The organism is Pseudomonas sp. MC6, from assembly GCF_054790575.1.
This window is the reverse complement of the sequence record NZ_CP186504.1, coordinates 229,706-286,118: the sequence shown is the minus strand read 5'-3', so window position 1 is coordinate 286,118 and position 56,413 is coordinate 229,706. Positions and strand designations below refer to the sequence as shown.

The following is a 56,413-nucleotide window of genomic DNA, read 5'->3' as shown; positions in this document are numbered from 1 at the left end:
CGAGCAATTCGGCAACCCACGCAGGATCGCCAACCCGCTCTCCGGTCAGGCGCAACGTACCGCCACAAGGCAATCCGAAGCGCGCCGCCTCCTCTCGCGTGACGCCATAAGTGATCAACTGCACCGGCGGCCCATCGCTGGCGATGCGGCCGTCGTGCAAACGGGCAATCAAGTCATCCTCGACGCACCCGCCCGACACCGAACCGATCACCACGCCATCCTCGCGCAACGCCAACATCGCGCCGGGAGCGCGAGGCGCCGTGCCCCAGGTCTGCACCACGCTGAACAGCACCACCCGCTGTCCCGCGCGGCGCCACTCAAGGACGCTGCGCAGGACGTTGAGGTCGACGCTGTCCATTACGCCTCTGCCTTCTGCCAGCCCTGCAACTGATAGCGCACCGGCAGGTTGCGAATACGCTTGCCGGTGGCGGCGAAAATCGCGTTGCACAGCGCCGGGGCAATCGGCGGTACGCCCGGTTCGCCGACACCGCCCAACGGGACGTCGCCCGGTGGCGTTACCAGATGCACGGCAACTTCCTTCGGCGCCAGCGACATGCGCGCCACTTCGTACATATGGAAGTTGTCCTGCTGGACCTTGCCGTCCTTGAAGCTGATTTCGCCCAGTACTGCGTTGCCCAAGCCCATCACGCAAGCGCCTTCGAACTGCGAGCGAATACGTTCTGGGTTGATCTGCGGCCCGCAATCCACGGCAATATCAGCCTTATGCACGATCAGCGTGCCATCGTCCTTGACCTCGACTTCGATCACCGCCGCCACATAGGTGACGAAGCTGTAATGCACCGCCAGACCGAGACCACGCCCCTTCGGCAGTTTGCGCCCCCAACCGGCAGCTTTCGCGGCGGTTTCCAGCACGGCGCGCATGCGTCCGGTATCGATCGGATAACGCTCGGGAGACTCACCGTAGTTCCACTCTTCGCTCAAGGTACGCGGGTCGATCTGCCGATCCGCACCGAGCAGTTTGATCTGGTACTTGAGCGGATCTTCGCCGGCCTTGTGCGCCAACTCATCGACGAAGCTCTGAATTGCGAAACCATGGGGAATGTTCGACACCGAGCGATACCAGCCGACTCGCGTGTGCACGGTGGCTTCGGGGTTTTCCAGGCGCACGTTAGGAATGGCGTAGGCCATGTTGGTGAAACCCATGCCCAGTTCGAACGCGGCTTCATGGTTCATCCCCGGCGCGAACAGCGCGGTGATGCTCGGTGCCACGGTGCGATGCAGCCAACCGGACGGCATGCCGTCCTTGCCCACGCCCGCCTTTAGATACTCGGCGGACACGGTGTGGAAATAGGAGTTGTGGATGTCATCTTCACGCGTCCACTGCACCCGCACTGCTTTACCGGGAAACTCCTTGGCGAGGATCGCCGCCTCAACAACGAAGTCCGGCTTGGATTTGCGCCCGAAACCGCCGCCGAGCAGTGTGACATTAAAGGTGACGTTGTCGAACGGCAGACCAAGGCGCTCGCCGATTCGTTCGCGGGTAACTTGCGGCGCCTGACTTGGCGCCCATGCCTCGCAAACCCCGTCCTGGTAACGGGCGATGGCGACCATCGGTTCCATCGGCGCCTGCGCCAGATGCGGCAGATAGTAAGAAGCTTCAAGGGTGCTGGCCGCGCCACTCAACGCCTTGTCGATATCGCCAGTGTTGCGCACCACTTTGCCGGGTTTCAGCGAGGCGGCTTCGAGTTCCTTGCGATAGGCAATCGAGTCGTAACTGGCATTCGGGCCATCGTCCCACTCGATTTTCAAAGCTTCGCGGCCCTTGATCGCTGCCCAGGTATTGCTGGCCACGACAGCCACGCCGCCTAACGGCTGAAATTCCGAAGGCAGCGGACGCCCTTCAATCTGCATCACTTTGAGCACGCCGGGGACTTTCAGCGCCGCGCTGTCGTCCAGCGATTTGACCTTGCCGCCGTAAACTGCCGGGCGCGCGATGGTCGCGTACAACATGCCGTCGAAATGCACGTCAGCACCGTACACCGCACGACCATTGACGATGTCGTCACCGTCGATGGCCTTGGTGCCTTCTTTGCCAATGTAGCGAAATTCCGATGGCTGCTTGAGGCGCAGGCTGTCACGCGCCGGTACTGCCAATGCGCTGGCCGCGGCGGCGAGTTCGCCATAGCCCAGCTCACGGCCGGACGGTTTGTGAATGATTTTATGCAACTGCGCGTGACATTCGCCGACCGGCACTTTCCACTGCGCAGCGGCAGCTTGCTCGAGCATGGTCCGCGCCGCCGCGCCACAACGCCGCATCGGTTCGTACCAGTGACGCATGCTGCGCGAACCGTCGGTGTCCTGGTTGCCGAAGCGCACCTCATCACCCGGCGCCTGCTGCACTTTGACGTGCGCCCAATCGGCTTCCAGCTCATCAGCGACGACCATAGTCAGACTGGTACGCACGCCCTGGCCCATTTCCGAACGGTTGCACACCACGGTGACCGTGCCGTCAGCGGCGATGCTGACGTAGACCTTCGGATCATCGATCCAGCCATTGGGCATGCCATCGGCGCCGAACTGTTTCGGCTTGTCCTCGGCCAACGCATCCTGCCAGCCCCAGCTGGCGGCCAGCACCAGTGCACCGGTAGCGCCGACGCCTTTGAGGAAACCACGACGGCTGAGATTGCTCAGGGCGAAATCATTCGGAAGGCGACTCATGCCTTGGCCTCCTTCAAGTGAGTGGAAGCCTGACGAATAGCGGTTTTGATCCGGTTATAGGTGCCGCAACGGCAAATGTTGCCGACCATGGCTTCTTCGATCTGCTCGTCGCTCGGATTCGGGTTGGTCTTGAGCAACGCCGTGGCCGACATGATCTGCCCACCCTGACAGAAACCGCATTGAGCCACAGCACTGTCGAGCCAGGCTTGCTGGACCACCTGCCCGACCGGGTCAGCATGAAGATTATCGATGGTAGTAACGTTCTGCCCGACCACCGAGCCAATCGGCGTGATGCAACTGCGCGCCGGCAAGCCATCGATGTGAATGGTGCAGGCGCCACACAGGCCCATGCCGCAGCCGAATTTGGTGCCGTTGTAACCAGCAACATCGCGAATAGCCCAGAGCAGCGGCATGTCTTCCGTGACATCAAGTGAATGGTCTTGGCCATTGAGTTTCAGGGTAATCATGGGCACGCCCGCATATTTTTAGTGGTTATCGGGTCGAGCAATCTGCCGCCGTTGAATCGGCGGTGGTTCACGCAGATCGACTCAGGCTAATCAGGCTCTCTTGTGCCGACGCGAACGTCTGCACCGGGCCTTTTGTGAAGCAAATGACGGTTATCGTTAGCTCGCTAAGTTAACCCAACATTAACGAAAAAGCCCTGCTGAGACAGGGCTTTTCAGTTACGAGCTTTTAGCTACAAGCTGCAAGTAAAAGCAGTAGCTGGCTCACCATCAAGATTGTAGCTTGCCGCTAAAAACTTGAAGCTCGCAGCTGCACTAATAGCGATTGGGCTCCATTTCCAGCTCGACATTGAAACGTTCGGCAATGTCTTTCTGGATGCGTTGCGCCAGATCGAGCAGTTGCAGCCCGGTTGCCGCGCCGTAGTTGACCAGCACCAACGCCTGCAATTTATGCACGCCGGCATCTGCCTCACGGAAACCTTTCCAGCCAGCGCGCTCGATCAACCAGCCCGCGGCCAGTTTCATCTGCCCGTCCGGTTGCGAGTAGGCGACCACATCCGGATGCTGCGCTTTGATCTGCGCGACGATGGCCGCCGACACCAGCGGATTCTTGAAGAAACTGCCGGCATTGCCGAGCACTGCCGGGTCCGGCAGTTTTTCACTGCGGATGCTGCAAATCGCGCGGCTGACATCGGTCGGCGTCGGCTGCTCGATACCTTGCTCGGTCAGGCGCTGGCGCACCGGGCCGTATTCCAGATGCAGATGTGCAACGCGATTGAGCGCGAAGCGCACCCGCAAAATCAGCCAACGTCCCGGCTGCTGCTTAAACAGACTGTCGCGGTAGGCAAAGTTGCATTCTTCTAGAGTGAAGTCGCGCAACTCGCCGGTCTGACGATCCAGCGCGGTGAGGCCGGCGAACACATCCTTGATCTCGACACCGTAAGCGCCAATGTTCTGCATCGGCGCAGCGCCGACAGTGCCGGGAATCAGACTGAGGTTTTCCAGTCCGGAAAAGCCCAGCGCCAGTGTGTGTTGGACAAACGGATGCCACGGCTCGCCCGCTTCAGCCTCAATCACCACGCGGTTGCCGTCATCACTGATGACGCGGATCCCGCGCGTTGCCATGCGCAGCACCAGCGCCGGAATATCAGCGGTCAGCAGCAAGTTACTGCCACCGCCAATCACCAGCAACGGCACGTCGTGCGCCGTGGCATACGCCAGCGCTTCACGGACATCGGCATCGCTGCGGGCTTCGGCGAACAGTTGCGCACGAACATCCACGCCAAAACTGTTGAACGACTTCAGGGAAACCTGCGGTTGCACCTGCAAACTCATAACCGGCCCTTCACTTCGATCAACAACTGGTCACACGCGGCTTCGATCAGATCCAGCACCTGCTCGAAACCCTGATCGCCGTCGTAATACGGATCCGGCACTTCATCGACCACACCGGCATAACGACGCAGGAACAGATCCAGCTCAGCCTTGCCGGTCGACGGCTGCAACGCCTTGAGATTGCGCAGGTTGCTGTTATCCATCGCCAGAATCAGATCGTAACTGGCGAAATCGGCACGACTGACCTGCTGCGCCCGTTGCGCCGACAGGTCATAGCCGCGCACTTTGGCCGCAGCCTGGCTGCGTTTGTCCGGCGGATTGCCGACGTGCCAGTCACCGGTGCCAGCCGAGGCCACTTCGACCTGATCCGCCAGCCCCGCTTCACGCAGTTTGTGCCGTAACACGCCTTCAGCCGTGGGCGAACGGCAAATGTTGCCCAGGCACACAAACAGAACGCGCATCAGGCCCCCAGCAGGCGACGAACGCGCTCGAGGTCTTCAACCGTGTCGACGCCGGTTGGCGGCGCGATCAGCGCATCGGCGACATGAATCCGCACGCCGTGCCACAGGGCACGCAGTTGCTCGAGGGATTCAGTGTTTTCCAGCCAGCACGGGCCCCAGCTCACGAAGTCATGAAGGAAACCGGCGCGGTAGGCGTAAATGCCGATGTGACGACGGTACGGCACGCCTTCAGGCAATTGCTCGCGGCTCTTGGTAAACGCATCGCGCGCCCACGGCAGGGTCGCACGGCTGAAGGTCAGCGCCAGACCGTTGAGGTCGCTGACGACCTTGACCACGTTCGGATTGAACAAGGTTTCCACGTCCTCAATCGGCTCGGCCAGCGTGGCCATGCGCGCTTCAGTGTGGGCGGCCAGATTGGCGGCAACCTGATCGATCACGCTCGGCGGGATCAGCGGCTCGTCACCCTGCACATTGACCACTATCGCGTCGGGTTCAAGGCCCAGTTTCGCCGCGACTTCGGCCAGACGATCGGTGCCGGAATTGTGATCTTCACGGGTCAGCACGACTTCGGCGCCAAAGGCCTTGCAGGCCTCGACGATGCGCGCATCGTCAGTCGCAACCACCACGCGGGAGGCGCTGCTTTTGCTCGCCTGTTCCCAGACGTGCTGGATCATCGGCTTGCCGGCGATGTCCAGCAGCGGCTTGCCCGGCAAGCGGGTCGAGGCGAAACGCGACGGGATGACAACGGTGAAGGCGGTGGTCATTTATCCAGACGCTCGTCAGTGGTCAGGGTACGGGCTTCGCTTTCGAGCATCACCGGGATGCCGTCGCGGATCGGGTAGAGCCAGGCCGGCGCCCTTGCTGATCAACTCGGTCTTGTCGGCGCTGAGCTTGAGCGGGCCTTTGCAGATCGGGCACGCGAGGATGTCGAGCAATTTGGTGTCCATGAACATTCCCTGATAAATGAGTTAAGGCAAAAGCCGATCGGGCAACAGGCGCATCAGCTGAGTGTCGAACCAGGCCATGAAGGCCGGCGACGGCACAGCATCGACCGCCAGATACCACCAATCGGCAGCAGCGAAGGCACGGCACTTCACCGCGTCCTTTTCGGTCATCACCAACGGCAATGACGGTGTGAAATTCAACGCCTGCACGCTGTATTCGGCGTGGTCGGCAAACGCATGGGGGATTGCTCGCCAGTCTAGCGCTTCGAGGGTATTGAAGAAACGTTGCGGATTGCCGATCCCGGCGACGGCGTGCACGGCCTGGCCAGCGGGAAAGTGGTCAAGGGGTTTACGCTCCCCGCTGCGCAGGTTGACCAGTGCAGTCGGTTGCAGACGGAAAGCGAAACCGTCGTCACGGTCTTCAGTCGCACCATTGAACAGCACACCATCAACACTTTGCAGACGTTCGATCGGTTCGCGCAACGGCCCGGCAGGCAGGCAACGCTTGTTGCCGAGGCCACGAGCGGCGTCGATCAGCACCAGCTCCAGATCACGCGCCAGGCGGTAATGCTGCATGCCGTCGTCGGAGAGGATCAGATCCAGCGGCTCATTGGCGAGCAAGGCTTTGACGGCGGCGCTGCGATCGGGGTCGATCATCAGCGGCACACCTGTGCGCTGGACGATCAACAACGGTTCATCACCGGCAATGTCCGCGGTTTGCTCGGCCTCAACGCGCCATGGCAGTTGCGGCGGTTTGGCACCGTAGCCACGGCTGACCACGCCGACGCGCAAACCGCTACGCCGGCAATGTTCGATCAACCACAGAATCATCGGCGTCTTGCCGGTGCCACCCACGGTGATGTTGCCGACCACGATCAACGGCACGGGCGATTGATAGATCTCACCCTCACCGCTGAGAAAGCGCTGACGCTTGTTGATCACCACACGGCGATACAACATTTCCAGCGGCCGCAGCAGCGCCAGGGCCGGGTGCCCCTGATACCACGCGGCGAGAAAGCGATCGGACAGGCTCATCAGGATTTGGGCGCCGCCTCGACCGTGGTCATGCGCAGATGGCTGAAACCGAGCTTGCCGGCCGCGTCCATGGCGGTGATCACGGATTGATGCTGAGTCTTGCCGTCAGCACTGATCGACAACGGCATGTTGGTGTCGCCGTTGGACTCTTTCTGCATGGCTTCCATCAGGGTCGCCAGATCATTTTTCGGCAGAATCTTGTTGTTCACCGAAAAAACGCCTTCGGCGCTGATAGCCACGTCGATCTGCTTGAGCTGCTGATCTTCGGCCGGTGACCCGCTGACCGCTTCCGGCAGGTCGACGCGCAACTGGGTTTCACGGGTAAACGTGGTGGTCACGACGAAAAACAGCAGCAGAATGAACACCACGTCGATCAGCGACGCGAGGTTGATATCGATGGTTTCCCGAGGCTTGCGACGGAATTTCACGCGCGGCCCTCGGCCAGGTCGACGTCACGATCGCCCTGCACCACTTCAACCAGTTTGATCGCTTCCTGTTCCATGCCCACCACCAGCTCATCGATACGGCGTTGCAGGAACCGGTGGAAGAACACCGCCGGAATACCGACCATCAGGCCTGCCGCAGTGGTGATCAATGCTTTGGAAATACCACCGGCCAATACCGAGGCGTTGGTGGTCATGCCTGAGCCAGTGAAGGCACTGAAAATGTCGATCATGCCTAACACGGTGCCCAGCAGACCGAGCAACGGCGACATGGCGGCAATCGTGCCCAGCGCATTAACGTAGCGCTCGAGTTCGTGAATGACCCGGGCGGCGGCCTCTTCAATGCACTCTTTCATGATCTCGCGACCATGCTTGGAGTTGGCCAGACCGGCAGCGAGGATTTCCCCCAGCGGCGAATTGGCGCGCAATTCCTTGAGTTTTTCTTTATTGAGCTGCTTGTCCTTGATCCAGACCCAGACCTGGCCCAGCAGATGCTCGGGGGTGACGCGACTGGCGCGCAGGGTCCACAGGCGTTCGGCGACGATCGCCATGGCCGCGATGGAGCTCAGAATGATCGGCAACATCATCCAGCCGCCGGATTTGACCAATTCCCACACAGTGACAGTCCCCTCGAAAAAGTGCGCCACTTTACCATACCGATTCACGATTAAGACCCGCCGCCCCGACGACCGTGATGTGCCATCCATGCTGGCACCGATCAACGGGCGAGCGCAGGCGTATCACGCCAGAAACGCCGCTGATGACGCATCGTCCACGGCGGTTTGAAGCGGCCCAGTTGCAGATGAATGGCGCCCTGTTCGGCGCTGTCGTAAATGCGCAGGCCTTGTTTGCGATAACGCGCCAGTACGGTCGGATGTGGATGGCCGAAAGAGTTGCCCTGTCCGCGAGAAATCAACACGGCTTCAGGTTGCAGCACCTTGAGCAGCGCCATTGACGATGAACTGCGGCTGCCATGGTGAGGCGATTGCAGCCATTGCGTCGGGACCGCCAGTGGACTGTCGAGTAATACGCGTTCGGCGTGGGTGTCGATATCGCCGGTCAGCAACAGGCGCTCGCCATTGGCCTCGATCTGCAACACGCAGGAACGCTGATTGCTGTCGCCGGCGTCCGCCCACTGCCAGAGTTGAAAACGCACGCCGTCCCACTGCCATTGCCGGCCGCTTTCGCAGGCCTCGGCGCTCAACTGCGCGGGCAGCCCCGCCGGGTCGCCGCTGATCACTTGATCGACGGTCAAACCACGAGTGATCGCCAAAGCGCCGCCAGCGTGATCGGCGTCCGCATGGCTAAGCAGCATCAGATCAAGGTTTCTCACGCTGAGTTTGCGCAATGCAGGCAGCACCACCCGCTCACCGAGATCGAAATCGCCAAAGCGTGGCCCCGCGTCATACAGCAGCGCGTGATGACGCGTGCGGATCAGGATGGCCAGGCCTTGGCCGACATCGAGTTGCCAGATCTCGGCCAGCCCTTCATCCAGACGCTCGCGGGGTGGCACGACCAGCAGCAATAGCAATGGCCAGCCCAGTGCACGCATCGGCACGCCGCGCGGCAACAGCAACAACACGGCGCCGAGGCCGCCAATGGCCCAGACCCAAGTGGGTACCGAGGGTGCGATCCACGCCGGCCAATGCCCGGCAATCATTGCCAGCGCGCGAAACAGTACGTCGATCAAACCGCCGGCCAGCCACAGCAGGCCGGCGCCAACATAAGGGACAGGCAACAACACCGTGCCCAGTAGCGCTGGCGGTAACACCACCAGACTGACCCAGGGCACTGCGAGCAGATTGGCCAGCGGCCCGCTGAGACTGACCGGCAGGTTCAGTGCCAGCAAAACCGGGCACAAACCAATCGCAATCAACCATTGCGCCCGCGTCCAGGTCTGCCACCAGCGCCACGGACCCAAACGACCGCCAAAGGTGAAAATCAACACCGCCACCGCCGCAAACGACAGCCACAAACCCGGACGCAAACTGGCGAGCGGATCCAGCAACAGCACACCATTGAACGCCAGCAGCAACGGCCACCATGCCCCCAGATGGCGAAAGCGCAGGCGCCACAACAGCACCAGCCCGACCATCACGCAGGCCCGCTGCACCGGCACATCGAACCCGGCAAGCAGCCCATAACCAAACGCTGCCGCGAACGCCAGCCCACAGGCCCATGGCAGCCACGGCCAACGCAATGGCCACAGGCCAAATCGCGCCAACCCTGCGACCAGCCAATACATCACCGCCGCCAGCAAGCCGATGTGCTGACCGGAAATCACCAACAAGTGCACGGTGCCGGTGTCCTGCAAAATCTGCCAATCCTCACGACTGAGCCCGGACCCATCGCCCAACACCAACGCGGCCAGAGCACCGGTCCGACCGTGCGCATCCACTGCAAGCAGGCGCTGACGAATGCTGTCGCGCCAGGCCCAACGCGCTTCGCTCAGGCGTTGACCGTCCTTGATCGTGCCCGTCGCACCGACGCGTTGCGCCAGCAGCCAAGCCTCGTAATCGAACGCATCCGGATTGAGCAAACCAGCGGGGCGCTTGAGTTTGACTGCCAATCGCCAGCGCTCGCCACTGTTGACCGGCGGCCCGGCGTACCAGGCGAGGCGCATCAGCGATGGCAGCTTTTCATGACGCGAGCGCGCATCCGCCAACTCGAAACGCACCACACCCTCGGCGCTCTGCGGCAAGCCGATGACCCGTCCTTCGAGCCAGCGGGTTTCGCCATCCAGTTCAGTCGGCAAACGATCATTCAACGCCCACTGCGCGCTGACACAGGACCACGTAAAACCCAACAGCAAAAACGCCAACGGATAGCTGCGAAACGGCAGCAGCATCAAAGCAGCCACCGGCAGCAACAGCATCAACCAGACCGGCGGTAATGCCGGCATAAAAACCGGGGCCAGCAGACCAACTGCCAGCGCCATCATCCCTGTGCGCATAAGCCCGTCCTTGAGAGTCCCGCACTTAGGCATAGCGGGTGTCGGGCACAGGCGTCGTCAACAATTGTCACAAAGTCTGAATGGGCGCTTCGTAGAATCCAGACATACTTGCCGCCTTAACCGACCGAGAAGCCTTATGCCCCGGCGCTTATTCAAACGTTACATGCCCGACCCGACGAGCATCAGGGAACACAAATCCTTACGCTTTCTCGGCAAGTTGCTGCATGACCCGAATCTCTGGCACCTCAATCGCCACTCGGTCGCCCGGGCGATGGCGGTCGGCCTGTTTGCTGCGTTCCTGCCGATTCCGGCGCAGATGCTGGTGGCCGCCGCCCTCGCCGTCATGGTGCGGGGGAACATGCCGATTGCGGTCAGCCTGGTGTGGCTGACCAATCCGATCACCATGCCGGCGGTGTTCTTCTGTACGTATCAGGCTGGGGCGTTTTTGATGGACGTGCCTGCCCGGCATCTTCCAGATGAGCTGACCTGGGAATGGATCAGCGGCGAGTTGTCGACGTTGTGGCAGCCGTTCTTGCTCGGTTCGGTAGTGGTAGGGCTGGTGCTTGGCGCCCTCGCCTATTGCCTGGTGATGATGTATTGGCGTTGGTGGGTCGCGCGGCAATGGGCGCGGCGCAAGAAAAGCCGCATGCGCTGAATGCAAAACGGCCTCCGCAGTGGGAGGCCGTTTTGATTTGTGGCGTCTGGATTGGCCCTATCGCGAGCAGGCTCACTCCTACATTGGAATGCGTTCCCCTGTAGGAGTGAGCCTGCTCGCGATGGCCACGACTCGGTCTGGAGTCAGGTACGCATCCCGCGCCCACTCACCAGCAACCGTGCACAACCGAGATACAGCACCACCGTCGCCACCAGCATAAAGGTGATCGCAATGCCGATCTTGATATCTGACACACCGAGAATGCCGTAACGGAAGGCGTTGACCATGTGCAACACCGGGTTGGCCAGCGACACGGTTTGCCAGAATGGCGGCAGCAGCGTGATCGAATAGAACACCCCACCCAGATAGGTCAGCGGCGTCAGCACAAAGGTCGGGATGATTGAAATATCATCGAAGTTGCGCGCAAACACCGCGTTGATGAAGCCCAGCAGCGAGAAGATCGTCGCCGTCAGCACCACCACGAGAATAGTCACACCGAGGTGATGCACCTGCAGATGGGTGAAGAACAGCGACAGAATCGTCACGATCACGCCGACCATCAGGCCACGCAACACACCGCCAATGGTGAAGCCGATCAGAATCGTGTGCGGCGACACCGGCGAGACCATCAGCTCTTCGATGGAGCGCTGGAACTTGCTGCCGAAGAAACTCGAGACGACATTGCCGTAGGAGTTGGTAATCACCGACATCATGATCAGCCCCGGCACGATGTACTCCATGTAGGTGAAGCCACCCATGTCGCCGATCTGCCGGCCGATCAGGTTACCGAAGATCACAAAGTACAGAACCATAGTGATCGCTGGCGGCAGCAGGGTCTGCGGCCAGATCCGCGTGAAACGTTTGACCTCGCGGTAAACAATGGTCTGCAGCGCGACGAGGTTGGGACGGAATTCGGAACTCATACCGCCACCTTCGACAGATTTTTCTCCACCAGGGACACGAACAGCTCCTCGAGGCGATTGGTTTTGTTACGCAGGCTCAATACTTCGATGTTCTGCTGCGCCAACTGAGTGAACAACGCCGTGATGCCCATGGATTTGTCGACCTGGACTTCCAGGGTATGGCTGTCGATCAACCGGGCCGGATATCCGAGCAGTTGCGGCGCGACGCTCAAGTCGTTTTTCAGGTCCAGCAAGAAGGTTTCCACGTGCAGCTGGCCGAGCAATTGTTTCATGCTGGTGTTTTCGACGATGGTGCCGTGGTCGATGATGCCGATGTTGCGGCACAGCTGCTCAGCCTCTTCCAGATAGTGCGTGGTGAGGATAATGGTGATGCCTTTCTGGTTCAGTTCGGTGAGGAACGTCCACATCGACCGGCGCAGCTCGATATCGACGCCTGCGGTCGGTTCATCGAGGATCAGCAGACGTGGTTCATGGACCAGCGCACGGGCGATCATCAAACGGCGCTTCATGCCGCCGGACAACGACCGCGACGGCACGTCGCGCTTGTCCCACAGGCCCAATTGAGTGAGGTACTGCTCGGCGCGTTCCTTGGCGATTTTCGCCGGAATGCCGTAGTAACCGGCCTGGGTCACGACGATGTCGAAAGTCTTTTCGAACTGATTGAAGTTGAATTCCTGGGGCACCACGCCGATCGAGCGCTTGAGCTGCGCAGGATTCTTGTCCAGGTCATGACCGAAGATATTCACCGTACCGCTGGTCTTGTTGACCAGGGTCGAGAGAATGCCGATGGTCGTGGATTTGCCGGCACCGTTGGGGCCGAGCAAGGCGAAAAAGTCACCTTCGGCGACGTCCAGATCGATACCACTCAAGGCCTGGAACCCGTTGCCGTAGGTTTTGGTTAGCTGCCGGATGGACAGAGCGGAACTCATATCTGATTTACGCACCATTGAAGGAAAAAAGGAGACGGCGGCGAAAGATCGAACCGCAGCGCAAGTGCGCAATGGTGCTTGCCACCGCCGTACAAGTACAGTCAAGTGTGTCGATAGTAGGTATTAAGTCAACGCGGTCATGACTGCTTTCTGGTAGGCCGGACGCTGCTTCAGGCGCTCGTACCAAGCCTGCACATGCGCTTGCGGGGCGCGTTCGATGGGCATCTCGAACCAGGCATAAATGAAACTGCCGAGCGGGATATCGCCCATGCCGATGTCTTGGCCGGAAAGATACGGTTGGCTGGCCAACGCCTCTTCGGCCATGCTCAGCAACTCGCTGCATTCCTTGATCGCGGCGTTGATCGCTGGCCAGTCCTGCTTGTCCGCCGGGGTGCGCAAGACGCCCCAGAACACCGTGCGGAATGGCCCGGCAAAACTCGACGTGGTCCAGTCCATCCACTTGTCGGCGATGGCGCGGGCTTGCGGATCGGCCGGATACCAAGCGCTATCAGGCGCATGCTTGGCCAGCAGATAACGCACGATGGCGTTGGATTCCCACAGCACGAAACCGTCGTCTTCGATCACTGGCACCCGACCGTTCGGGTTCATCGCCCGGTACTCAGGTGTGTCGACTACGCCGAATGCGCCACCGGCATCGATCGCCTCGTAAGCCAGACCGAGCTCCTCGGCGGCCCACAATGGCTTCCTGACATTCGATGAGTTTTTCCGTCCCCAGATCTTCAGCATGACCGCCTCTTTGCAAATGCGTGGGCAGGCAGCATACGCCGGATCAGACGCGGCTCAAATCACTCTGCATATCGCCCAGCAGTTGCGGCTGCTCATCAGTGAACAGATGCGGATAGCACTTTTGCAGATGTTCGAAGAAGAACGTCTCCGGTACATCGGCGAATTGTCCGTGATCGACCAGATACTCCATCAACTGTGCACCGTCGCGGTTGAACGGGTGGAAAACGCTGTCGTTGATGCCGTCGAACTCCAGTGGCGCGACGTTGAACAGCTCGCAGAGCTTCTGGTTGAACGCCGGGGTGGCTTTGACCCAGCGATCATTGAGAAAAAACTCGGTGTAGCCGTGCATGGCGAACATGTCGCTTTTCAATAACTGGAGCAGACGCGGGGTCGACAGGTGATTTTTCACATCGGCCAGGCCGATCCGCGCCGCGATTCCGCAATGCCGCGCGCAGCCCGCCAGCAGCGTGGCTTTCGGTACGCAATAACTCTCCGCCGTCGCCAATGCATAACTGCCACACAAAGTCTGCGGATCACGGCTGAAGGTGTAAGGGTTGTAGCGCACCGCCTCACGTACTGCGTAATAAAGATTGATCGCCTGCTCAAGCGGATCGCGGCTGGCGCCCCGATGCTGTTCGGCGAACTCCACCACCGCCGGGTGGTCACTATCGATGAAGCGGCCGGGGCTCAGATACTCGTGCATGACGACAATCTCCTGGGTGAGTCCCGAGTCTAGCGACAGCTTCAGCACAGAGATAACGACGTTTCGGCCAAACTTGGACGCAAAGACGCGGGATCGGCGAACGATTTCCCACACGTGTTGCCCACCGAACCTACGAAAACCATCCGGGGTTTCCCACGATTTCAATCACCTTGGTCTGACCGCCCGGTTTTACAGATGCCGTCTAAGCTCTGGAGGGTCGATTTGCCTTGGTTCACGGAGGACTGAATATGCTGTTGTTGTGGATACTGGTTTTGATCGTTGGCGTGGCATATCTCGCCCACCGGCGTATTTCGCCTCTGCCCGCGTTGGGCATCGTTGCCACCTACTTGCTGGCGATGGGTATTTTCAGTCATGCGCCGGGATGGCTGTTGCTGGTGTTCTGGGTCCTGCTGGCGGTGGTCGCTGCACCGTTGCTGCTGCCTGACCTGCGCCGCAAGCATTTCACGGCGCCGCTGTTCAACTGGTTTCAGAAAACCCTGCCGCCCATGTCGCAGACCGAACGCGACGCAATCGATGCCGGCACTGTCTGGTGGGATGGCGAGCTGTTCAGCGGCCGTCCGGACTGGGACAAACTGCTGGCCTATCCCAAGGCGCAACTGAGCGAAGAAGAACAGGCCTTCATTGATGGCCCGACTGAAGAACTCTGCGCGATGGTCACTGACTGGCAGATCGGCCAGTCGATGGACTTGCCGCCGGAAGCCTGGGCGCACATCAAGGAACACGGCTTTTTTGCCCTGATCATTCCGAAAGAATTCGGTGGTAAGGGGTTCTCTGCTTACGCTCACTCGCAAGTGGCAATGAAACTGGCCACACGCAGCGGTGACCTCGCCTCCACCGTGATGGTGCCTAACTCACTCGGCCCGGCCGAACTGCTGTTGCATTACGGCACCGACGAACAACGCAATCACTACTTGCCACGCCTGGCCCGTGGCGATGACATCCCGTGCTTCGCCCTCACCGGCCCGCTTGCGGGTTCTGATGCCGGCGCGATGCCCGACACCGGCATCATCTGCAAAGGTCAGTGGAAAGGTCAGGAAGTCATCGGACTGCGCCTGAACTGGGAAAAGCGTTACATCACTCTTGGCCCCGTGGCCACCCTTCTCGGTCTGGCGTTCAAGGCGTATGACCCGGAGCACCTGCTCGGTGACAAGGAAGACCTCGGCATCAGTCTCGCACTGATCCCGACCGATACCGCTGGCGTCGAAATCGGTCGCCGTCACCTACCGTTGGGCGCGGCATTTATGAACGGCCCGAACTCGGGCAAGGACGTGTTCATCCCGCTGGACTTCCTCATCGGCGGTCAGGAAATGCTCGGCAAGGGCTGGATGATGCTGATGAACTGTCTGTCGGTGGGCCGTTCGATCTCGTTGCCGGCAGTCGGTACCGGGGCAGCCAAATTCACCAGTCTGGTAACTGGTCAGTACGCGCAGATTCGTGAACAGTTCAATGTACCGCTGTCGGCCTTCGAAGGTATTCAGGAAGCCATGGCGCGCATCGGCGGCAACGCGTGGATGATGGACGCGGCACGGATGCTCACCGCCAACGCAGTGGATCTCGGTGAGAAACCCTCGGTGCTTTCGGCGATCCTCAAGTACCACCTCACCGAGCGCGGCCGCGAGTGCATCAGCCACGCCATGGACGTGCACGGCGGTAAGGCGATCATCATGGGGCCGAACAACTACCTCGGGCGCAGCTGGAACGGTGCGCCGATCTTCATCACCGTGGAAGGCGCGAACATTCTTTCGCGCAACCTGATGATCTTCGGTCAGGGCGCGATTCGTTGCCATCCATTCGTGCTGAAGGAAATGGCTCTGGCGGGTCGTGAGGACAAGGATCAGGCGCTGAAAGAGTTCGATGGCCTGCTGCTCAAACACATTGGTTTCGCTGTGAGCAACGCTGCCAGCACGCTGGTACTGAACTTGGGTTTCGGCCACTTCGAGCATGCGCCGGGCGACAAGATCAGTCAGGGTTACTTCCGCGCACTCAACCGTCAGGCAGCGGCGTTTGCCATGCTCGCCGACTTCAGCATGATGCTGCTCGGCGGCGAACTGAAGCGTCGCGAACGTCTGTCGGCCCGTTTGGGAGATGTGCTGAGCAACCTGTATCTGGCCTCTGCCGCGCTCAAGCGCTATCACGATCTGGATTCGCCAGCGTACATGGAGCCGCTGTTCCGATGGGCAATGGAAGAAAGTCTCGGCCAGGCGGAACGAGCAATGGATGAGTTGCTGCGCAACTTCCCCAACAAGGTGTTCGGCTGCCTGCTGCGCGTCATCGTCTTCCCGTTTGGCCGTCGTCACAAAGGCCCGTCGGACAAACTCGGAGCGGAAGTGGCTGGCGTCATTGGTCGCGCCAAGGGCGATCCGGCGCTGGAAGAACTGCTTGCCGGTTGCTATCGCCCACAGTCGGCAGACGATGCGGTCGGCGCGCTGCAACACGCCAGCGATCTGCTGAATGCTGCGCAGCCATTACACAAAAAACTGCACACTTCGCTGAAAAGCGGTCAGGTCAAACCGGTGGCGGGCGAACACGCCATCGATGCAGCACTGGAGGCCGGAGTGTTGCAACCGGTGGAAGCGCAGAGCCTGCGCGATGCCGAAGCAGCGCGACGCAAGGTGATCGACGTCGATGATTTCGACAAAGAGGAGCTGGCGCTCGCAGAGGGCAAAGTCCGCTGATCCTGACAACCATGTCCAAGAGGGCGCAGGAGCTTTATACTCCCGCGCCCGTTTTGCTCTTGAGGACTTATCTCGTGTCCAACGTCGTTGCCGATCATCTTGTTTTACTCGACCACCTGCGCAGCATCCTGGTCGCCGTAGGTGAGGCCGAACAGGTTCCCGAAGAAAGCCATGCCCTGTTCCTGGAGCGCTTCGACGAACTGCTCGCATCGCTGCCGATCGATCCGATCGAAAGCCAGTACCTGGGCCAGGACATCCTGACTCAAGTGATTAGCCGTTACCCGCAGATCGCCCACCTGATCCCGCGCGATCTGCTGTGGTTCTTCGCCGGTGACTGCCTGCACTACCTGTCCGATGAAGAGATCGACCTGTATCAGGCGCTGGAAGAGCGCCGTTACGAAGCTGAACAGAACGACGAACCGTTCGACTGGAATCAGGAAAAACAGCTGCTGGCGATGTCTGCTCAGGACAGCAAGCACTGATTTAACTGTTTGGTTGAAAATCAAAAGATCGCAGCCTTCGGCAGCTCCTACAGTGGAATCACGCAATCCCCTGTAGGAGCTGCCGTAGGCTGCGATCTTTTGCTTCTGCGTTACAGCAATCCCTCGCTTTCCGGTAATTCATACGCCATGGCTGCGTTACTCGCACTACCAGACTTGCCCGGCTTGCTCAAAGTCGGCTCTTTCTGCAGACACTCCACCAGATAGTCGATAAACACCCGCAACTTGGGAGGCAGATAGCGCGTCGGCGAATGCAGCAACCACAGTCCGCCATGGTAGGACGCCAGGAAAGTCCAGTCCGGCAGCACCTGCACAATCAACTTCTGCTCAAGTGCGTAACGGGCGGTGAAATACGGCAGGCTGCCGATGCCAATGTGCTGCAACACCGCGCCCAAGCGCACGCCCGTATGATTGGCGGCATAGCGACCACGCACCCCTACCGTCACCGCTTTGTTGCCTTTCTTGAATTTCCAGCGCGCATCGCTCGGAGTTTCCCCCAGATAAACACAGCTGTGATTGAGCAAATCATGGGGATGGGTCGGCGTGCCGTGTTCGGCCAGGTATTGCGGCGTGGCACAGAGCAGGTGGTCGATGGTCAGTAACTGCCGCCCAACCAGCCCGGCCGGGGGGCGATCGGTGATGCGAATCGCCAGATCGACATGGTCGTCGATCAAATCGACCTGACGATCTTCCAGCAGCAACTCGACATCGACCTTGGGGTAGCGCCGCAAAAATTCAGGCATATGCGGATGGATCACGAAGCGACCCACTGCTTTCGGCACGCTGACGCGCACCAGACCTTCCGCTTCATGGGTAAACTGACCACTGATTTCCATCACCGATTTGGCCGCGCTGACCATTTCCTGGCAGCGCTTGAACACCTCTTCGCCACCGTCACTCAAACGCAGCTTGCGCGTGGTGCGCTGCAACAACCGCGTGGCCAAGGCTTTTTCCAGCCGCGAAATACTGCGGCTCACCGCTGAGGGCGATGAGCCCAGTTGCCGAGCGGCTTCAGAGAAGCTGCCGGTCTCCACGACCTTGACGAAAATCGCCATTTCACCGAGCAGCGGTAGCGGCAGATTGATGCTCACAGCGCACAAGTCCTTTGATGTTTGAACGGATTATCACGTTATTGCACGATTCATATAATAAAAAAAGAAACTTTAATAAGGGCATGGAATATGACGCTTCGCCTCTTTTTCCATAGTGATGACCTCAAGGCCAATGTGGAAGTCCTCGACTGCACGCCCCAAGAGCACGAATTCGCCGTGGTATTGCGCGCCACACTGTTTCATCCGCAAGGCGGTGGCCAGCCGTGTGATACCGGCTGGATCGGCGAAAGCCAGGTAATGCGTGTGGTGCAGGAGCCAGAGCGGATCATTCATTTTGTTGACCGGCCGGTGGCGCTCGGCATGACCTGTATCCGCATCGACGAACAGCGCCGCCACTTCAACACGCGCATGCATTCAGCCGGTCACCTGATCGGGCATTTCGTTCAAGCACTGGGCTGGACGCCGATCAAGGCGCACCACTGGCCGGATGAAGGCCGAGTGCAATTCAAACCCGGCGATGCCGCGCAGGAAGTCGACGCAGAGACCGTTCAATACGGCATTGGCCAGTGGATCGAGCACGATCTGCCGCGCCTGACCTCACTGCGCGAAGGCGCGCGGGAAATCAGTTTTGGTGACCTGCCCGCCTATGGCTGCGGCGGCACCCATGTACGCAGCCTGAAGGATCTGGGCACAGTCACGATCGCGTCCCTTTCGCAGAAGAAGGGCACGCTGTCCGTCCACTACCACGTGGATTGAGCATTTCGGACGCTGCCTCACGCAACGTCCGACGCCGGGGAACCGCATTCGCAGGTTCCGTTGACTATCGATAGATGGACCTAAAAAAATGATGCTAGACGTCGAGCGTCTCGATGAGACGTGCATAAAAAAACTGGCCAACGAAGAAGTCCTCGCCATCCGCGTCAAAGGCTTTTTGCCTGAGCCACTGGCCATTCAGATTGGCGACAAGATTCTCGCTCCAGGCTTTGAGGGCTACATCAACGCACCGAGCATCGGCCGCATCGGCATGGCGTTTTACGAGGCAGAAAACCAGCCGCTGCTGATCGAGGACTACTTCGATCGCGCCACCAGCAACATCGCGGAACTGCGCAATCGCTGCGCGCCCTACCCCTCACCGATCGATACCTTGCGCTGCATGCTCGACGAATCCTGGCCGGCTGGCGCACACCTGGAAAACCTCTACGGCCGCAAAATGTATGTCGGCCTTTCGCGAGTGGTGAAACCAGGCGTGTGCTTCCTCGCCCACCACGACATCTTCGCCAAAGACGCCCCGGACAGTTTCCAGGCCCGCAGCCTGGAGGCGCAGTTCGCCTGCAACGTCTATCTGAACATGCCGACCGAGGGCGGCGCGCTGCAGATGTGGGACGACGACATCAGCCCGGATCAATTCGACGAAATGCGTGGTGACAGCTATGGCATCGAACCGGCGCTGCTCGGCCCTCCCGCCCTCGAAGTCCGGCCACAACCCGGCGATTTCATCATGTTCAATTCGCGGCGCATGCACTCGGTGACCCCGGGCGTGGCCGATCCGCGCTTGAGCCTTTCCTTTTTTGTCGGCTATCGCGGCAATGCTTCACCCCTGACGTACTGGAGCTGAGATGTATTCGAATTATCTGGGCGAGTTTCTGGCGCTGGCTACTATTCACTTTCTGGCCGTGGTTGCTCCCGGCCCGGACTTCGCGGTCACCATTCGCCAAAGCGTACGCTTCGGCCGACTGGTGGGAATCTGCACGGCGCTGGGGATCGGCGCAGGGATTTCCGTGCACGTGCTCTACACGCTGTTGGGTGTAGGGGCATTGATGCACACCACCCCGTGGTTGCTGACCGTGGCCAAAGTGGTTGGCGGTGCTTACATTCTGTATCTGGGTGTCAGCCTGCTGCGCAGCAAGCCAAAGTCAGCCATTGAAGGTGAGAAAACCAGCGAGGAACCGCTGGTTGAGCAAACCCTGTTCAAAGCGTTCAGCACCGGTTTTCTGACCAATGCGACCAACCCCAAGGCCACGCTGTTTTTCCTGGCCATTTTCACAACGATCATCAGCGCCGAAACACCTCTGCAAATCCAGGCGTTCTATGGTTTGTGGATGTGTTTTGTGAATGCGCTGTGGTTTGTCGTGGTCGCGCTGTTTTTCTCGAGCAGTCGGGTTCGAGTGCTGTTCATGCGCATGGGGCATTGGTTCGAACGCACCATGGGCGTGGTGCTGATTCTGTTTGCCGGGCGCTTGATGCTGTCTTGGTAAACAGACGGAAAACGCAAAAAGGCCCGTCGAATCGCTTCGACGGGCCTTTTTCTTCATGACCTGATGGCACAAACACAAATCACGCGCATACAAAAACGCCGCTCTGTTGAGCGGCGTTTTTGTGAATATGGAGCGGGAAACGAGACTCGAACTCGCGACCCCGACCTTGGCAAGGTCGTGCTCTACCAACTGAGCTATTCCCGCAATGGCGTCCCCTAGGGGACTCGAACCCCTGTTACCGCCGTGAAAGGGCGGTGTCCTAGGCCACTAGACGAAGGGGACACAGGCTACAACTTTCACTAATAAAAACGCCGCTCACTGAGCGGCGTCTTTAGAATTTGGAGCGGGAAACGAGACTCGAACTCGCGACCCCGACCTTGGCAAGGTCGTGCTCTACCAACTGAGCTATTCCCGCAAATGGCGTCCCCTAGGGGACTCGAACCCCTGTTACCGCCGTGAAAGGGCGGTGTCCTAGGCCACTAGACGAAGGGGACACGCTACCCGGAACACATGGTGTGTGTTTCGGTGTCCAGATCCGCATCCGAAGACTGGGTTCTGGTTTCACTCAGCACCGCCCGAAAGCAGAGCTGTTTAAAATTGGAGCGGGAAACGAGACTCGAACTCGCGACCCCGACCTTGGCAAGGTCGTGCTCTACCAACTGAGCTATTCCCGCATTGGCGTCCCCTAGGGGACTCGAACCCCTGTTACCGCCGTGAAAGGGCGGTGTCCTAGGCCACTAGACGAAGGGGACACACTACAACATTCACTCCCTGCCGCGCTTCGCTGTGTGCTTTACGCTGCAAGTGGCGCGCATTCTATGGATGGATTGAGAGGTCGTCAACCCCTTGATATAAATTTATTTAAATCAATGACTTCGACCTGCTTTACGGCGGCAATCAGGCTTTTCCGTCGCCCGACGATTGACGCCTATATTCTGCCACTCGCCAAGACGTTATAGTCCACCGCACAGTGATGGCAATCTGCACCCGCAGCGCCAGCATTCATATAAGCAGCGTGCGGCCGATACAGATTGAACCTGCCGATCCAACTCGTCGAGCGGCGCTAGGCGGCTAAATGCCCAGCCACTACACTCGCATGCGAACCCTATAAAGAGGTCTTACCGGTGACACCACTCATGATCACCCTGCTAGTCATAGCCGGGATCGCAATTCTGATCGCCATTGGCTATATGAACCATGTGGTGGAAAACAACAAACTGGAGAAGGCCCGCACCAAGGTCGAGCTTAACGACCGCCTGCGCCGCTGCGGCGAACTGACCGAGACCTTCCCGGGCCAGTTCATGACCCCGGCCCTCAAGCTGCTGCTGACCCGCCTGGAATTGAACGTCTGCCAGCGCCTGCTGAACCTGGAAAAAACCAGCGCCACCATAAAAGCGCGCATCACCGAACTAAGCGCCTTGGTCGCCCAAGGCGAATCGATCCCGGTCAACAACCCGCCGGCACCGATCCTGACCGAAGCCAAAGCCAAAGACGTGCGCTTCCTGCTTGAAGCCCTCCACGGCCAGATCACCCGCGCCGCCCACGACGGCTTCCTGCCGCCGAACGAAGCCAAGCACTGGATCCGCGAAGTCCGCCACATTCTGGTGTTGCTGCACATCGAATTCTTCAACAACCTCGGTCAACAGTCCCTGCAACAAAACCAGCCCGGCCAGGCCCGCCTCGCCTTCGAACGCGGCGTGCAATACCTGCGCAAACAGCAGGATCCGCAGATGTACGCAGAACAACTGCAATACCTGGAAAAACTGCTGGCCCGCGCCAACGCCCAGGTCATGGACAAGATTGCACCGGTTGAAGGTGAAGAGAACCAACTGACTGCCGGCCTAAAAGATGTAGAGGCCGATGCAGACTGGAAGAAGAAAGTGATCTACGACTGATCGCAGATGTAGAGAGAGAAGCCACCGAGAGGTGGCTTTTTTGTGGGTTCGCGGGAGTGAACACGATAGACACCCGATGGATGCGAGGCCGCTTTCGCGAGCAGGCTCGCTCCCACAGAAAAGCAAAAGCAAAACAGCGCCCACCTCGCACCGCGTCGCTTCTCACCACTCAACAGGATGAGCGTTAGCTCGGCTGCAGCTTTTGATCTGTAAGGCGACGTCGGAAGGCTGAGTGGAGGGATTGATCCGGGCGTGGGAGCGCAGCGACCGTTTGGCGCAGCCAAACACAGCGAGAGGAGGTGCAGCGAAGCAAACCGGAGGCGCTGCGCCCGGATCGATCCCGCAGCGAAGGAACCCCGAGCCCCAGCGAGCGGGCCGTACGTAGGAGCAAGCGTTTTTGGTTACTTTTGAGGCGTTTGTCAAAAGTGACCCGCCGTAAGGGCGGAACCGCCAGCCGCAACCCCCCCAGCAACGGATATACCCCCAAAAACCCCAAGAGCCTGGCCGGCCCAAAGGCCGCCAACCCCAAAGCGTCAAAGCCGAAAATGCCCAACCATCCCGCGCAACTCACTCCCCAACTGCGCCAGCTCAACACTCGAAGCCGCATTCCCACGCATCGCGATCGACGACTGATCCGCACTCGCACGAATACTCGTCACACTGCGATTGATCTCCTCCGCGACCGAACTCTGCTCCTCGGCCGCCGCCGCAATCTGCTGATTCATCTGCTGAATCAACGACACCGCTACCGCAATACTCCCCAGCGCACTCTCGGTCTGCAAAGCATCACTCACCGCCAGCTTCACCAACTCGCCGCTGCTCTGAATCTGCTGCACCGACGCGTGCGCCGCCGAGCGCAACGCACTCACCAGCCGCTCAATTTCCTCAGTCGATTGCTGCGTACGCCGAGCCAGTGCACGCACCTCATCGGCCACCACCGCAAAGCCCCTACCCTGCTCACCGGCCCGTGCTGCCTCGATCGCAGCATTCAGCGCCAATAGATTGGTCTGTTCAGCGACACTCTTGATCACCCCCAGCACCGTGCCGATATTCTGGATTTCAGCACTGAGGCTTTCGATGCTGGAACTGGCCGACGTCGCCGAATCAGCCAACTGCTCGATGCGCGCCATGCTCTGGCGCACCACTTGCTGACCACTCTCGACCTTGTCATCTGCCGTCTGCGCGGCCAACGCAGCCTCTTCGGCATTGCGCGCGACGTCATGCACGGTGGCGGTCATCTGGTTCATCGCCGTGGCGACCTGCTCGGTTTCCTCCTTCTGGCTACTGACCTCAAGGTTGGTCTGCTCGGTGACCGCCGACAACGATTGCGCCGAACTGGCCAATTGTTCGATCCCAGCCTGCAAGCCGCTGACAATCGTACTCAGCCCCGCCCCCATCTGTTGCATCGCCAGCATCAACTGACCGATCTCGTCACGACGGGTCACTTCCACGGTCGCACTCAAGTCGCCGGCGGCAATCTGTTGCGCGACTTGAATCACGCTGCGCAATGGCGCCACGATCAATCGGGTAATCAACCACGCCGCGAGCAAGCCGACCAACAGCGCCAGCGCCGATGAACCAATGATCAGCAGCGAGTTTTCCTTCAGTTCCGCCTGCATCGCGCCGTCTTCAGCGACATAAGCCTGATTCACCCGCTCGACCACTTGGTCGGCACGCTGGTGCAATTGCTCGTAGACGGTTTTTTCCTGCGCGAGCAATCCGGTGTATTCGGCCAGCTTGTCGTTGAAACCTGCAATATGCCCGGACACTTCATTGAGCACGGTGAGGTAACCCTCGTCCTTGACCGTGGTCTTCAGCTCTTCGGCCTGAGCCTGGGCCTGTGCGGCCTGTTCGATATTGCCCTTGCCGGCACTGTCGGCATCGCCCTTGCGGCTTTGATCCAAACGAATCCGTGCTTCGTTCATCGCTTGCAGCATCAAGCGCGAAACCTGGCTGACCTGACTGGCCTGCTCGATGAATTGCGCCCCGTCCTTGCCCTCGGTGTCCTTCAAGGTATATGCACCGTCGTCGGCAAGCCCGGCTTGCAATACGTCGAGATTGTTGGCCACACTGGACACCGACCAACTGGCCATTTCCAGTGCCAGATCCTTGGCTTGAGTCAACGACACAAATTCATCGAACGCCTTGCGATAGGCTCCCAGCGACTGCTGCACATCATTCATGACCGGCCCATTCGCCGCCGACTGCGCCTTGAGCTGGTCAGCCAGCGCAACCAGTTCGTCGACGCCCTTACGTAACGCATCGGCCGTCTTCGGATCGCCTCGCAAGGCATATTCCTGCTCGAGCAGACGCACCTTGAGCAGGCCACTGTTGAGCGAAGACATCTGTTTCAGCCCGTCGAAACGCTGACTGATGGTTTGCAGGGACCAGACGCCAATGGCCGCCACCAGCGCAGTCAAGAGCAAAACCAGCACAAACCCGATACCCAGTTTTTTCGCCATACCGAGGTTGGCAAAACGTCCTTGCATGGCCGAAATCATTGCGCGTAGTCCCCCTGCCATTGTCAGTAGAGCGAAGAGTCGCAACGGCCACTCACCCGCACAAGTCTCTGGCGTCGGAATAATGGCAAAAAGCTACGCCCGCGTCGTTTTCAGAACACTTGAGGTCGATCCGAACCGGTGTGGCGGAAAAACTGCCGAGCGCGTGGATCGCATGCATAGGCAACGTTGATGCGCAGCCAGTCGCCCGACTCACCACTGGGACTGAACGCGTCAGGCGCTGACAGCAACACGCCGCAGCGTTGAGCGTGTCGACGCACTCGAACCTGATCGGTCATGCGCGAGCGCGCCCAAATGAAAAGCCCACCCGCAGGTTTGCCGAACACCTCCCAATCCGCGTCCTCGAGCGCCTGCAGCGCGGCGGCGCGATCGGCATTCAAACGTTGGCGCTGACGCTGCACCAGTTTGCGGTAAGCGCCACTGCCCATCAGACTGGCCAGCACCGCTTCGGAAAACCTCGACACCCCCAAACCACTGATCATCTTGACCTGCGCCAGACGCCTGACGACTTCGCTGTCGGCGCAGACGAACCCGACCCGCAACGAGCTGCTCAGCGTCTTGGAAAAGCTGCCCACGTAAATGACGCGCCCCTCATGGTCCTGCGCCGCCAGTCGTGTGCCGTTGTCCGTATGCAAGTCCGCATAGACGTCGTCTTCAATCACGCGCAAATCGTAAGTCTTGCTCAGTTGCAGGATGCGTTGCGCAACGCTCGGCGACAGGCAAGTGCCGGTAGGATTGTGATGATGGCTGTTGATGAACAATGCGCCGGGGCGAAACTGTTGCAGCACAGCCTCCAGCGCTTCGATATCCGGCCCGTTCGGGGTACGACGCACCTCGAGCATGTGCACGCCATGCAGACGCAGTAGATCAAACAGCGGCGCGTAACCGGGCGTTTCGACCACCACGCAGTCTCCAGACTTGAACAATGTACGCACGATCAGATCCAGCGCATGGCTGGCACCGCAGGTACTCAGCAACTGCGCTTTGCGTGCCTCGATATTGAGCAGCTTCAGGCGCTTGACGATCTGCTCGCGCAACGCTGGAAGCCCAAAGGGTGTGCTGTAGTTGAACAGACTGGCCATATCGGTGCGCGCCACCTCGCGCAGCGCATAGCTGAGGTCGTCAGGCTCGCGCCAGCTTTGCGGCAGACCACCTGCACCCAGCTTCAAACCACCAGCCGTCTCGCACACTGCATCGCACCAGGCATACCGCCCTCCGAATAGCGCCAGTTCATCCTCTGCGCCCAGTGTCGACGGCGAGGCGGCGACAATGAACCCAGTGCCTTGGCATGTGCTTAGAACGCCCTGCGATACCAGCCGCTCACAGGCCTCGACCACACACGACTGGCTGAGCAGATTACCCCGGGCGATTTGCCTCACGGAGGGCAAACGAGTGGCCGGCGGTACGTCATTTTGCAGGATCCACTCCGTCAGTCCGTCAACAATCTGCTGCACGACCGGCACCATTGCCTGTCGATCAATTCTCAATTCCATGAGCAAGCAAACTCCTGTCCGTTTTGCTGGCGGCAGTAAATCACAGCCGCGCCGGACAGGCTGTGCGACAACGCCGCCAAAAGCGACCGTTCTAACCGTTTGATACACATTGTTTAAGGGGCTTCACGGAACTGACCGTGATCCACAAAAAAGCCCGCAACGAATGCGGGCTGTTCTGATTGCGCTTTGCTCAGAATGCGGTGACGCCGCCATCCACTGCCAGAGAGTGGCCTGTGGTGAAGGCGGCACCGTCGCTGCACAGGTACAACACGGCACTGGCAATTTCCTCGACCTTGCCGATGCGACCCACCGGGTGCATCGCGTTGGCGAATTCGCCTTTCTTCGGGTCAGCCTCATAAGCGCGGCGGAACATGTCGGTATCGATCACCGCCGGACACACAGCGTTGACGCGGATTTTCTTCTTCGCGTACTCAATGGCTGCCGATTTGGTCAAGCCAATCACCGCATGCTTCGACGCCGCGTAAATGCTCATCTTCGGCGCCGCGCCCAGCCCCGCCACCGACGCAGTATTGACGATTGCCCCGCCCCCCTGCGCCAGCAACAAGGGCAGTTGATACTTCATGCACAGCCAGACGCCTTTGACGTTGACCCCCATGATCGCGTCGAACTCATCCATCGAGCCTTCAGCCAGTTTGCCTTTTTCGATTTCGATACCGGCATTATTGAAGGCGTAGTCCAGACGGCCGTAGGCATTGATCACCTCGTCCATCAGATTCTTCACTTCGCTTTCGACGGTCACGTTGCAACGCACGAAGGTCGCTTCGCCGCCAGCGGTACGAATCAGCGCGACGGTGCCCTCGCCCCCTGCTGCGTCCAGGTCGGCGACCACCACTTTCAGGCCTTCGGCGGCGAACGCCTGCGCGGTTGCACGGCCGATGCCGTTGGCCGCGCCAGTGACTACGGCAACCTGACCGGAAAACGTCATGCTCATTGTTATGTCCTCGAAGGGATAGCTGCAGGGAATTTGTAGCTTCGCAGCATAGTCATTGAGATCTGCCGCGCGTCAGCACTATCCAATGGCTGTTTATGCGCCCATGCATGGCAGTGATAAAACCGCGCTGGTGACTATCACTGCACTGGATCGGCGTGCATTCGCCGCGTCAGCCAACCTTGCGCCAATGCCGCCTAGGGTCTATCAACAAGGCTTCATTCCGTTCGAGTGCCTGCCATGACCAACCAGACCAATCGTCAGTTCCTGCTCGCCAAACGCCCGGTGGGTGCGGCCAACCGCGAGACCTTCACTTATCAGGAAGTACCGGTCGGAGAACCGGCGGCGGGCCAGATTCTGGTCAAGAACGAATACCTGTCCCTCGACCCGGCCATGCGTGGCTGGATGAACGAAGGCAAGTCCTACATCCCGCCGGTCGGTATCGGCGAAGTCATGCGTGCGCTGGGCGTGGGTAAAGTCATCGCGTCGAACAATCCGGGCTTCGCGGTCGGGGACTACGTCAACGGAGCCATTGGCGTGCAGGATTATTTCCTCGGTGAGCCAAGAGGTTTCTACAAGGTCGATCCGAAACTGGCACCGCTGCCGGTGTATTTGTCGGCACTGGGCATGACAGGCATGACCGCCTACTTCGCCCTGCTGGATGTCGGTGCACCGAAGGCCGGTGACACCGTGGTGTTGTCCGGCGCAGCCGGAGCGGTGGGCAGCATTGCCGGGCAGATCGCCAAGATCAAAGGTTGCCGTGTGGTCGGCATTGCCGGCGGCGCCGACAAGTGCAAATTCCTCATCGACGAATTGGGCTTTGACGGGGCCATCGACTACAAGTCCGAAGATGTCGTGGCAGGGCTTAAACGCGAATGTCCGAAAGGCGTGGACGTGTATTTCGACAACGTCGGCGGCGATATCCTCGATGCGGTGTTGAGCCGTTTGAACATGAAGGCGCGGGTGGTGATCTGCGGTGCGATCAGCCAGTACAACAACAAGGAAGCGGTCAAAGGCCCGGCCAACTACCTTTCGCTACTGGTCAATCGTGCGCGGATGGAAGGTTTTGTGGTGATGGATTACGCCGCGCAATACGCCAGCGCGGCGCAGGAAATGGCTGGCTGGATGGCCAAGGGGCAGCTCAAGAGCAAGGAAGATATCGTCGAAGGCCTGGAGACGTTCCCGGAGACGCTGATGAAATTGTTCAGCGGTGAGAACTTCGGCAAGTTGGTGTTGAAAGTTTAAGGCCACCACAAAACAAATGTAGGAGTGAGCCTGCTCGCGATAGCGGTGTGTCAGTCAACATTAACGTTGTTTGACACACCGCTATCGCGAGCAGGCTCACTCCTACAGGGTTTTGCAGTGTTTGCTTAGGCGATCTCGGCGACAACCGAAGCCAGCGCCTTGGCCGGATCCGCCGCCTGGCTGATCGGACGGCCGATCACCAGATAATCGGAACCGGCATCCAGCGCCTGACGCGGGGTCAGAATGCGGCGCTGATCGTCCTGCGCGCTGCCGGCCGGACGAATGCCCGGAGTCACCAGTTGCAGCGACGGATGTGCGGTTTTCAGTGCCGTGGCTTCCAGCGCCGAGCACACCAGACCGTCCATGCCAGCCTTCTCGGCCAGTGCCGCCAGACGCAGAACCTGCTCTTGCGGTTCGATATCCAGACCGATACCGGCGAGGTCTTCACGCTCCATGCTGGTCAGCACGGTCACGCCGATCAGCAGCGGTTGCGGGCCGCTGCGCTTGTCCAGCTCTTCCCGGCAAGCAGCCATCATGCGCAGGCCACCAGAGCAATGCACGTTGACCATCCACACGCCCATCTCGGCAGCAGCTTTCACGGCCATCGCTGTGGTGTTGGGAATGTCATGGAATTTCAGGTCGAGGAATACTTCAAAACCCTTGTCACGCAGGGTGCCAACGATTTCTGCGGCGCAACTGGTGAACAGTTCCTTGCCCACTTTGACCCGGCACAGTTTCGGGTCCAACTGGTCGGCCAGCTTCAGTGCGGCGTCACGGGTGGGAAAATCCAGGGCGACGATGATAGGAGTCTGGCAGGCGGACATGAATGGGCTCTCAGGCAGGTCGAAATCGGCGCGCATTGTAGCGGAACCGGCGGCGGCGCGGCACCCGATGATCGGTAAATCGTCGCGCCGACCGTGATCAGCATAGCGCTCGCCGCTATTGTGTCGACTCCGATACACAACCGACATGCCAGCAACAAGCACCCGCGCTAGCCTCGCCAGCCGCAACACGTCCTTACATCAGCACTTCCCGCTTCACGGCCGGACGCCTATGCTGAAACCACAACCTCGCAGCCCATCTTTTGTGGTTGGCGGCCTACTGGCAGATGAACAGCCTCATGCACAACACCCAAATGACCGCGACGGATGAGCCTAAAGACGACAAGCGCTGGAGCATTCGTGCGCTGATCGTCGACGATGATGTGCCGATCCGCGAGCTGATGATCGATTACCTCGCCCGTTTCAATATCCACGCCAGCGGCGTGACCGACGGTGCGGCAATGCGTCTGGCGATGCAGGCCGAACATTTCGACGTTGTCGTGCTGGACCTGATGCTGCCCGGCGAGGACGGCTTGTCGTTGTGCCGTTGGCTGCGCGCCGAATCGGACATCCCGATCCTGATGCTCACCGCCCGCTGTGAGCCGACCGACCGTATCATCGGCCTGGAACTGGGCGCCGATGACTACATGGCCAAGCCGTTTGAACCGCGCGAACTGGTCGCGCGCATACAGACCATTCTGCGTCGGGTGCGTGACGACCGTACCGAACAACGGGCGAACATCCGTTTCGACAACTGGCGCCTGAACAGCGTCCTGCGCCAGTTGATCGCCGATGATGGCTTGGTGGTGCCGCTGTCCAACGCCGAATTCCGCTTGCTGTGGGTGTTTATCGAACGTCCGCGCCGGGTGCTCAGCCGCGAACAATTGCTCGACGCGGCCCGGGGTCGCTCGATCGAAGCCTTCGACCGCAGCATCGATCTGCTGGTGTCGCGCCTGCGGCAGAAACTTGGTGACGATCCGAAAGCGCCACAGCTGATCAAAACCGTGCGCGGTGAGGGTTACCTGTTCGACGCACGAGACATCGGCTGATGCGGGCGCGCTTCGACACGCTGTTCGGGCGCCTGTTTGGTGTGCTGTTCGTGGCGATCGTCCTCGCGCACCTGCTGGCTTTCACCTGGTTCCGCCTCTACGGCCCGCCCCCGCCTCCGCCACCTCCGGAGTTCTCCCAGGGCGCCGACGGCCAACCGATGGCGCAGGACCCGCGCTACCCGCCACGGCCCCCGCGCCCATGGTTCGGTGGGCCGGTGGTGCCGCTGACCTTTCAGTTCATCACGCTGATGATCGCGGCGTGGTACGGCGCCAAACTGCTCAGTCGCCCGATCCAGCGCCTGAGCGATGCCGCCGAACGCCTCAGCGAAGACCTCGACAGCCCGCCGCTCGACGAGTCCGGCCCACGGGAAGCACGGCAAGCGGCGCACACCTTCAACCTGATGCAACGGCGCATTCGCGAACAGGTTCAACAGCGCGCGCGGATGCTCGGTGCCGTGTCCCACGACCTGCGCACACCGTTGTCACGCCTGAAACTGCGCCTGGAAAACATCAGCGATGAAAAGCTGCAAGGGCAGATGCGTCAGGATCTGGACGACATGATCGGCATGCTCGACGCCACCCTCACCTACCTGCACGAACAGCGCACCAGTGAAGCATTGCAGTTGATGGATGTGCAGGCGCTGGTCGAGTCACTGTGCGAAAACGCTCAGGACCAAGGCGCCGACGTGCAAGTCAGCGGCCATTGCGCACCGCTGCCGGTGCAGCCGATGGCGCTGCGTTCGTGCATCAACAACCTCATGGACAATGCCCTGCGTTATGCCGGTCAGGCACGCATCGAGTTGCAGGATCAGCGCGAGCAACTGCTGATCCGCGTGATCGACCACGGCCCGGGGATTGCCGAGGACAAGCGGGAAGCAGTGTTTGAGCCGTTTTATCGCCTGGAAGGTTCGCGCAATCGCAACTCCGGCGGCGTGGGTCTAGGCATGACCATTGCCCGAGAGGCGGCGCAGCGTCTGGGCGGACAGCTTAACCTCGAAGAAACCCCCGGCGGCGGCCTCACTGCCGTCATTCGCCTGCCCCGCCTCTGAGAACACCACCGCTCCCACAGGGTTCAGCGGTGTTCATTGCATCGTGTGTACCCACCGGTACAAACCCCACATACCCCCGACAACTTGCGCCCTGACGCTGCATAAGCCGGTACACCCACCGGTTTTCCAATCCAGGGAGTGAGTCCGATGATCGGTAGCGTCAGCAACTACACGAGCTATACCAGCACCAGCAGCACCTCCACGCAAAACGCGCGCAGCCAGCAACTGCAAAAAGAACTGTTTGCCAAACTCGACAGCAACGGCGACGACGCAGTGGATCAGGACGAACTCGCCGCCAGCCTGACCCCACCCCCTCCGCCGCCACACATCAGCAGCGACGAACTGTTCAGCCAGCTCGATGCGGATGGCGATGGCAGCGTGATCGCGACAGAACTCAGCAGCGCACTGCAAACCAGCGACAGCGCGACTTCAACCACCAGCACTGACACCAGTGCCGCGCTGCTCAAGGTTCTCGATAGCGACAGCAGCGGCGGTGTCAGCAGCGACGAGCTGAAAGCGGCTTTACAGGCAGGGCGAGAACGGCCGGATGAAGAACAGACCGCTTCGACCCAGAGCACCACTGAAGCGCTGAACCGCATGATTGCCAATTTGAGCAAGCAGTACTCGCTGGAGAAGACGGCGTCGGTGGGCAAGTATTTAAATGTGGCGACTTGAGTCGACGCCATTATTTGCCGCGGAAAATCAACAGCCCCTCACCCTAGCCCTCTCCCAGAGGGAGAGGGCTAGGGTGAGGTGTTTGGGCGAGATACGCCGACGTGAAATACCGAGTTGAACGAAAATCTTGAAAAGACCACAAATCGGCTCCCTCTCCCTCGGGAGAGGGCTGGGGTGAGGGGCAGCAACAACGCAAATCAAAAGCCCCCCCCGCTCTTCACCACTCAATAGGCCGAGTGTCAGCTCGCCTGCTCTTGATCTTGATCTTGATCCACGGGCGACGTCGGAAGGCTGAGTGGAGGGATTGATCCGGGCGTGGGAGCGCAGCGACCGTTTGGCGCAGCCAAACACAGCGAGAGGAGGTGCAGCGAAGCAAACCGTAGGCGCTGCGCCCGGATCGATCCCGAAGCGAAGGAACACCGAGCCCCAGCGAGCGGGCCGCACGCAGGAGCAAGCCCTTTTGGTTACTTTTGGGGCGTTTGCCAAAAGTGACCCGCCGTAAGGGCGGAACCCTAAGCCGCCGTTACCGCAGCAACGGATATTCACCCAACCCCAAACCCAAACCCAAACCCGCTACCGCCGCTCCTCAACCCGCCCCTGACTCTTGCTCCAATCCGTCAACAAACTATAAGCCACCGCCAACAACGTAGGCCCGATAAACAACCCGATAAACCCAAACGCAATCAACCCGCCAAACACCCCAAGCAACACAATCACCAACGGCAAATTCCCGCCGCGACTGATCAGATACGGCTTGAGCACGTTATCCACGCCACTGATGACAAATGTCCCCCAGATCCCGAGAAACACCGCCATCCCGTACTCACCCTTCCACGCCAGCCAGGCCGTCGCCGGCACCCACACCAACGGCGGCCCCATCGGAATCAGACTCAACAGAAAGGTCACGATCCCGAGCACCAACGCCCCCGGCACCCCGGCAATCAAAAACCCGATCAACGCCAGAACCGCCTGCGCCGCCGCCGTCCCGATCACCCCGTTGACCACCCGCTGCACCGTCCCCGCCACCAACTCGATGTAATACCCGGCACGATCACCAATCAAGCGCTCCAGCAGACTGTGCACAAATGCCGCCAGTCGCGGACCGTCACGATAGAAAAAGAACACAAAGACAATGCTCAGAGTCAGCTCGAGAATCCCGCCGCCAATCTGCGCACTGCGCGCCAGCAGCCAGTTACCGACCTGCCCCAGATAAGGTTTGATCGACACCATCAGTGCGGCGCCCTGCTGATCGATGCTGTTCCACAGCCCGACCAGTCGCTCGCCCACGAACGGCACAGTCACCAGCCACACCGGTGCCTCCGGCAGACCATCGACCTGCACATCCTTGATGAACGCTGTGGCATCACGCACATGATCCCCCACGTTGAACCCCAACCAGACCAGCGGCGCGGCCACCAGCAACATCCAGCCCAGCGTCAGAATCGCCGCAGCCAGCGATTCACGACCATTGAGCCAGCGGGTCAACAGGCGCATCAGCGGCCAGCTGGCAAACGCCAGCACCGCGCCCCAGAACAGCGCCGACCAGAACGGCGCCATCACCCACAGACTGGCGCCAAATAACACCAGCAACAGGATCTGCACCAGCAGGCGATCGTTATTGAGCATTTAAGGTCTCGAAAAAGTCAGTCAGGCAAAGAGTAGGCGAACACGCCGCGCGTGCTCGCCCGAAACAGCTTAACGCAACAGATCGATGCGCAGGCCAGAGCCTTCGACACTGCCGGTTTCCATGCGTGCCGCCCGCACGCCCTGATTGATCAGCGCCTGACGCCAGGCTTCGGCCTTGGGCCCTGACACCGTCACGCGCAACGTCGTGTCGAGGTTAAGTCCACGGGAAATCAGCCGAAGCCAGGTGTCATCCGGCTCATTCACGCGATCCGGAAAATCCAGCTCACCGGTGCTTTTCAGTTGACGCAACAGGGTCGCCGAGGTCGGCAGCAGCTCACCCAGCGGTGCTACCGCCTCGAACTGTTCGACATGCAGATAGGCTTTGCGGTTGCCGCGGGTGATGCTGTAAAGCGCCACCAGCGTGTTGTCACGCGGTGCCGCCAGCCTCAACAGCAGATAGGCCTGTTGCTCGTCGGCGCCATACAGTTTGGCGTTACCGAACACCTCATTGGTCCACAGACTGCTTTCGCCGCAATCACGCGCCTGACACCAGAACAGCAATTCGGCGTCCTGCTTTTGCAAGGCTTCGCGGGCGGCGGTGAAGGCTTCGGTGGCGGAATGTTCGGGCGGTAGCTCGTAAGTGACAGAGGTCGTCTGGCCACGTGCGGTGACCTGACCGTCGAAACGCAGCTGGCCACTGATCTTGCGGATCGAGCCCAGCGGATAGATCCGCTCCAGTTCAACCGGAGGGCGATAGTCGACGATCTGTGCATCGGCCAGACGCGGCACGATCTGCAGATCCTGACTGCCCGGCACATCGGCGGCGAACGAAACGGTACTGAAACAGCACAGTGCCAACAGACTTAGTGACCGCATAGTCAGGCTCATCGGATCGGCATGACTGGGTAATTCGAGGTCGCAGCGGTGTAGAAATCCATCGTGGTTGTCTCCCATTTCAACCCGACCAGCCTCGACAGTTGCCCGCAGCAAGTCAAGGAATGGCGAAGAACCGATTGAAACAGTCTGCGACAAGGTTCGCTCCGGCCTCGTCATTCAGGTGCAAATGGTGCCCGCCCGCCAACTGTTCCCGGCTAAAGGGTAGACGCTCCAGCAACTCGGGATGTTTGGCCAGCATGCCGTCCGCCGCGACCACTAAATGCGCCGGGCAACTGACCCGCAGCGCGAAAGCCATCGCCTGTTCCTGGGTCAGGCGCAGCGGCGATGGCAGGGTCAAGCGATTGTCGGTGCGCCAGGTGTAACCGCCCGGCACCGGCATCAATCCGCGCTGAGCCAGCAGTTCAGCCGCCTCACGACTGACTGCGACCAGACCTTTCATGCGCGCTTCAATGGCGCGGTCGAGGGTGTTGTAGACCGGTTTGCGTTTCTCGCGCAGATCCAGTTGCGCTTGCAGAGCCATGCCCATACGTTCAGCGGCGTTTTCGCCTTTGTCTGTAGGAGGAATCACGCCGTCGATCAGCGCCAGATGGCTGATGCGTTCCGGTAACGAACCCGCCAACACCATCGAGACAATGGCGCCCATCGAATGCCCGAGCAGGCCGAACCGCTTCCAGCCCAATTGCTCGGCGACTTGCAGCACGTCATGGGCGTAGTCCCACAGTGCATACCCGGCGCCGTTTGGTCGATGCCCTGAATGCCCGTGCCCGGCCATGTCCAAAGCAATGATGCGCAAGCCTTTGAGCTTTGGCGCCAAACGGGCAAAGCTGTTGGCGTTATCCAGCCAGCCGTGCAGGGCGATTACCGGCACACCGTCCTCGGGCCCGAACAAATGCGCGGCCAGTTCGATATGCGGCAGGCTCAGGCGCACTTCTTCGAAAGTCGGGCTCATGCGCAATCCTTGTCCTGACGGTTTTGCCAACGGATAAACAGATTCTTCAACAACCGTGCGGTGTCCTGCGGGCGCTCAAGCGGGAACATGTGCCCGCCGGGCATGCTCAATGCCTCACCCTGGGCCAGACGCGAAACGAAACGGGTGTGATGACGCATGACCACACGACTCGTATGCCCGCGCACCACCGCCAGCGGCACTTGCAATTGACCGGTGCGGCCAGGGCTGGTGTGCGGCACGCCGCGATAGATACTGATCTCGGTGGCCGGATCGAAACGCAGCCGCAGTTTGTCGCCGACCCGATGCAAACCGTGTTGCAGGTAGGCGTCGAAGCATTCCGGATCGAAACCGCGAAACAGTGTTTTGCCAGCAAAGTAGCTGCGCGCACTGTCGAGATCGGCGAATTCTTCACGCCGGCCGAGGGTGCGGCCGGCCGGGGTCAGCTTGTCGATAAAACCAAAACGCTTGGCGGCACGGATCACCCACTGATCGGTGCGGGTCAGCACCGGCGAATCAAGCATCACCACGCCGCGATACAGCTCCGGGCAACGCAAAGCTGCATGCAGGTGCAGCACGCCGCCGAAAGAATGGCCGACGCCCCACACCGGTTGATCCTGCTGCTGCAAATGGTGGATCAGCTCATCAACCAGGTTGTACCAGTTGTCGTCCGCCGGAAAACGCGGGTCATGGGCATGCTGCTCCAGATGCGCAACCCGGTACTCGGGCGCCAGCGCCGCGAACAACTTGCCATAGGTACCCGAAGGGAAGCCGTTGGCGTGGGCGAAAAAGATCGGTTGCGACATGCTGGCAAATCCATGAGCGGGAAACGTGGCGTTGATTGTCCGTAAGACCGCGCCTTACAGCAATGACCGTAACTGCCAGGAATGATGACAGTCTGGTCAGCGTGATGGTGTGTCAGGGAGATCGCGTCCCCCTCACCCCAGCCCTCTCCCCCAAGGGGGCGAGGGGGAAGGGAGCAGATTTGCATGAGTTTCAAAACCTGAGTTCGGCTCGATAACTCAGGTCGGCGCAACTCGAACATCCAGCCCGGTCAGTCCCCTCTCCCTCGGAGAGAGGGTTAGGGTGAGGGCGGCTGCTCACCCAGCGGCACGACCGCCATGGTCAACCGCGACACACAACTGGCCTTGCCTTCATCGCTGGTCAAACGGATATCCCACACATGGGTGGTGCGGCCGATGTGAATCGGCTTGGCCACTGCCGTCACCCGGCCACTGCGCAAGCCGCGCAAATGATTGGCGTTGATCTCAAGCCCAACGCAATAAAACTTGCTGGCATCGATGCACAGATAACTGGCCATCGAACCGACGCTTTCCGCCAGCACCACCGAGGCGCCGCCGTGCAGCAAACCATAGGGCTGATGGGTGCGATGGTCGATGACCATGCTCGCCGTCAGCGAGTCTTCGCCGAACGCTTCGAAGCGGATGTCCAGCACTTCGCCGATGGTGTTCTTCTGGATTGCATTCAACTGCTCGATGTCGGGAGTGGTACGCCACAGGCTCATCGCAGACTTCCTTTGTTGTTTTAGTGGTCGCTCAATCCTGCCACAGCACCGCCTCGCTATGCTCGCTCCATTCTTCAAAACGCGCGCCATAGGTGTCTTCGATGACGTTGCGCTTGATCTTCAACGTCGGCGTGAGAAAGCCGTTTTCCACCGCCCAACTGTCCTTGACCACCACCAGTCGACGCAAGCGTTCGTGCTTGTCGAGCACGGCGTTGACCTCCTCCAGGAGTTTTTCCAGGCTCGAATGCAGACTCGCCCGGCCCTCCTCCTGATTGACGCTCGACAGCACGCACAACCCCAGCGGTGCGCTCAAGCCGTCACCGACCACGCAGACCTGCTCGATGCGTGAATGCACCGCCAGGCGATTTTCGATCGGTGCCGGAGCAACGTATTTGCCCTTGCTGGTCTTGAAGATCTCCTTGAGTCGACCGGTCAGGCGCAGGCGCCCTTCGGCATCCTGTTCGCCCTTGTCGCCGGTGCGCAGAAAGCCGTCCTCAGTCAGGGTCTCGGCGGTCTTCTGCGGCTCCTTGAAATAGCCGAGCATGTTTGCCTGACTGCGCACCTGCACTTCGCCCAACTCATCGATACGCACCTCCACATCCGGGCACGGCTTGCCGATCCAGCCCTGCTTGTATTGCCCCGGCAGGCAGATGTGCGAATAACCGCAGCCCTCGGTCATGCCGTAGACCTCCAGCACATCGAGGCCGAGTCTCTGATACCAGGCGAGCAATGTCTGCGGCACCGGCGCGGCGCCGGACAGCGCGACACGCAAGGCATCCAGACCCAGCCCCGCCAGCACTTTGTGCCCGACACGTTTGCCAATGAACGGCAGACCGAGGAGAAAATCCAGACGCTGCGCCGGGATCTTGCTGTACACGCCCATCTGGAATTTGGTCCAGATGCGCGGCACGCCGAACATTGCGGTTGGCCGTGCACGCTGCAGATCGGTAATGAACGTGTCGAGGCTCTCGGCGAAGAACACTGTCTGCCCGGTGTAGATCGACGCCAGTTCCACGAACATCCGCTCGGCGACGTGGCACAGCGGCAAGTACGACAGCAGCCGGTCGTTCTCGTTAAGCCCGAACAGTTGGGTGCCGCGCGTGGTAGCGAAACCGAGATTGGCAAAACTGTGCATCACGCCTTTGGGCAGGCCAGTGGTGCCGGAGGTGTAGATGATCGTTGCCAGTTGCTCGGCCGCTGGACGCGGGTCGTCCTGAATCGGTGAGCTGCGCTGCAAGTCCGCCCAGCTGAAATCGAAATCCCCAGACGGGTGCAGCGGCAGGCTGATGGTCGGCAGATCCGCCGGCACGCCTTTGGACATGCCCGGCCAATCGTCGAGTTTGCCAATGAAGGCCAGGACGCTTTCCGAGTGATTGAGCACTTGCGCGACGGAGTCGGCGGTGAGGTTGGGATACAACGGAACGGAGACGTGCCCGGCCATCCAGATCGCCAGGTCGGCGATGATCCAGTGCGCGCAGTTTTTCGAGATCAGGGCGATGTGACTGCCTTGCGGCAACTCACGGGCGCGCAGCCAATGCGCGGCGCAGCGAGCCTGATGGCCAACGTCGGCCCAGCTCAGCGTCTCGATCTGACCGCCGCCGCTGGGCTGCACGAGGAAGCGCTGACGTGGGTGCCGGGCTTCACGTTCGTAAAACACGTCCAGCGGCAAACGGAAGGCGGCAGACATGCGACTCGCTCCTGTTTTTTGGGTCTGGAGCAAGCGTAGTCAACCAAGCAAGTGCTTGGTTGGAAAATTCACACAAATAATTTCATGGTGTACGCGGTACCTGTAGGAGTGAGCCTGCTCGCGATAGCGGTGTATCAGTCAGCATTGATGTCGACTGAAATGGCCTCATCGCGAGCAGGCTCACTCCTACAGGGGTCGGTGTTTACAACTTCAGGGATGTTTGAGGCTGTTGAGGGTCATCGAGCCGATCAACAACTCTGGGCTTTCCAGTTCAGCCAACCCGGCGGTGCTGACCTTCTCCGGCGGATAACCGGCGCCATGCTGCAGATAGCTGAGCAGATTGCCCACCAGCGGGTTGTGGCTGACCAGCAGCACATTACTCACCGACACCAGTTGATCGGTGACCTTGTCCGGATCAACCTCCGGCGTCAACCACTCGACCGTGCGGATCTCCGGTTCGAACCCCAGTGCCTCACGGACAATCTGCGCGGTCTGCTGCGCGCGCAGATAAGGGCTGGCGTAAATCGCCGTCAGCGGCTGGCCGATCAAATGCGCGGCGCTGCTCAAGGCCTCTTTGCGACCGTGCTCGGTCAGTTCCCGTTCGGAGTCGGGGCACGAGCCATAAGGCACGGCTTCACCGTGACGCAATACCCAGAGTTTCATAGCTTGGGTTCCTCATCTCGAACCGGATGCGGTGCCGGCGCGACGGCGTGTGGCGCCTCACCTTCCGGGGTACGCGGCGTTGGCCAGTCGGCGAACGGCCACGGTTTCTGGTCGCTGTGGAAACTGCCGAAGCGGCCGATCTGCGCCAGGAACTGGCTCAGGCTGTCGCCGAAGTTCATCAGGCTGCCGCTCGGCGCGCCATAGATCAAACGATAGATCAGTTGCACCAGCACCACCGCGCCGAGGATGAACTGCGCCACTTGCCAGACCAGCACGTAGACGATCATCCACAACACGCGCAGGAGGATGGATTCGTACTTGGCTTCGGTTTTCGGATCGTTCATGGCTTGCTCCCCTGTCCGTAGATAAAAGCAGGATTCAGTTGAAACCGCTGGTGGAAATAAAATCGACGTCGGTTTTCGGTTCGGCTCGCATCAGTAGACCGATCACCTGCTCCAGCGTGCGTCCCTCGAACAGGATCGCGTGCAGCCCGGCGACCAGCGGCATATACACGCCGACTTCCTGCGACTTGGCCTTAAGCACTTTCAGCGTGTTGACGCCTTCGGCAACTTCGCCAAGACGCGACACCGCTTCGTCGAGGCTCAGGCCCTGACCCAGTGCGAAACCGACTTGATAGTTGCGACTCTTCGGCGACGAACAGGTCACGATCAGATCGCCGACACCAGCCAGACCGAGGAAGGTCATGGGATTAGCGCCCTGATTCACCGCAAAGCGGGTCATCTCGGCGAGGGCGCGAGTGATCAGCATGCTCTTGGTGTTCTCGCCCATCTCCAGCGCCACCGCCATGCCAGCGATGATCGCGTAGACGTTCTTCAACGCACCGCCCAGTTCGACACCAAAACGATCGGCGCTGGCGTAAACGCGGAAAGTGCGACCGTGCAGCGCGGCTTGCACGGCTTTGCACAGTTCTTCGTCTTCGCTGGCGACCACAGTGGCCGTCAGTGCGTGCTCGGCAATTTCCCGCGCCAGGTTCGGCCCGGACAACACGCCGATGCGCGCATTCGGAGCGATCTCTTCGAGAATCTGGCTCATCAGCTTGAAAGTCTGTGCTTCGATGCCCTTGGTCAGGCTGACCAGCATCTTGCCGCTCAGGCGCTCGGCGTGGGCGGCGAGCACCGTGCGCAATGCGCTGGACGGCAGTGCGACGAAGCACAAATCACAGGCGTCGAGGGTTTCCTGCAGGTCGGTGACGGCGGTCACCCCCGGCAGAATCTTGATGCCTTTGAGATAGCGCGGATTTTCGCGATTGACCCGGATGGCCTCGGCCTGCTCGGGGTCACGCATCCACTGCCGGACTTGATGGCCGTTCTCGGCCAAAAGATTGGCCACGGCGGTACCAAAACTTCCGCCTCCCAGGACCGCAATCGGGCGCTGTTCAGTCATATGCAATCCGTTAATCCATACCAGTGGCGATGGCGGCATTATACGGGGCGGCCCGGTCGCGGCCAGCCCCAGCAACAATTACCGACACTTGTAGGAAGAAGACCAATAAAACCTAGGAAAATGCTACTAACGTGAATGGAAAAGTCACGGTGCTCGGTTAACATGCGCGCCAAATCTTTGCGATCAAGGCTGCGTCGTGTTTTTCGCTCCTCCCCCTCCCCGTTCGTCCCTTTTGCTGGCGCTGTTGTTCAGCCCGCTTGTGCTGGCGGACGACCTGTTCACGGACAACGAAGCACTGCCGCAAGTGCTGACGGCCACGCGCCTGAAGCAAACCCCGGCGGAAGTGCCAGGGAGCATGACCGTACTCGACAGCGAATTGATCAACGCCAGCGGTGCCCGCGACATCAGCGAACTGCTGCGCCTGGTGCCAGGGATGATGGTCGGCAACATCAGCGGCAATCAGGCGGCGGTCAATTATCACGGCACCAACGCCAGCGAAGCGCGGCGCATGCAGGTGCTGATCGACGGCCGTTCGGTGTATCGCGCCGGTTTGTCGACGGTGGACTGGAGCGATATTCCGGTGGCCATGGAAGACATCGAACGCATCGAGGTTTTTCGCGGGCCGAACACCGTCAGCTACGGCGCCAACGCGCTGATGGCGGTGGTCAACATCATCACTCGGAACCCGGCGGACAGCCACGGCACGCGGTTGAAGTACACCCGTGGCCAGCGCGGCATCAATGACTTTTATGCCAGCCAGGGCATCGGCTGGAATGGCGGTGATTTGCGCCTGTCGTTGTCCGGCCAGGAAGACGATGGTTTCGACAGCGATCGCAGCGGCGCCGATTACCGCGACAGCCGCCGTTTGAATCGCTTCAGTCTTGCGGTCAGCCAAACCCTCAGCGATAACCAGAGTCTCGACTGGCAGGTCAACGCGAAGGACGGGACAAACCAGCGGCCGTACACCTACCGCCCGGTGTTCTCCGGGATTACCGCCGCCGGGAACAATTCCGACGTGGTCGCCAAGGACTATGCCGGCTCGGTGCGCTGGAACCTCGACATCAACCCCGAACACAGCCTTTATATACAAGGCTCGGCGCAACACTGGGATCGTCAGCAGACCTGGCGCGCCTGCGATGCCGAGGTGTCGTTCAGCCCCGAGTTGACGCAACTGTGGCAACTCAACCCGAATTACACCGAACGCCTGGCGCGCAACATCACCCGTTTCACCGGCCCCGGCGCTGAGCCCGGTACCCCGCAGGAAATGGCCCTGGCCAATCAGGTGCTTGATCAATGGCGCAACGGCGCCAGCCGAACCCTGTGCGGCGACATCGACCAGAGTGCCCGGGAATCGCGCTACGACCTCGAATTGCAGGACACTCTCAGCCTGTCCGATAGCCTGCGCCTGGTCAGCGGCATGAACTATCGTTACGACCGCGCCGACTCCGAGACCTACTTCAACGGCACACTGGACGACACCACCTGGCGCGCCTTCGGCCAACTGGAATGGCGCGCCACCGAACACTGGCTGCTACAGGGCGGTGCGATGTTCGAAAACACGCGACTGATCGGCAGTTCGCTGACCCCGCGTTTCGCCGTCAATTACCTGATCAACCCGCGCCACGGCCTGCGTGCGGTGTATTCGGAGGCGATCCGTTCGCCGGACATGTTCGAGAACAATGTGAACTGGAGCTATCAGGTCAGCAACCTGCGCCCCTCCGCCTACGGCCAGTCTTCGGCGCGCTACTTCGTCAAGACGCGGGGGCCAGGCGATCTCGATCAGGAACACATGCGCTCACGCGAGCTGGGCTACAACGGCTATTTCGCCGAATTGGGTCTGGCTTTGGATGTGAAGCTGTTCTATGACGAGATCACCGGGATGATCAGCGAGCCGCTGCGTAACAACCAGTACATCGCCAGCAACGCCAACAGCTCACGTTTTCGTGGCACGGAAACCCAGCTCGACTGGCGCGTGAGCCTGGCCGACCGCTTGCGTTTCACCTATGCCTTCGTCGATGCCGAGGCGAGTAATCCGCTCGATCAGCAGTTCACTTCACGCAACAGCGGTTCGGCCGGCTGGCTGCGCGACTGGGGCCATGGCTGGAACAGCGCCCTCTTCTATTACGGCGACAACGCACTCAACGGCTACCGTTTCGAACGGGTCGACACGCGCATCGCCAAACGCATCCCGCTGGGCAAAGCGCAGCTGCAATTGGCCGGCGTGCTGCAGCAACGCCTCGACCATGAGCCGAGCACTTTCGTCGACAACAATTACGACGAACGCCGGGTGATGTATTTCAGCGCCGAGCTGGAGTTCTAGTATGCGCTGCCGGCAGTCACGGAAGATGCCAACCCTGGGCCACTGGCTGGCCGGGGTCTGTCTGTTTGTGACCGCGTGGCTGCACGGGGTGGCGGTGCAGGCCGCCGATATTCTGTTGACCGGAGCCGAGGAAAGTCCTGGCGTGCAAGCGTTCGTGCAGGCACTCAGCGAATTGCGCCCGACCGACAACGTACGTTTCCAGCCACTGGCCAGTCTACCGGCACCGGGCAAACTGCCCGCCAGTCTGCGCCTGATTCTGCTCGACCTACCCAGCCTCGACTGGCGTCTGCAAGAACCCCAGGGCCCGGCAACGCTGGTGCTGCGCATCAGTCGTCTGCAGGCTCGCCAGCGTCTCGGCGATACGCAACCGGCGCACCTGAGTCTGCTCTGGAGTGACCCGCCGCTGAGCCGCCAGTTGCAGTTGATCCGGCGCATTCTGCCCCAAGCCCGAAGGATCGGCGTGCTGTTCGATGAGCACAGCGAATTCCTCCTCAAGGAGCTGAATCTCGCCGCCGCGCCGCTGAATCTGCAAATCGTCAGCGAGCGCTGGGACAACACCCACGACAGCCGCCCTTTGCAAACGGTGCTGAAAAACAGCGACGTACTGCTGGGGCTCGACGATCCCGATCTGTACAACCCGAAAACCGCGAAGAACCTGCTGCTCAGCAGCTACTCACGGCAAGTCGCACTGGTCGGCCCCAACGTTGCGTTTGTCCGCGCCGGTAGCCTGGCCAGCACGTACAGCGATCAGAACGACTGGCTGGCGATGCTTGATCAATTGCTCGACCACCCCTCGGCCAGTTGGCCGCGGACGCTCTACCCCGCACGTTTTAAAGTCTCAAGTAATGCGCAGGTCGCTCGTTCACTCGGTATCGAACCGCTGAATGACGCATCTGTTGCCAGCGCACTGGCTGAAGGAGAACACCGCCCATGAGTTTCCGTCGCCGTTGGGACATCAATACCCGCACCCAGCTGATCAGCCTGGGTCCGGCGCTGTTGCTGACCCTTCTGTTGATCAGCTTCTTCACCTTCGTGCGCATTCAGGATTTGCGCCAGGAGCTGAACCACACCGGCCAATTGATCGCCAACCAACTCGCGCCTGCCACCGAATACGGAGTGATTTCCGGCAACAACGAAGTGCTGGAAAGTCTGCTCAAAGCCACGCTGGCCACGCCCAATGTGCGTTTTCTTGAAGTGCAGGACAGCGCCAACCGGATTCTGGTGTACGTCGAGCAACCCGCCGCAGCGCACAGCCGACCGCATCAGGTCGAAGTGTTCCAGGCACCGGTGCGCTTGCAGCGCATCGCCCTGCACAACGATTTCTTCCAGGACGGCAAGGTCAACAATGGCGGGGCCAGCGAAGATTATCTGGGTCGGGTGATCGTCGGCCTGTCCAACGATGCCTTCAGCCAGCGCCAGCAGGAAATCCTGTTCAAGGCCGCAATCCTCGCATTGTTTGCACTGCTGTTTACCTTCGTCCTGGCGCGGCGTCTGGCCGGCAGTCTTTCTCAGCCGATCCGCGACATCGGCGATGCAGTCAAGGCGATTCAGGAAGGCGACTACAAAACGCCACTGCCCATTGTCGATGACACGGAACTGGGCGCCCTGTCACAACACATCAATAACCTCGCCGAGGCGCTGGAGCAGGCCAGCCGCGAGCAGCATCAAGCCATGGCGCAACTGATCCAGACCCGCGAAGAAGCGGAAAAGGCCAACAACGCCAAGTCCGACTTTCTGGCGATGATGAGCCATGAGCTGCGCACGCCCATGAACGGCGTGCTGGGCATGCTGCAATTGCTGGAAACCACCGAGATGACCGAGGAGCAGGTCGAGTACGCCGCCCTCGCCTCGGAGTCCACCGAACACCTGCTGAAAGTGATCAACGATATTCTCGACTTCTCGCGCATCGAACGTTCCGAGCTGGAACTGGAACACATCCCGTTCAACCTTGCCGAACTGATCGGCGCCTGCGCGCAGTCGTTCCAGCACAGCGCGGTGCAACGCGGCCTGGCTTTGAATTTGCGCATCCCGGACGACATGCGCGGTTTGCAGGTGCAGGGCGATCCGACGCGGATCCGGCAGATTCTGGTCAACCTCGTCGGCAACGCACTGAAATTCACCGAGCAAGGTCGCGTCAGCATCGAGGCGCAGTGGCAGTCGCTGGATCACGAACTGCTGTGGTTCACCTGCTCGGTGCGCGACAGCGGCATCGGTATTTCGTCCGAAAGCCTGGAGCTGATGTTCAACGCGTTCCAGCAGGCCGACAGTTCGATTTCTCGGCGCTACGGCGGCACCGGCCTCGGTCTGCCGATCGCCCGTACGCTGGCCGAACGCATGGGCGGCACCTTGCGCGCACAGAGCGAGGAAGGTCGCGGCTCGGTATTCACTCTGGAAATTCCGCTGGCACTCTATAAGCAGGCGCTGCCGCCACTGGCCGCGCCGCGTGCACTGAACGGCAAGGGCCAGGGCGAAGGGCGCAATGTCTTGCTGGTCGAAGACAATCCGGTGAACCAGACAGTTATTGAAGCGATGCTGCGCAGCTTGGGCTTTACTGTCAGTGTTGCCGCCGATGGAGCACAAGCGGTGCGCAGTGCCGAGGGCAGCGACTTTGAGGTGATTCTGATGGATTGCCGTTTGCCGATCATCGATGGCTACGAGGCTACCCGGCAGATCCGGCGGCTGCCCGGACGAAGTGAAGTGCCGATCATCGCGCTGACCGCCAACGCGTTGCAGGGCGACCGTGAAACCTGTCTGTCGGCGGGCATGAACGATTATCTGGCGAAGCCGTTCAAACGTAATGATCTGCAGCAGATTCTGCAGCGCTGGGTGTCGTAGTGTGGGCCTTTCGACCATCTGCGACTGGCGTGAAAAGCGAAAGTGCGGCAGTCTTAGGCACCCGAACGAGCCTCAAAAGGGGCTTGATTAAAAATTTCAGTGCACAAGTGTACATTCATGTCCTTGGTGCTGTGACTTTCACCACAACGCAATAGTCTATGAGTAGGCTGCCGGTTCGAGGCATGAACGCTTCGAACGGTCGGGAAGATTTGCCCCACCTGCCGCATGGGATTATTGAGGAGCTCGCATGACCAAACAAAACGCCTTTACTCGGGAAGATCTGCTGCGCTGCAGTCGCGGTGAGCTGTTCGGCCCAGGTAACGCGCAACTGCCCGCCCCGAACATGCTGATGGTTGATCGCATCACTTTGATCAGCGAAGAAGGCGGCAAGTACGGCAAAGGTGAATTGGTCGCCGAGCTGGATATCAACCCTGATCTGTGGTTCTTCGCGTGCCACTTCGAAGGCGATCCGGTAATGCCGGGCTGCCTCGGTCTGGACGCCATGTGGCAACTGGTCGGTTTCTTCCTGGGCTGGCAAGGCCTGCCGGGCCGTGGCCGTGCGCTGGGTTCGGGCGAAGTGAAGTTCTTCGGTCAGGTCCTGCCGACCGCCAAGAAAGTCACCTACAACATTCATATCAAACGCGTCCTCAAGGGCAAGCTGAACCTGGCCATTGCCGATGGTTCGGTGACTGTCGACGGTCGCGAAATCTACACCGCCGAAGGCCTTCGCGTCGGCGTGTTCACCTCCACTGACAACTTCTAAGGGTTATTCGCATGCGCCGCGTCGTTATCACTGGTCTGGGCATTGTTTCGTGCCTGGGCAATGACAAAGAGACCGTCTCCGCTAACCTGCGTGCAAGCCGCCCTGGCATCCGGTTCAACCCGGAATATGCCGAAATGGGTCTGCGTAGCCAGGTTTCCGGCTCCATCGACCTCAACCTTGAAGAGCTGATCGATCGCAAGATCTATCGCTTCGTCGGCCACGCAGCGGCTTACGCCTACCTGGCCATGAAAGACGCCATTGCTGACTCCGGCCTGACCGAAGAGCAAGTGTCCAATCCGCGTACCGGCCTGGTGGCTGGCTCGGGCGGTGCTTCCACGCTGAACCAGATGGAAGCGCTGGACATCCTGCGCGAGAAAGGCGTTAAACGCGTTGGCCCATACCGTGTAACGCGGACCATGAGCAGTACCGTTTCCGCTTGCCTGGCCACGCCATTCAAGATCAAGGGCCTGAACTACTCCATCGCTTCTGCCTGCGCCACCAGTGCTCACTGCATCGGTACCGCCATGGAACAGATCCAGATGGGCAAGCAGGACATCGTCTTCGCCGGTGGTGGTGAAGAAGAGCACTGGAGCCAGTCGTTCCTGTTCGACGCGATGGGCGCTCTGTCCAGCAAGCGTAACGACACCCCGGAACAGGCTTCCCGTGCCTACGACAAGGACCGTGACGGTTTCGTCATCGCTGGCGGTGGCGGCATGGTCGTGGTTGAAGAGCTGGAACACGCTCTGGCCCGTGGCGCGAAAATCTACGCCGAAATCGTTGGCTACGGCGCAACCTCCGACGGCTACGACATGGTTGCCCCAAGTGGCGAAGGCGCGATCCGCTGCATGCAGATGGCGATGTCCACCGTTGATACGCCAATCGACTACCTGAACACCCACGGTACTTCGACTCCGGTCGGCGACGTCGCGGAAATGAAAGGTGTGCGTGAAGTGTTCGGCGACAAGGCACCTGCAATCAGCTCGACCAAGAGCCTGTCCGGTCACTCCCTGGGCGCTGCCGGCGTTCACGAAGCGATCTACTGCATGCTGATGATGGAAGGCAACTTCATTGCCGGCTCCGCCAACATCGACGAGCTGGACCCGGAAGTGGCCGATCTGCCGGTGCTGACCAAGACCCGCGAAAACGCCACCATCAACACCGTGATGAGCAACAGCTTCGGCTTCGGCGGCACCAACGCCACGCTGGTACTGAAGCGCTGGGAAGGCAAGTAATTTCCCCCGCTTGAGCCCACACATAAAAACGCCCCGACTGGTTCGGGGCGTTTTTTTTCGCCTGCGCAAAACTCATGACCGACACGAACTCCCTGTGTAGGAGCTGCTGCAGGCTGCGATCTTTTGATCTTGTCTTTAAAAATCACAGTCAAAAGATCGCAGCCTTCGGCAGCTCCTTGTATGTTGCCCTCACACCAGTCAATTGAGATCTAAGCTCGCTGGTGCGGACATACGAAGATGTGTTTCTGGGGGAGACCGATCGCTCCTAAAGGCAGGACTTGCTCCTGACCTTGTCTGTAGAGAGGTCCCCCCGCCTCATTGCCCACCACGAAGAGTATCGAGAAGCCGACAAGTCGGACTTCGCATTACAAGGTTGCAGTGGCATGAAGTTCGAGGTCAGGGGAACCAGGATGCATTTCTAACCCAGTTCACTCGGAGTTGAAAGCATGAGCATGCATGTCGGTTTGGATGTGGGGTCTCGCACGACCGCCATGGGCTGGCGCAACGACGGCCGTTTTGCAGGGGCCTGCAACATCGACCAAACACCCGCCGGGCGCAAAGCAGCGGTCAACAGGTTGCTCGAGCTCAAGCCTTTATCCGTAGTGATGGAGGCCACCGGCATCTATTACCTGGATTTGGCCATGGAGCTCACCGCGGCGGGTTTGCCCGTTTCGGTTATCAACCCGAAGAGCTTTCATAACTTTGCCAAGCTGATGCTGAAAAACAGCAAAACCGATGCGATCGATGCCCAGTTGCTAGCCGAATACGGCGAACGCATGAGCCCAAAATTGTGGACGCCGCCCACGACCATACAGTTGGAACTGCGGGCTATCGGAAGGCATATCAATCGTTTGACGTGTCATCGCACCCGAGCCAAGAACGAGCTGCATGCGCTGAAAGCTACTCAAACAACCGTGAAAATGCTGATTGAAGACGAAGAAGAAGCCATTGAAGCTTTTGACAAGCGAATCGAGCGTTTCAGGCTCGCAGGTCGGGCGCTGATCGACAACTGCCCGACGCTAAGCGCCCAGTTTGGGCACATGATCGCAGCGCCGGGCATGGGCGAAATTTCAGTATTTGCGGCACTGGCTGAATTGACGACCTTGCCAGTGACACTTAAGTCCGCGCAGGTCAGCCGACATGCAGGACTCGATGTGCGGCTTACGCAATCAGGTACCAGCATCGATAAACCTGGGCGGATAAGTAAGGGCGGAAACGCCTACCTACGTTCAGCGATGTACATGCCAGCGCTGACTGCCATACGTTGCGACAGCAACGTGAAAGCCTTTTACGAAGCGTTGATCGGGCGAGGGAAGAGAAAGATGCAGGCTATCGTCGCCGTCATGCGCAAATACCTGACCGGCTTGTGGGCCTGCATGCGAGCCGGCGAAGATTTCAATACGGCCAAGCTTTTTAGCGCAAAAGATCTCGCAAAAGCTTGACCGTGAACAGAGTATCTACAGGGGGCTACGGTGTTCTGGAGATGAAACTTCTGTCATGAAACTTACCGCCCTGCGACCGAATGTCGCGGATTACGCGGGCTGCAGCACTGTTGCAAAAAACGCAACAACACCTTGCACAAATCAGCCGTTTACTTAGCAGGCTAACAAATTCTATAACAGAGTCCTGCACACGCCTTGCTGCAGATAACTTGAGATTTGGAGCTAGCAGATGACTGTAAAAGTAACTGAACGCGACGATTCACACATGTCCCACGAAGGCGTAGCCGCCGGTATCCGCATCTGGGATGTGCATCAACAAGACTTGCTGGTCGGCATGTTCCACAACGAGATCGATGCCCACAACTACAAGGCTGAACTCGAAGTGCAAGAGCAACAACGCGAAGCCCGTTCCTCCTGATTCAACCACAGCATTGAAAACGACAAACCCCGCCATGAGCGGGGTTTGTCGTTGTTACAGCTTTATCGATTTACCACATCAGATCATCAGGGATCTGATACGCCGCGTACGGATCGTCCTCAGTGCTGACCTCTTCGGTCTGCACGTTGAGCTGGACGATGCGCTGCGGGTCGCGCTCCTGGATCTTCAGGGCCGCTTCACGCGGAATCACTTCGTAGCCGCCGGCATGGTGGACGATCGCCAGCGAACCGCTGCTGAGCTTGTTGCGCATCAGCGTGTTGACCGAGATGCGCTTGACCTTCTTGTCGTCGACGAAGTTGTAGTAGTCCTCGGTGGTCAGCTTAGGCAGACGCGAGACTTCGATCAGTTGCTTGACCTGCGCCGCACGCGCCTTGGCTTCGGCTTTCTCTTTCTGCTGACGGTTCAGCTCCTGGTCGCGCTTGACCTTCTCGGCCATGGCTTCCTGGGCAGCACGCTGCTGCGAGTCATCCAGTTCGATCTGGCCTTTGTGCGCCAGACGTTGCTGCTTCTGCTTGTCCTTGCTGACCTGCTTGGCCTGCTTTTGGTTGACCAGGCCTGCTTTGAGCAACTGGTCGCGAAGGGAAATACTCATGGGACTTACTCACTTGGGCAGTTGCTCAGCCGCAGCCGGGCACATTCTTTTCCTGACGTTTGGCTTCACCCCACAGGGCGTCCAACTCTTCGAGGGTGCAATCTTCTATGGGACGGTGGGTGTCGCGCAATGCCTGTTCGATAAATCGGAAACGTCTTTCGAACTTGCCGTTGGCGCCACGCAGGGCGGTTTCCGGATCGACCTTCAGATGCCGGGCCAGATTGACCACGGAAAACAGCAGGTCACCGATCTCGTCCGCCACGGCATCGGGGTCATTTTCCGACATGGCTTCGAGCACTTCATCGAGCTCTTCGCGCACTTTGTCGAGCACTGGCAAGGCGTCCGGCCAGTCGAAACCGACCTGACCTGCGCGCTTCTGCAACTTGGCCGAACGCGACAAGGCCGGCAGCGTTGCCGGCACATCGTCGAGCAGTGACAGCTGCTCGGGCGCGGCGGATTTCTCGGCGCGCTCTTCGGCCTTGATCTCTTCCCAGCGCAGCTTGACCTGTTCTTCGCTCAAGCGCGGCACATCCAGCGGCGCGTACAGATCACCAGTCGGAAACACGTGGGGATGACGACGGATCAGCTTGCGGGTAATGCTGTCGATCACGCCGGCGAATTCGAAGCGCCCTTCTTCCTTGGCCAACTGGCTGTAATACACCACTTGGAACAGTAAATCGCCCAACTCGCCTTGCAAATGATCGAAGTCGCCACGTTCGATGGCGTCGGCCACTTCGTAGGCTTCTTCGAGGGTGTGCGGAACGATGGTTGCGTAGGTTTGCTTGATGTCCCACGGGCAACCGTATTGCGGATCGCGCAGACGGCTCATCAGATGGAGCAGGTCTTCAAGGCTGTACATCATATTTCTGTCTCACCACAAAACCCTGTAGGAGTGAGCCTGCTCGCGATCGCGGTGTATCAGTCACCATTGATGCTGACTGACACTCCCTCATCGCGAGCAGGCTCACTCCTACATTGGTCATCTTCACGGGGTGCGGTTACGCCGCGTTTCAATGATGTTCGGCAACTGCGAAATCCGCCCGAGCAACCGCCCCAGCGCATCCAGACCCGGGATCTCGATCGTCAGGGACATCAGCGCGGTGTTGTCTTCCTTGTTCGAGCGGGTGTTGACCGCCAGCACGTTGATCCGCTCGTTGAGCAGCACCTGCGACACGTCACGCAGCAGACCGGAACGGTCGTAGGCGCGGATGACGATGTCGACCGGATAGGTGAGCACCGGCACCGGGCCCCAGCTGACCTGAATGATCCGCTCCGGCTCGCGCCCGCCCAGCTGCAGCACCGAGGCGCAGTCCTGACGGTGAATACTCACGCCACGGCCCTGAGTGATGTAGCCGACAATCGCATCGCCCGGCAACGGCTGGCAGCAGCCGGCCATCTGCGTCATCAGGTTGCCGACGCCCTGGATCTGAATATCGCCGCGCTTGCCCGGTTTGTAGCCGGTGGCTTTGCGCGGAATCAGCTCCAGTTGCTCGTTGCCACGTTCCGGCTCGACCAGTTGCTGCGCGAGGTTGACCAGTTGCGCCAGACGCAGGTCGCCGGCACCGAGGGCGGCGAACATGTCTTCGGCGGTTTTCATGTTGGCCTTGTCGGCCAGCTTGTCGAAATCCACCGCGGGCAGGCCGAGGCGCGTCAGTTCGCGCTCGATCAGGGTTTTACCGGCGGCAACGTTCTGGTCGCGCGCCTGCAATTTGAACCAGTGGACGATCTTCGCCCGCGCTCGCGAGGTGGTGACGTAACCGAGGTTGGAGTTCAGCCAGTCGCGGCTCGGTGTACCGTGCTTGCTGGTAATGATCTCGACCTGCTCACCGGTCTGCAGGCTGTAGTTGAGCGGCACGATGCGCCCGTTGATCTTCGCGCCACGGCAGTTGTGACCGATTTCGGTGTGCACGCGGTAAGCGAAGTCCAGCGGCGTCGCGCCTTTCGGCAAGTCGATGGCGTGACCGTCGGGAGTGAAGATGTAGACCCGATCCGGCTCGATATCGACGCGCAGCTGTTCCGCCAGACCACCGATGTCGCCCAGTTCTTCATGCCACTCGAGGACCTGACGCAGCCAGGAAATTTTCTCTTCGTAGTGGTTCGAACCGGATTTGACGTCAGTGCCCTTGTAGCGCCAGTGCGCGCAGACGCCGAGTTCGGCTTCTTCGTGCATCGAGTGCGTACGGATCTGCACCTCAAGCACTTTACCCTCAGGGCCGATCACCGCCGTGTGCAGCGAGCGGTAGCCGTTCTCTTTCGGGTTGGCGATGTAGTCGTCGAATTCTTTCGGGATGTGCCGCCACAAGGTGTGCACGATGCCCAGCGCGGTGTAGCAGTCGCGCATTTCCGGCACCAGCACGCGTACGGCGCGCACGTCGTAGATCTGGCTGAATTCCAGACCCTTGCGCTGCATTTTGCGCCAGATCGAATAGATGTGTTTGGCCCGGCCGCTGATGTCGGCGTCGACGCCGGTGGCCTGCAATTCGTCCTTGAGCTGGGTCATCACGTCGGCGATGAAACGCTCGCGATCAAGCCGTCGCTCGTGGAGCAACTTGGCAATCTGCTTGTATTGATCTGGCTCGAGATAACGGAAGGACAAATCCTCCAGTTCCCATTTGATATGACCGATGCCGAGGCGGTGCGCGAGCGGCGCATAGATGTCGAAGACTTCCCGGGCGACTCGATTACGCTTCTCGTCGTCGGCGGTTTTCACCGCACGGATGGCGCAGGTACGTTCGGCGAGCTTGATCAGCGCGACGCGCACATCGTCGACCATCGCCACGAGCATCTTGCGCAGGTTCTCCACCTGCCCTTGCGTGCCCATGACCATCGACTGGCGCGGACTGAGGCTGGCACTGATGGCCGCCATGCGCTGCACGCCGTCGATCAGTTTGGCCACCACCGGGCCGAAGCGCTGACCGACGGCCGCGAGTTCGATCTGGCCCTCGCGTACGCCGCGATACAGGACCGCTGCGACCAGCGAATCCTGATCGAGCTTGAGGTCGGCGAGAATCTCGGCGATTTCCAAACCAGTACTGAAACTGCCAGAGCCTTCGGCCCACAGATTCTTCTTGGCATTGGACTGTTGTTCAGCCTCGCGAGCGAACTCGCAGGCTTCTTTCAAGGCTTCGCGATCCAGTGCCAGATCGACACTGACCGCGTGATCGAGCCAAGCCTCGAGATTGATACTGCCGTCAGTGTTGATCGGCTGGTGTGCTCTCACCTGTACCATGTTGCTTTACCTTCCCTACGACGCAGATTCAATGCGTCAAATCGCTGACCTACAGTGTCCATTCGCGCTCGCGGGGCTAAAGCGAGCGCTGCGCGGACAGGTCAGGCGGATTCAGACGAGCCATCCTGGCTCGCTTCAAATAACGCCATGGCCTCGACATGTGCCGTCTGAGGAAACATATCGAGAATCCCGGCACGTTTTAACCGGTAGCCCTGCTTGATCAATTCGACCGTGTCGCGCGCCAGAGTTGCAGGGTTGCACGACACATACACCAACCGTCTGGCACCCAGGGTCGCCAGCTTGCGAACCACCTCGAAAGCACCGTCACGCGGTGGGTCCAAGAGTACCGCAGAAAAGCCGTTTCCGATCCACTGGGCATCGGTCAAAGGCTGGGATAAATCGGCTTGAAAAAACTTTGTGTTATGCAAATTGTTACCAGCGGCGTTGGCTTCGGCACGATCGACCATGGTCTGCACGCCTTCGACTGCCACCACTTCGCGCACGGACTTGGCCAACGGCAAAGCGAAGTTGCCCAAGCCGCAGAACAGGTCCAGCACGCGCTCGTCACTGCCCGGTTTCAACCAGTCCAGCGCCTGCGCCACCATCGCTTCGTTGACGCCGGCGTTGACCTGGATAAAGTCGCCCGGCCGGTACGCCAGATCCAGATCCCACTGTTCCAGGCGATAGCCCAGCGACTGGCTGGCATCCACCGGTTGCGGCTCGCCTTCGCCATGCAGCCACAATTGCGCCTGATGGAACTGGCAGAAGTCCTTGAGGATGGTCAGATCCGCTTCGGACAACGGCGCCATATGCCGCAGCAATACCGCCAGTGACGAGCCGCTGAACAACTCGACATGCCCCAACGCCTGCGGCTTGCTCAGCCGACGGAGCATCTCCGGCAAACGGGTCATGATCGGTTGCAAGGGCTGTACCAGCACCGGGCATTCGTTGATGGCGACGATGTCCTGACTGCCGGCGGCACGGAAACCCACTTCGAGTTTCTTCGCCTTCATGTCCCAGCGCACTGCAATCCGGGCGCGACGGCGATAGCCGAATTCCGGGCCGGTCAGCGGTGCTGCCCACTCTTCAGGTTCGACACCGGCCACACGCGACAATTGCTCGGCGAGCATGCGCTGTTTCAGGGCAAGCTGTTCGTCGTGGGGCAAATGCTGGACGCTGCAACCGCCGCAACGGCCGGCGTGCTGACACGGTGCCGGGCGGCGCAGTTCGCTGGCCTTGAACACGCGCTCGGTACGCGCCTCGACCACTTTGCCGTGGGCGCCGAGCACCCGCGCTTCGACCTCTTCACCGGCAAGGGCGCCGAGGACGAACCAGGTTTTGCCTTCGAAAAACGCGATACCGCGCCCGTCATTGGCCAGGCGCTCGATGCTCAAGCGCTGCTTTTTGCCGGTCGGGATTTGCACGGCCTTGCTGCCGCCAGTGGGCTGGAAGCGCAGGCCTCTCTCGTGCTTGGCCATCAGTTGGGCGCGTCGAAAATGCCGGTCGACAGGTAACGGTCGCCACGGTCGCAGATGATCGCAACGATCACCGCGTTTTCAACTTCTTTGGACAGGCGCAGCATCGCTGCCACCGCACCACCCGAGGACACGCCGCAGAAAATGCCTTCTTCACGGGCCAGACGCCGGGTGACGTCTTCGGCCTCGCTTTGCGCCATGTCGACGATGCGATCAACACGATCAGCCTGATAAATCTTCGGCAGGTATTCCTGCGGCCAGCGGCGGATACCCGGAATGGCCGAGCCTTCCATCGGTTGCAGACCAACGATCTGCACGCTGTCGCTCTGCTCTTTCAAGTAGCGCGACACGCCCATGATGGTGCCGGTGGTGCCCATCGAACTGACGAAATGGGTGATGGTGCCCTGGGTCTGACGCCAGATTTCCGGACCGGTGGTGGTGTAGTGCGCCTCAGGATTGTCGCCATTGGCGAACTGATCGAGCACCTTGCCACGGCCTTCGGCTTCCATCCGCTGGGCGAGGTCGCGCGCGCCTTCCATGCCTTCTTCCTGGCTGACCAGAATCAGCTCGGCACCGTACGCGGTCATTGCCGCTTTGCGCTCGGCGCTGGAGTTGTCCGGCATGATCAGGATCATTTTATAACCCTTGATCGCGGCGGCCATGGCCAGCGCGATCCCGGTGTTGCCCGAGGTCGCTTCGATCAGCGTATCGCCGGCGTGGATCTGCCCGCGCAACTCGGCGCGAGTGATCATCGACAACGCCGGACGGTCCTTGACCGAACCCGCCGGGTTGTTCCCTTCGAGCTTGAGCAATAGGGTGTTGCTGGTAGCACCGGGCAGGCGCTGCAAACGCACCAGCGGAGTGTTGCC

52 protein-coding genes, 6 tRNA genes and 2 pseudogenes (2 of these 60 cut by a window edge) are annotated in these 56,413 nt (G+C 60.0%); 19 read left to right on the top strand and 41 right to left on the bottom strand.

From position 1 onward, the window contains the following. The 11 genes and pseudogenes from ACOYXE_RS01400 to ACOYXE_RS01350 all read right to left on the bottom strand — a co-directional run. Positions 1 to 358, bottom strand: the beginning of a protein-coding gene (locus ACOYXE_RS01400) for an XdhC family protein (protein WP_160059018.1). It extends 623 nt beyond the left edge of the window; only the first 358 of its 981 coding nucleotides appear in the window; it begins with the start codon at positions 356 to 358; the stop codon falls past the left edge of the window. Then, on the bottom strand, positions 358 to 2,679 hold the full coding sequence (locus ACOYXE_RS01395) for a xanthine dehydrogenase family protein molybdopterin-binding subunit (RefSeq protein ID WP_460927415.1): 2,322 nt from the start codon (positions 2,677 to 2,679) through the stop codon (positions 358 to 360). The genes ACOYXE_RS01400 and ACOYXE_RS01395 overlap by 1 nt, the downstream gene beginning before the upstream one ends. Next, entirely contained in the window at positions 2,676 to 3,146 is a 471-nt protein-coding gene (locus ACOYXE_RS01390) for a (2Fe-2S)-binding protein (RefSeq protein ID WP_034155364.1), read from the bottom strand. The genes ACOYXE_RS01395 and ACOYXE_RS01390 overlap by 4 nt, the downstream gene beginning before the upstream one ends. A gap of 312 nt (positions 3,147 to 3,458) precedes the next feature. After that, entirely contained in the window at positions 3,459 to 4,478 is a 1,020-nt protein-coding gene (gene murB / locus ACOYXE_RS01385) for a UDP-N-acetylmuramate dehydrogenase (protein ID WP_160059020.1), read from the bottom strand. After that, positions 4,475 to 4,939: a low molecular weight protein-tyrosine-phosphatase gene (locus tag ACOYXE_RS01380; RefSeq protein ID WP_016986041.1), complete on the bottom strand. Its 465-nt coding sequence runs from the start codon at positions 4,937 to 4,939 to the stop codon at positions 4,475 to 4,477. The genes murB and ACOYXE_RS01380 overlap by 4 nt, the downstream gene beginning before the upstream one ends. Next, positions 4,939 to 5,703 carry a 3-deoxy-manno-octulosonate cytidylyltransferase gene (gene kdsB / locus ACOYXE_RS01375; protein WP_460927412.1) on the bottom strand — a complete coding sequence of 255 codons (765 nt, stop codon included), beginning with the start codon at positions 5,701 to 5,703 and terminating at the stop codon, positions 4,939 to 4,941. The genes ACOYXE_RS01380 and kdsB overlap by 1 nt, the downstream gene beginning before the upstream one ends. Next, positions 5,700 to 5,886: pseudogene (locus tag ACOYXE_RS01370) on the bottom strand (Trm112 family protein). Before ACOYXE_RS01370 ends, kdsB begins: the two are co-directional and overlap by 4 nt. Before the next feature lie 21 nt (positions 5,887 to 5,907). After that, on the bottom strand, positions 5,908 to 6,918 hold the full coding sequence (gene lpxK, locus ACOYXE_RS01365; RefSeq protein WP_160059023.1) for a tetraacyldisaccharide 4'-kinase: 1,011 nt from the start codon (positions 6,916 to 6,918) through the stop codon (positions 5,908 to 5,910). Further along, a complete protein-coding gene (locus ACOYXE_RS01360; RefSeq protein ID WP_007908223.1) occupies positions 6,918 to 7,346 on the bottom strand; it encodes an ExbD/TolR family protein in 429 nt (142 codons plus the stop codon). The genes lpxK and ACOYXE_RS01360 overlap by 1 nt, the downstream gene beginning before the upstream one ends. Then, positions 7,343 to 7,978: a MotA/TolQ/ExbB proton channel family protein gene (locus tag ACOYXE_RS01355; protein ID WP_007908216.1), complete on the bottom strand. Its 636-nt coding sequence runs from the start codon at positions 7,976 to 7,978 to the stop codon at positions 7,343 to 7,345. Before ACOYXE_RS01355 ends, ACOYXE_RS01360 begins: the two co-directional genes overlap by 4 nt. Before the next feature lie 101 nt (positions 7,979 to 8,079). Beyond that, complete coding sequence (locus ACOYXE_RS01350) at positions 8,080 to 10,314, bottom strand: DNA internalization-related competence protein ComEC/Rec2 (RefSeq protein WP_160059024.1); 2,235 nt, start codon at positions 10,312 to 10,314, stop codon at positions 8,080 to 8,082. Positions 10,315 to 10,450: 136 nt separating this feature from the next. Between ACOYXE_RS01350 and ACOYXE_RS01345 the strand changes: the two genes are divergently transcribed. After that, positions 10,451 to 10,969, top strand: coding sequence for a DUF2062 domain-containing protein (locus ACOYXE_RS01345; RefSeq protein ID WP_007908202.1), 519 nt, complete (start codon positions 10,451 to 10,453; stop codon positions 10,967 to 10,969). A 143-nt stretch (positions 10,970 to 11,112) separates the two neighbouring features. Here ACOYXE_RS01345 and ACOYXE_RS01340 read toward each other — a convergent pair whose 3' ends face one another. From ACOYXE_RS01340 to ACOYXE_RS01325, 4 genes are all read right to left on the bottom strand, one after another. After that, a complete protein-coding gene (locus tag ACOYXE_RS01340; protein ID WP_008087860.1) occupies positions 11,113 to 11,892 on the bottom strand; it encodes an ABC transporter permease in 780 nt (259 codons plus the stop codon). Beyond that, complete coding sequence (locus ACOYXE_RS01335) at positions 11,889 to 12,821, bottom strand: ABC transporter ATP-binding protein (protein WP_160059025.1); 933 nt, start codon at positions 12,819 to 12,821, stop codon at positions 11,889 to 11,891. Before ACOYXE_RS01335 ends, ACOYXE_RS01340 begins: the two co-directional genes overlap by 4 nt. A 123-nt stretch (positions 12,822 to 12,944) precedes the next feature. Beyond that, a complete protein-coding gene (locus ACOYXE_RS01330; RefSeq protein WP_460927408.1) occupies positions 12,945 to 13,568 on the bottom strand; it encodes a glutathione S-transferase family protein in 624 nt (207 codons plus the stop codon). Positions 13,569 to 13,611: 43 nt separating this feature from the next. Next, entirely contained in the window at positions 13,612 to 14,271 is a 660-nt protein-coding gene (locus ACOYXE_RS01325) for a transglutaminase-like domain-containing protein (protein WP_405123082.1), read from the bottom strand. A gap of 248 nt (positions 14,272 to 14,519) precedes the next feature. On the opposite strand from ACOYXE_RS01325, the gene ACOYXE_RS01320 reads away from it, so the two are divergent. Both ACOYXE_RS01320 and ACOYXE_RS01315 read left to right on the top strand, forming a co-directional pair. Then, positions 14,520 to 16,967: an acyl-CoA dehydrogenase gene (locus ACOYXE_RS01320; RefSeq protein WP_460927406.1), complete on the top strand. Its 2,448-nt coding sequence runs from the start codon at positions 14,520 to 14,522 to the stop codon at positions 16,965 to 16,967. Positions 16,968 to 17,041: 74 nt separating this feature from the next. After that, positions 17,042 to 17,449: a PA2817 family protein gene (locus ACOYXE_RS01315; protein ID WP_039760212.1), complete on the top strand. Its 408-nt coding sequence runs from the start codon at positions 17,042 to 17,044 to the stop codon at positions 17,447 to 17,449. Between the two features lie 110 nt (positions 17,450 to 17,559). Here the strand turns inward: ACOYXE_RS01315 and ACOYXE_RS01310 are convergent, their stop codons facing one another. Then, entirely contained in the window at positions 17,560 to 18,558 is a 999-nt protein-coding gene (locus ACOYXE_RS01310; protein WP_160059029.1) for a LysR family transcriptional regulator, read from the bottom strand. Positions 18,559 to 18,648: 90 nt separating this feature from the next. Here ACOYXE_RS01310 and ACOYXE_RS01305 point away from each other — a divergent pair, with 90 nt between their 5' ends. The 3 genes from ACOYXE_RS01305 to ACOYXE_RS01295 all read left to right on the top strand — a co-directional run bounded on the left by ACOYXE_RS01305 (position 18,649) and on the right by ACOYXE_RS01295 (position 20,774). Further along, the gene (locus ACOYXE_RS01305; protein ID WP_160059030.1) at positions 18,649 to 19,275 is read left to right on the top strand and encodes an alanyl-tRNA editing protein; all 627 of its coding nucleotides are present in this window, start codon (positions 18,649 to 18,651) and stop codon (positions 19,273 to 19,275) included. A gap of 88 nt (positions 19,276 to 19,363) precedes the next feature. Further along, complete coding sequence (locus ACOYXE_RS01300; protein ID WP_160059031.1) at positions 19,364 to 20,134, top strand: 2OG-Fe(II) oxygenase; 771 nt, start codon at positions 19,364 to 19,366, stop codon at positions 20,132 to 20,134. A gap of 1 nt (position 20,135) precedes the next feature. Next, a complete protein-coding gene (locus tag ACOYXE_RS01295) occupies positions 20,136 to 20,774 on the top strand; it encodes a LysE family translocator (protein ID WP_160059032.1) in 639 nt (212 codons plus the stop codon). Between the two features lie 128 nt (positions 20,775 to 20,902). Here ACOYXE_RS01295 and ACOYXE_RS01290 read toward each other — a convergent pair. From ACOYXE_RS01290 to ACOYXE_RS01265, 6 genes are all read right to left on the bottom strand, one after another. Next, positions 20,903 to 20,978 (bottom strand) — tRNA-Gly (locus ACOYXE_RS01290). 2 nt (positions 20,979 to 20,980) lie between these two features. Beyond that, a tRNA-Glu gene (locus ACOYXE_RS01285) sits at positions 20,981 to 21,056 on the bottom strand. Positions 21,057 to 21,113: 57 nt separating this feature from the next. Further along, positions 21,114 to 21,189, bottom strand: a tRNA-Gly gene (locus tag ACOYXE_RS01280). A 3-nt stretch (positions 21,190 to 21,192) separates the two neighbouring features. Further along, a tRNA-Glu gene (locus ACOYXE_RS01275) sits at positions 21,193 to 21,268 on the bottom strand. Between the two features lie 104 nt (positions 21,269 to 21,372). Then, positions 21,373 to 21,448 (bottom strand) — tRNA-Gly (locus ACOYXE_RS01270). 2 nt (positions 21,449 to 21,450) lie between these two features. Beyond that, positions 21,451 to 21,526, bottom strand: a tRNA-Glu gene (locus ACOYXE_RS01265). Between the two features lie 384 nt (positions 21,527 to 21,910). Here ACOYXE_RS01265 and ACOYXE_RS01260 point away from each other — a divergent pair. Then, positions 21,911 to 22,669, top strand: a complete 759-nt coding sequence (locus ACOYXE_RS01260) for a hypothetical protein (protein ID WP_174244474.1) — start codon at positions 21,911 to 21,913, stop codon at positions 22,667 to 22,669. A 533-nt stretch (positions 22,670 to 23,202) separates the two neighbouring features. Here ACOYXE_RS01260 and ACOYXE_RS01255 read toward each other — a convergent pair. From ACOYXE_RS01255 to ACOYXE_RS01240, 4 genes and pseudogenes are all read right to left on the bottom strand, one after another. Next, a complete protein-coding gene (locus ACOYXE_RS01255; protein ID WP_460929764.1) occupies positions 23,203 to 23,907 on the bottom strand; it encodes a methyl-accepting chemotaxis protein in 705 nt (234 codons plus the stop codon). A 204-nt stretch (positions 23,908 to 24,111) separates the two neighbouring features. Next, positions 24,112 to 24,288: pseudogene (locus ACOYXE_RS01250) on the bottom strand (HAMP domain-containing protein); the annotation flags it as partial. Between the two features lie 992 nt (positions 24,289 to 25,280). Then, a complete protein-coding gene (locus ACOYXE_RS01245) occupies positions 25,281 to 26,681 on the bottom strand; it encodes an aminotransferase-like domain-containing protein (protein ID WP_160059035.1) in 1,401 nt (466 codons plus the stop codon). Between the two features lie 190 nt (positions 26,682 to 26,871). After that, positions 26,872 to 27,633: an SDR family oxidoreductase gene (locus tag ACOYXE_RS01240; protein ID WP_160059036.1), complete on the bottom strand. Its 762-nt coding sequence runs from the start codon at positions 27,631 to 27,633 to the stop codon at positions 26,872 to 26,874. An 85-nt stretch (positions 27,634 to 27,718) separates the two neighbouring features. Here ACOYXE_RS01240 and ACOYXE_RS01235 point away from each other — a divergent pair, with 85 nt between their 5' ends. Further along, positions 27,719 to 27,874 (top strand): hypothetical protein, encoded by a 156-nt coding sequence (locus ACOYXE_RS01235; protein ID WP_160059037.1) that lies wholly within the window; start codon positions 27,719 to 27,721, stop codon positions 27,872 to 27,874. Continuing rightward, positions 27,871 to 28,875: an NADP-dependent oxidoreductase gene (locus ACOYXE_RS01230; protein ID WP_122604964.1), complete on the top strand. Its 1,005-nt coding sequence runs from the start codon at positions 27,871 to 27,873 to the stop codon at positions 28,873 to 28,875. The genes ACOYXE_RS01235 and ACOYXE_RS01230 overlap by 4 nt, the downstream gene beginning before the upstream one ends. A 125-nt stretch (positions 28,876 to 29,000) precedes the next feature. On the opposite strand, the gene pyrF is transcribed toward ACOYXE_RS01230, so the two are convergent. Beyond that, positions 29,001 to 29,699: an orotidine-5'-phosphate decarboxylase gene (gene pyrF, locus ACOYXE_RS01225; RefSeq protein ID WP_185036818.1), complete on the bottom strand. Its 699-nt coding sequence runs from the start codon at positions 29,697 to 29,699 to the stop codon at positions 29,001 to 29,003. A gap of 296 nt (positions 29,700 to 29,995) precedes the next feature. Between pyrF and ACOYXE_RS01220 the strand changes: the two genes are divergently transcribed. The 3 genes from ACOYXE_RS01220 (at position 29,996) to ACOYXE_RS01210 (ending at position 32,469) form a co-directional block, all read left to right on the top strand. Next, positions 29,996 to 30,745, top strand: coding sequence for a response regulator (locus tag ACOYXE_RS01220; RefSeq protein WP_460927400.1), 750 nt, complete (start codon positions 29,996 to 29,998; stop codon positions 30,743 to 30,745). Next, a complete protein-coding gene (locus tag ACOYXE_RS01215; RefSeq protein ID WP_160059041.1) occupies positions 30,745 to 31,794 on the top strand; it encodes a sensor histidine kinase in 1,050 nt (349 codons plus the stop codon). The genes ACOYXE_RS01220 and ACOYXE_RS01215 overlap by 1 nt, the downstream gene beginning before the upstream one ends. 147 nt (positions 31,795 to 31,941) lie before the next feature. Then, positions 31,942 to 32,469 carry a calcium-binding protein gene (locus tag ACOYXE_RS01210; protein ID WP_460927398.1) on the top strand — a complete coding sequence of 176 codons (528 nt, stop codon included), beginning with the start codon at positions 31,942 to 31,944 and terminating at the stop codon, positions 32,467 to 32,469. 573 nt (positions 32,470 to 33,042) lie between these two features. Here the strand turns inward: ACOYXE_RS01210 and ACOYXE_RS01205 are convergent. From ACOYXE_RS01205 to ACOYXE_RS01165, 9 genes are all read right to left on the bottom strand, one after another. Continuing rightward, positions 33,043 to 34,095: an AI-2E family transporter gene (locus tag ACOYXE_RS01205; RefSeq protein ID WP_405123079.1), complete on the bottom strand. Its 1,053-nt coding sequence runs from the start codon at positions 34,093 to 34,095 to the stop codon at positions 33,043 to 33,045. A gap of 69 nt (positions 34,096 to 34,164) precedes the next feature. Continuing rightward, positions 34,165 to 34,971, bottom strand: coding sequence for a DUF4892 domain-containing protein (locus ACOYXE_RS01200; RefSeq protein ID WP_460927396.1), 807 nt, complete (start codon positions 34,969 to 34,971; stop codon positions 34,165 to 34,167). Positions 34,972 to 35,086: 115 nt separating this feature from the next. Next, complete coding sequence (locus ACOYXE_RS01195) at positions 35,087 to 35,941, bottom strand: alpha/beta hydrolase (RefSeq protein ID WP_160059045.1); 855 nt, start codon at positions 35,939 to 35,941, stop codon at positions 35,087 to 35,089. Next, positions 35,938 to 36,744, bottom strand: a complete 807-nt coding sequence (locus ACOYXE_RS01190; protein WP_405123078.1) for an alpha/beta fold hydrolase — start codon at positions 36,742 to 36,744, stop codon at positions 35,938 to 35,940. The genes ACOYXE_RS01195 and ACOYXE_RS01190 overlap by 4 nt, the downstream gene beginning before the upstream one ends. 275 nt (positions 36,745 to 37,019) lie before the next feature. After that, positions 37,020 to 37,463: a hotdog fold thioesterase gene (locus ACOYXE_RS01185; protein ID WP_160059047.1), complete on the bottom strand. Its 444-nt coding sequence runs from the start codon at positions 37,461 to 37,463 to the stop codon at positions 37,020 to 37,022. A 31-nt stretch (positions 37,464 to 37,494) separates the two neighbouring features. Beyond that, entirely contained in the window at positions 37,495 to 39,150 is a 1,656-nt protein-coding gene (locus ACOYXE_RS01180) for an AMP-binding protein (protein WP_405123077.1), read from the bottom strand. Between the two features lie 210 nt (positions 39,151 to 39,360). Beyond that, entirely contained in the window at positions 39,361 to 39,813 is a 453-nt protein-coding gene (gene sixA / locus ACOYXE_RS01175; protein WP_160059049.1) for a phosphohistidine phosphatase SixA, read from the bottom strand. Beyond that, positions 39,810 to 40,157, bottom strand: a complete 348-nt coding sequence (locus tag ACOYXE_RS01170; RefSeq protein WP_160059050.1) for a DUF4389 domain-containing protein — start codon at positions 40,155 to 40,157, stop codon at positions 39,810 to 39,812. Before ACOYXE_RS01170 ends, sixA begins: the two co-directional genes overlap by 4 nt. 34 nt (positions 40,158 to 40,191) lie before the next feature. Further along, positions 40,192 to 41,217, bottom strand: coding sequence for an NAD(P)H-dependent glycerol-3-phosphate dehydrogenase (locus ACOYXE_RS01165; protein ID WP_077574109.1), 1,026 nt, complete (start codon positions 41,215 to 41,217; stop codon positions 40,192 to 40,194). Between the two features lie 196 nt (positions 41,218 to 41,413). On the opposite strand from ACOYXE_RS01165, the gene ACOYXE_RS01160 reads away from it, so the two are divergent. The 7 genes from ACOYXE_RS01160 to ACOYXE_RS01130 all read left to right on the top strand — a co-directional run bounded on the left by ACOYXE_RS01160 (position 41,414) and on the right by ACOYXE_RS01130 (position 50,227). Continuing rightward, on the top strand, positions 41,414 to 43,537 hold the full coding sequence (locus tag ACOYXE_RS01160; protein ID WP_160059052.1) for a TonB-dependent receptor plug domain-containing protein: 2,124 nt from the start codon (positions 41,414 to 41,416) through the stop codon (positions 43,535 to 43,537). Between the two features lies 1 nt (position 43,538). Further along, positions 43,539 to 44,471 (top strand): ABC transporter substrate-binding protein, encoded by a 933-nt coding sequence (locus ACOYXE_RS01155; protein ID WP_460927390.1) that lies wholly within the window; start codon positions 43,539 to 43,541, stop codon positions 44,469 to 44,471. Next, complete coding sequence (locus ACOYXE_RS01150; RefSeq protein ID WP_160059054.1) at positions 44,468 to 46,372, top strand: ATP-binding protein; 1,905 nt, start codon at positions 44,468 to 44,470, stop codon at positions 46,370 to 46,372. The genes ACOYXE_RS01155 and ACOYXE_RS01150 overlap by 4 nt, the downstream gene beginning before the upstream one ends. Before the next feature lie 247 nt (positions 46,373 to 46,619). Further along, a complete protein-coding gene (gene fabA / locus ACOYXE_RS01145) occupies positions 46,620 to 47,135 on the top strand; it encodes a 3-hydroxyacyl-[acyl-carrier-protein] dehydratase FabA (protein ID WP_003227150.1) in 516 nt (171 codons plus the stop codon). Between the two features lie 11 nt (positions 47,136 to 47,146). After that, positions 47,147 to 48,367, top strand: coding sequence for a beta-ketoacyl-ACP synthase I (gene fabB, locus ACOYXE_RS01140; RefSeq protein WP_008087472.1), 1,221 nt, complete (start codon positions 47,147 to 47,149; stop codon positions 48,365 to 48,367). 446 nt (positions 48,368 to 48,813) lie between these two features. Then, positions 48,814 to 49,809 carry an IS110 family RNA-guided transposase gene (locus ACOYXE_RS01135; protein WP_160055410.1) on the top strand — a complete coding sequence of 332 codons (996 nt, stop codon included), beginning with the start codon at positions 48,814 to 48,816 and terminating at the stop codon, positions 49,807 to 49,809. Between the two features lie 229 nt (positions 49,810 to 50,038). Next, entirely contained in the window at positions 50,039 to 50,227 is a 189-nt protein-coding gene (locus tag ACOYXE_RS01130; RefSeq protein WP_034155814.1) for a hypothetical protein, read from the top strand. 70 nt (positions 50,228 to 50,297) lie between these two features. Here the strand turns inward: ACOYXE_RS01130 and ACOYXE_RS01125 are convergent, their stop codons facing one another. The 5 genes from ACOYXE_RS01125 to cysM all read right to left on the bottom strand — a co-directional run. Then, complete coding sequence (locus ACOYXE_RS01125) at positions 50,298 to 50,840, bottom strand: DUF2058 domain-containing protein (protein WP_016987455.1); 543 nt, start codon at positions 50,838 to 50,840, stop codon at positions 50,298 to 50,300. A gap of 25 nt (positions 50,841 to 50,865) precedes the next feature. After that, a complete protein-coding gene (gene mazG / locus ACOYXE_RS01120; protein ID WP_460929762.1) occupies positions 50,866 to 51,699 on the bottom strand; it encodes a nucleoside triphosphate pyrophosphohydrolase in 834 nt (277 codons plus the stop codon). A 126-nt stretch (positions 51,700 to 51,825) separates the two neighbouring features. Continuing rightward, positions 51,826 to 54,069 (bottom strand): GTP diphosphokinase, encoded by a 2,244-nt coding sequence (gene relA / locus ACOYXE_RS01115; protein ID WP_007917476.1) that lies wholly within the window; start codon positions 54,067 to 54,069, stop codon positions 51,826 to 51,828. A 101-nt stretch (positions 54,070 to 54,170) separates the two neighbouring features. Continuing rightward, positions 54,171 to 55,547, bottom strand: a complete 1,377-nt coding sequence (gene rlmD, locus ACOYXE_RS01110; protein WP_405123072.1) for a 23S rRNA (uracil(1939)-C(5))-methyltransferase RlmD — start codon at positions 55,545 to 55,547, stop codon at positions 54,171 to 54,173. After that, positions 55,547 to 56,413 carry the 3' portion of a cysteine synthase CysM gene (gene cysM / locus ACOYXE_RS01105; RefSeq protein WP_026000780.1) on the bottom strand. It continues 36 nt past the right edge of the window, so the window shows 867 of its 903 coding nt (coding positions 37–903); its start codon lies off the right edge, out of view; it ends in the stop codon at positions 55,547 to 55,549. Before cysM ends, rlmD begins: the two co-directional genes overlap by 1 nt.

Excerpts from the sequence above, each read along its gene's own strand:
- ACOYXE_RS01195 (WP_160059045.1), bottom strand. The coding sequence starts at position 35,941 with ATGAGCCCGACTTTCGAAGAAGTGCGCCTGAGCCTGCCGCATATCGAA.
- ACOYXE_RS01340 (WP_008087860.1), bottom strand. The coding sequence starts at position 11,892 with ATGAGTTCCGAATTCCGTCCCAACCTCGTCGCGCTGCAGACCATTGTT.
- ACOYXE_RS01395 (WP_460927415.1), bottom strand. The coding sequence starts at position 2,679 with ATGAGTCGCCTTCCGAATGATTTCGCCCTGAGCAATCTCAGCCGTCGT.
- ACOYXE_RS01185 (WP_160059047.1), bottom strand. The coding sequence starts at position 37,463 with ATGAGCCTGTGGCGTACCACTCCCGACATCGAGCAGTTGAATGCAATC.
- ACOYXE_RS01320 (WP_460927406.1), top strand. The coding sequence starts at position 14,520 with ATGCTGTTGTTGTGGATACTGGTTTTGATCGTTGGCGTGGCATATCTC.
- rlmD (WP_405123072.1), bottom strand. The coding sequence starts at position 55,547 with ATGGCCAAGCACGAGAGAGGCCTGCGCTTCCAGCCCACTGGCGGCAGC.
- ACOYXE_RS01335 (WP_160059025.1), bottom strand. The coding sequence starts at position 12,821 with ATGAGTTCCGCTCTGTCCATCCGGCAGCTAACCAAAACCTACGGCAAC.
- ACOYXE_RS01235 (WP_160059037.1), top strand. The coding sequence starts at position 27,719 with ATGGCTGTTTATGCGCCCATGCATGGCAGTGATAAAACCGCGCTGGTG.
- ACOYXE_RS01345 (WP_007908202.1), top strand. The coding sequence starts at position 10,451 with ATGCCCCGGCGCTTATTCAAACGTTACATGCCCGACCCGACGAGCATC.
- ACOYXE_RS01325 (WP_405123082.1), bottom strand. The coding sequence starts at position 14,271 with ATGCACGAGTATCTGAGCCCCGGCCGCTTCATCGATAGTGACCACCCG.
- ACOYXE_RS01150 (WP_160059054.1), top strand. The coding sequence starts at position 44,468 with ATGAGTTTCCGTCGCCGTTGGGACATCAATACCCGCACCCAGCTGATC.
- ACOYXE_RS01130 (WP_034155814.1), top strand. The coding sequence starts at position 50,039 with ATGACTGTAAAAGTAACTGAACGCGACGATTCACACATGTCCCACGAA.
- ACOYXE_RS01165 (WP_077574109.1), bottom strand. The coding sequence starts at position 41,217 with ATGACTGAACAGCGCCCGATTGCGGTCCTGGGAGGCGGAAGTTTTGGT.
- ACOYXE_RS01170 (WP_160059050.1), bottom strand. The coding sequence starts at position 40,157 with ATGAACGATCCGAAAACCGAAGCCAAGTACGAATCCATCCTCCTGCGC.
- ACOYXE_RS01255 (WP_460929764.1), bottom strand. The coding sequence starts at position 23,907 with ATGACCGCCACCGTGCATGACGTCGCGCGCAATGCCGAAGAGGCTGCG.
- ACOYXE_RS01300 (WP_160059031.1), top strand. The coding sequence starts at position 19,364 with ATGATGCTAGACGTCGAGCGTCTCGATGAGACGTGCATAAAAAAACTG.
- fabB (WP_008087472.1), top strand. The coding sequence starts at position 47,147 with ATGCGCCGCGTCGTTATCACTGGTCTGGGCATTGTTTCGTGCCTGGGC.
- ACOYXE_RS01155 (WP_460927390.1), top strand. The coding sequence starts at position 43,539 with ATGCGCTGCCGGCAGTCACGGAAGATGCCAACCCTGGGCCACTGGCTG.
- pyrF (WP_185036818.1), bottom strand. The coding sequence starts at position 29,699 with ATGTCCGCCTGCCAGACTCCTATCATCGTCGCCCTGGATTTTCCCACC.
- ACOYXE_RS01205 (WP_405123079.1), bottom strand. The coding sequence starts at position 34,095 with ATGCTCAATAACGATCGCCTGCTGGTGCAGATCCTGTTGCTGGTGTTA.
- ACOYXE_RS01200 (WP_460927396.1), bottom strand. The coding sequence starts at position 34,971 with ATGCGGTCACTAAGTCTGTTGGCACTGTGCTGTTTCAGTACCGTTTCG.
- ACOYXE_RS01305 (WP_160059030.1), top strand. The coding sequence starts at position 18,649 with ATGACGCTTCGCCTCTTTTTCCATAGTGATGACCTCAAGGCCAATGTG.
- ACOYXE_RS01210 (WP_460927398.1), top strand. The coding sequence starts at position 31,942 with ATGATCGGTAGCGTCAGCAACTACACGAGCTATACCAGCACCAGCAGC.
- ACOYXE_RS01125 (WP_016987455.1), bottom strand. The coding sequence starts at position 50,840 with ATGAGTATTTCCCTTCGCGACCAGTTGCTCAAAGCAGGCCTGGTCAAC.
- ACOYXE_RS01190 (WP_405123078.1), bottom strand. The coding sequence starts at position 36,744 with ATGTCGCAACCGATCTTTTTCGCCCACGCCAACGGCTTCCCTTCGGGT.
- sixA (WP_160059049.1), bottom strand. The coding sequence starts at position 39,813 with ATGAAACTCTGGGTATTGCGTCACGGTGAAGCCGTGCCTTATGGCTCG.
- ACOYXE_RS01390 (WP_034155364.1), bottom strand. The coding sequence starts at position 3,146 with ATGATTACCCTGAAACTCAATGGCCAAGACCATTCACTTGATGTCACG.
- ACOYXE_RS01245 (WP_160059035.1), bottom strand. The coding sequence starts at position 26,681 with ATGGAATTGAGAATTGATCGACAGGCAATGGTGCCGGTCGTGCAGCAG.
- lpxK (WP_160059023.1), bottom strand. The coding sequence starts at position 6,918 with ATGAGCCTGTCCGATCGCTTTCTCGCCGCGTGGTATCAGGGGCACCCG.
- ACOYXE_RS01230 (WP_122604964.1), top strand. The coding sequence starts at position 27,871 with ATGACCAACCAGACCAATCGTCAGTTCCTGCTCGCCAAACGCCCGGTG.
- ACOYXE_RS01240 (WP_160059036.1), bottom strand. The coding sequence starts at position 27,633 with ATGAGCATGACGTTTTCCGGTCAGGTTGCCGTAGTCACTGGCGCGGCC.
- ACOYXE_RS01350 (WP_160059024.1), bottom strand. The coding sequence starts at position 10,314 with ATGCGCACAGGGATGATGGCGCTGGCAGTTGGTCTGCTGGCCCCGGTT.
- ACOYXE_RS01330 (WP_460927408.1), bottom strand. The coding sequence starts at position 13,568 with ATGCTGAAGATCTGGGGACGGAAAAACTCATCGAATGTCAGGAAGCCA.
- ACOYXE_RS01180 (WP_405123077.1), bottom strand. The coding sequence starts at position 39,150 with ATGTCTGCCGCCTTCCGTTTGCCGCTGGACGTGTTTTACGAACGTGAA.
- kdsB (WP_460927412.1), bottom strand. The coding sequence starts at position 5,703 with ATGACCACCGCCTTCACCGTTGTCATCCCGTCGCGTTTCGCCTCGACC.
- ACOYXE_RS01135 (WP_160055410.1), top strand. The coding sequence starts at position 48,814 with ATGAGCATGCATGTCGGTTTGGATGTGGGGTCTCGCACGACCGCCATG.
- fabA (WP_003227150.1), top strand. The coding sequence starts at position 46,620 with ATGACCAAACAAAACGCCTTTACTCGGGAAGATCTGCTGCGCTGCAGT.
- relA (WP_007917476.1), bottom strand. The coding sequence starts at position 54,069 with ATGGTACAGGTGAGAGCACACCAGCCGATCAACACTGACGGCAGTATC.
- ACOYXE_RS01220 (WP_460927400.1), top strand. The coding sequence starts at position 29,996 with ATGCACAACACCCAAATGACCGCGACGGATGAGCCTAAAGACGACAAG.
- ACOYXE_RS01260 (WP_174244474.1), top strand. The coding sequence starts at position 21,911 with ATGATCACCCTGCTAGTCATAGCCGGGATCGCAATTCTGATCGCCATT.
- murB (WP_160059020.1), bottom strand. The coding sequence starts at position 4,478 with ATGAGTTTGCAGGTGCAACCGCAGGTTTCCCTGAAGTCGTTCAACAGT.
- ACOYXE_RS01380 (WP_016986041.1), bottom strand. The coding sequence starts at position 4,939 with ATGCGCGTTCTGTTTGTGTGCCTGGGCAACATTTGCCGTTCGCCCACG.
- mazG (WP_460929762.1), bottom strand. The coding sequence starts at position 51,699 with ATGTACAGCCTTGAAGACCTGCTCCATCTGATGAGCCGTCTGCGCGAT.
- ACOYXE_RS01215 (WP_160059041.1), top strand. The coding sequence starts at position 30,745 with ATGCGGGCGCGCTTCGACACGCTGTTCGGGCGCCTGTTTGGTGTGCTG.
- ACOYXE_RS01295 (WP_160059032.1), top strand. The coding sequence starts at position 20,136 with ATGTATTCGAATTATCTGGGCGAGTTTCTGGCGCTGGCTACTATTCAC.